The sequence below is a fragment of the endosymbiont of Ridgeia piscesae genome, assembly GCF_001443665.1.
GTDB lineage: Bacteria > Pseudomonadota > Gammaproteobacteria > Chromatiales > Chromatiaceae > Endoriftia > Endoriftia persephonae.
In genome coordinates, this window is record NZ_KQ557134.1 from 1 (window position 1) to 57,291 (window position 57,291).

54 protein-coding genes and 1 tRNA gene (1 of these 55 only partly in view) are annotated in these 57,291 nt (G+C 59.9%); 13 read left to right on the forward strand and 42 right to left on the reverse strand.

Features of this window, described 5'->3' with window-relative positions:
• Positions 1-118: 118 nt before the first annotated feature.
• From Ga0074115_RS10375 to Ga0074115_RS10380, 3 genes are read left to right on the forward strand one after another with little or no spacing between them, the layout of a single operon-like run.
• Entirely contained in the window at positions 119-1,669 is a 1,551-nt protein-coding gene (locus Ga0074115_RS10375) for a PAS domain S-box protein (protein ID WP_232433044.1), read from the forward strand.
• Entirely contained in the window at positions 1,609-2,205 is a 597-nt protein-coding gene (locus Ga0074115_RS16820; protein ID WP_232433045.1) for a sensor histidine kinase, read from the forward strand. The genes Ga0074115_RS10375 and Ga0074115_RS16820 overlap by 61 nt, the downstream gene beginning before the upstream one ends.
• Positions 2,202-3,614 (forward strand): sigma-54-dependent transcriptional regulator, encoded by a 1,413-nt coding sequence (locus Ga0074115_RS10380; protein WP_057956716.1) that lies wholly within the window; start codon positions 2,202-2,204, stop codon positions 3,612-3,614. Before Ga0074115_RS16820 ends, Ga0074115_RS10380 begins: the two co-directional genes overlap by 4 nt.
• A 19-nt stretch (positions 3,615-3,633) precedes the next feature.
• Here Ga0074115_RS10380 and fliJ read toward each other — a convergent pair whose 3' ends face one another.
• The 9 genes from fliJ to Ga0074115_RS10425 all read right to left on the reverse strand — a co-directional run bounded on the left by fliJ (position 3,634) and on the right by Ga0074115_RS10425 (position 13,674).
• A complete protein-coding gene (gene fliJ, locus Ga0074115_RS10385; protein ID WP_057956717.1) occupies positions 3,634-4,071 on the reverse strand; it encodes a flagellar export protein FliJ in 438 nt (145 codons plus the stop codon).
• Between the two features lie 18 nt (positions 4,072-4,089).
• The gene (gene fliI / locus Ga0074115_RS10390; protein ID WP_057956718.1) at positions 4,090-5,511 is read right to left on the reverse strand and encodes a flagellar protein export ATPase FliI; all 1,422 of its coding nucleotides are present in this window, start codon (positions 5,509-5,511) and stop codon (positions 4,090-4,092) included.
• A 3-nt stretch (positions 5,512-5,514) separates the two neighbouring features.
• Positions 5,515-6,210 carry a flagellar assembly protein FliH gene (locus Ga0074115_RS10395; RefSeq protein ID WP_082626879.1) on the reverse strand — a complete coding sequence of 232 codons (696 nt, stop codon included), beginning with the start codon at positions 6,208-6,210 and terminating at the stop codon, positions 5,515-5,517.
• Positions 6,197-7,240, reverse strand: a complete 1,044-nt coding sequence (gene fliG, locus Ga0074115_RS10400; protein ID WP_057956719.1) for a flagellar motor switch protein FliG — start codon at positions 7,238-7,240, stop codon at positions 6,197-6,199. The genes Ga0074115_RS10395 and fliG overlap by 14 nt, the downstream gene beginning before the upstream one ends.
• Positions 7,230-8,939, reverse strand: a complete 1,710-nt coding sequence (fliF, locus tag Ga0074115_RS10405) for a flagellar basal-body MS-ring/collar protein FliF (RefSeq protein WP_082626880.1) — start codon at positions 8,937-8,939, stop codon at positions 7,230-7,232. Before fliF ends, fliG begins: the two co-directional genes overlap by 11 nt.
• 186 nt (positions 8,940-9,125) lie before the next feature.
• Positions 9,126-9,443: a flagellar hook-basal body complex protein FliE gene (gene fliE, locus Ga0074115_RS10410; protein ID WP_057956720.1), complete on the reverse strand. Its 318-nt coding sequence runs from the start codon at positions 9,441-9,443 to the stop codon at positions 9,126-9,128.
• Between the two features lie 61 nt (positions 9,444-9,504).
• Positions 9,505-10,851 (reverse strand): sigma-54-dependent transcriptional regulator, encoded by a 1,347-nt coding sequence (locus Ga0074115_RS10415; RefSeq protein WP_057956721.1) that lies wholly within the window; start codon positions 10,849-10,851, stop codon positions 9,505-9,507.
• On the reverse strand, positions 10,848-12,083 hold the full coding sequence (locus Ga0074115_RS10420; RefSeq protein ID WP_060528490.1) for a sensor histidine kinase: 1,236 nt from the start codon (positions 12,081-12,083) through the stop codon (positions 10,848-10,850). The genes Ga0074115_RS10415 and Ga0074115_RS10420 overlap by 4 nt, the downstream gene beginning before the upstream one ends.
• A 118-nt stretch (positions 12,084-12,201) precedes the next feature.
• On the reverse strand, positions 12,202-13,674 hold the full coding sequence (locus tag Ga0074115_RS10425) for a sigma-54 dependent transcriptional regulator (protein WP_060528491.1): 1,473 nt from the start codon (positions 13,672-13,674) through the stop codon (positions 12,202-12,204).
• A gap of 440 nt (positions 13,675-14,114) precedes the next feature.
• On the opposite strand from Ga0074115_RS10425, the gene Ga0074115_RS10430 reads away from it, so the two are divergent.
• The 3 genes from Ga0074115_RS10430 to Ga0074115_RS10440 all read left to right on the forward strand — a co-directional run bounded on the left by Ga0074115_RS10430 (position 14,115) and on the right by Ga0074115_RS10440 (position 16,760).
• Positions 14,115-15,407 carry an HlyC/CorC family transporter gene (locus Ga0074115_RS10430; RefSeq protein ID WP_057956723.1) on the forward strand — a complete coding sequence of 431 codons (1,293 nt, stop codon included), beginning with the start codon at positions 14,115-14,117 and terminating at the stop codon, positions 15,405-15,407.
• A 339-nt stretch (positions 15,408-15,746) separates the two neighbouring features.
• Complete coding sequence (locus tag Ga0074115_RS10435) at positions 15,747-16,382, forward strand: FHA domain-containing protein (protein WP_060528492.1); 636 nt, start codon at positions 15,747-15,749, stop codon at positions 16,380-16,382.
• 18 nt (positions 16,383-16,400) lie between these two features.
• Positions 16,401-16,760, forward strand: a complete 360-nt coding sequence (locus Ga0074115_RS10440) for a PilZ domain-containing protein (protein WP_057956725.1) — start codon at positions 16,401-16,403, stop codon at positions 16,758-16,760.
• Positions 16,761-16,767: 7 nt separating this feature from the next.
• Here Ga0074115_RS10440 and radA read toward each other — a convergent pair whose 3' ends face one another.
• From radA to rnr, 11 genes are all read right to left on the reverse strand, one after another.
• Complete coding sequence (gene radA / locus Ga0074115_RS10445) at positions 16,768-18,141, reverse strand: DNA repair protein RadA (protein WP_057956726.1); 1,374 nt, start codon at positions 18,139-18,141, stop codon at positions 16,768-16,770.
• Positions 18,128-19,228, reverse strand: a complete 1,101-nt coding sequence (gene alr / locus Ga0074115_RS10450) for an alanine racemase (RefSeq protein WP_057956727.1) — start codon at positions 19,226-19,228, stop codon at positions 18,128-18,130. Before alr ends, radA begins: the two co-directional genes overlap by 14 nt.
• Entirely contained in the window at positions 19,228-20,634 is a 1,407-nt protein-coding gene (gene dnaB, locus Ga0074115_RS10455) for a replicative DNA helicase (protein ID WP_060528493.1), read from the reverse strand. Before dnaB ends, alr begins: the two co-directional genes overlap by 1 nt.
• 269 nt (positions 20,635-20,903) lie before the next feature.
• Positions 20,904-21,353 carry a 50S ribosomal protein L9 gene (gene rplI / locus Ga0074115_RS10460; RefSeq protein WP_006473914.1) on the reverse strand — a complete coding sequence of 150 codons (450 nt, stop codon included), beginning with the start codon at positions 21,351-21,353 and terminating at the stop codon, positions 20,904-20,906.
• Positions 21,354-21,371: 18 nt separating this feature from the next.
• Positions 21,372-22,298: a hypothetical protein gene (locus Ga0074115_RS10465; protein WP_060528494.1), complete on the reverse strand. Its 927-nt coding sequence runs from the start codon at positions 22,296-22,298 to the stop codon at positions 21,372-21,374.
• Positions 22,299-22,328: 30 nt separating this feature from the next.
• Positions 22,329-22,553 (reverse strand): 30S ribosomal protein S18, encoded by a 225-nt coding sequence (gene rpsR / locus Ga0074115_RS10470; protein WP_005964967.1) that lies wholly within the window; start codon positions 22,551-22,553, stop codon positions 22,329-22,331.
• Positions 22,554-22,556: 3 nt separating this feature from the next.
• Positions 22,557-23,036 carry a 30S ribosomal protein S6 gene (gene rpsF / locus Ga0074115_RS10475; protein WP_057955875.1) on the reverse strand — a complete coding sequence of 160 codons (480 nt, stop codon included), beginning with the start codon at positions 23,034-23,036 and terminating at the stop codon, positions 22,557-22,559.
• 202 nt (positions 23,037-23,238) lie between these two features.
• On the reverse strand, positions 23,239-23,538 hold the full coding sequence (locus Ga0074115_RS10480) for a hypothetical protein (protein WP_157292734.1): 300 nt from the start codon (positions 23,536-23,538) through the stop codon (positions 23,239-23,241).
• Positions 23,483-24,022 (reverse strand): hypothetical protein, encoded by a 540-nt coding sequence (locus tag Ga0074115_RS16300; protein WP_157292736.1) that lies wholly within the window; start codon positions 24,020-24,022, stop codon positions 23,483-23,485. The genes Ga0074115_RS10480 and Ga0074115_RS16300 overlap by 56 nt, the downstream gene beginning before the upstream one ends.
• Positions 24,023-24,085: 63 nt before the next feature.
• Positions 24,086-24,823 carry a 23S rRNA (guanosine(2251)-2'-O)-methyltransferase RlmB gene (rlmB, locus tag Ga0074115_RS10485; RefSeq protein ID WP_057955877.1) on the reverse strand — a complete coding sequence of 246 codons (738 nt, stop codon included), beginning with the start codon at positions 24,821-24,823 and terminating at the stop codon, positions 24,086-24,088.
• A gap of 9 nt (positions 24,824-24,832) precedes the next feature.
• Positions 24,833-27,199, reverse strand: coding sequence for a ribonuclease R (rnr, locus tag Ga0074115_RS10490; RefSeq protein ID WP_057955878.1), 2,367 nt, complete (start codon positions 27,197-27,199; stop codon positions 24,833-24,835).
• A 144-nt stretch (positions 27,200-27,343) separates the two neighbouring features.
• Between rnr and Ga0074115_RS10495 the strand changes: the two genes are divergently transcribed.
• Positions 27,344-27,964 (forward strand): DsbA family protein, encoded by a 621-nt coding sequence (locus Ga0074115_RS10495; protein WP_060528495.1) that lies wholly within the window; start codon positions 27,344-27,346, stop codon positions 27,962-27,964.
• A gap of 37 nt (positions 27,965-28,001) precedes the next feature.
• Positions 28,002-28,592: a class I SAM-dependent methyltransferase gene (locus tag Ga0074115_RS10500; protein ID WP_057955880.1), complete on the forward strand. Its 591-nt coding sequence runs from the start codon at positions 28,002-28,004 to the stop codon at positions 28,590-28,592.
• A 106-nt stretch (positions 28,593-28,698) separates the two neighbouring features.
• On the opposite strand, the gene tcdA is transcribed toward Ga0074115_RS10500, so the two are convergent.
• Together tcdA and Ga0074115_RS10510 are read right to left on the reverse strand one after the other, a co-directional pair.
• On the reverse strand, positions 28,699-29,478 hold the full coding sequence (gene tcdA / locus Ga0074115_RS10505; RefSeq protein WP_057955881.1) for a tRNA cyclic N6-threonylcarbamoyladenosine(37) synthase TcdA: 780 nt from the start codon (positions 29,476-29,478) through the stop codon (positions 28,699-28,701).
• Positions 29,479-29,595: 117 nt separating this feature from the next.
• Positions 29,596-29,931 carry a hypothetical protein gene (locus Ga0074115_RS10510; RefSeq protein ID WP_057955882.1) on the reverse strand — a complete coding sequence of 112 codons (336 nt, stop codon included), beginning with the start codon at positions 29,929-29,931 and terminating at the stop codon, positions 29,596-29,598.
• Between the two features lie 170 nt (positions 29,932-30,101).
• Between Ga0074115_RS10510 and Ga0074115_RS10515 the strand changes: the two genes are divergently transcribed.
• Positions 30,102-30,236: a hypothetical protein gene (locus Ga0074115_RS10515; RefSeq protein WP_057955883.1), complete on the forward strand. Its 135-nt coding sequence runs from the start codon at positions 30,102-30,104 to the stop codon at positions 30,234-30,236.
• A 251-nt stretch (positions 30,237-30,487) separates the two neighbouring features.
• On the opposite strand, the gene Ga0074115_RS16305 is transcribed toward Ga0074115_RS10515, so the two are convergent.
• The 4 genes from Ga0074115_RS16305 to glgC form a co-directional block, all read right to left on the reverse strand.
• On the reverse strand, positions 30,488-30,661 hold the full coding sequence (locus Ga0074115_RS16305) for a hypothetical protein (RefSeq protein ID WP_157292738.1): 174 nt from the start codon (positions 30,659-30,661) through the stop codon (positions 30,488-30,490).
• A gap of 114 nt (positions 30,662-30,775) precedes the next feature.
• The gene (gene malQ, locus Ga0074115_RS10520) at positions 30,776-32,296 is read right to left on the reverse strand and encodes a 4-alpha-glucanotransferase (protein ID WP_060528496.1); all 1,521 of its coding nucleotides are present in this window, start codon (positions 32,294-32,296) and stop codon (positions 30,776-30,778) included.
• A 59-nt stretch (positions 32,297-32,355) separates the two neighbouring features.
• A complete protein-coding gene (locus Ga0074115_RS10525) occupies positions 32,356-34,062 on the reverse strand; it encodes a glycoside hydrolase family 57 protein (protein WP_060528497.1) in 1,707 nt (568 codons plus the stop codon).
• Entirely contained in the window at positions 34,052-35,317 is a 1,266-nt protein-coding gene (glgC, locus tag Ga0074115_RS10530; RefSeq protein ID WP_006473923.1) for a glucose-1-phosphate adenylyltransferase, read from the reverse strand. The genes Ga0074115_RS10525 and glgC overlap by 11 nt, the downstream gene beginning before the upstream one ends.
• A 123-nt stretch (positions 35,318-35,440) precedes the next feature.
• On the opposite strand from glgC, the gene glgB reads away from it, so the two are divergent.
• Positions 35,441-37,621, forward strand: coding sequence for a 1,4-alpha-glucan branching protein GlgB (gene glgB, locus Ga0074115_RS10535; protein WP_060528498.1), 2,181 nt, complete (start codon positions 35,441-35,443; stop codon positions 37,619-37,621).
• An 89-nt stretch (positions 37,622-37,710) separates the two neighbouring features.
• Here glgB and pgi read toward each other — a convergent pair whose 3' ends face one another.
• Positions 37,711-39,372 carry a glucose-6-phosphate isomerase gene (pgi, locus tag Ga0074115_RS10540; RefSeq protein WP_198295067.1) on the reverse strand — a complete coding sequence of 554 codons (1,662 nt, stop codon included), beginning with the start codon at positions 39,370-39,372 and terminating at the stop codon, positions 37,711-37,713.
• A gap of 290 nt (positions 39,373-39,662) precedes the next feature.
• On the opposite strand from pgi, the gene glgA reads away from it, so the two are divergent.
• On the forward strand, positions 39,663-41,150 hold the full coding sequence (glgA, locus tag Ga0074115_RS10545) for a glycogen synthase GlgA (RefSeq protein WP_057955887.1): 1,488 nt from the start codon (positions 39,663-39,665) through the stop codon (positions 41,148-41,150).
• Positions 41,151-41,242: 92 nt separating this feature from the next.
• On the opposite strand, the gene panD is transcribed toward glgA, so the two are convergent.
• From panD to pcnB, 5 genes are all read right to left on the reverse strand, one after another.
• The gene (panD, locus tag Ga0074115_RS10550) at positions 41,243-41,623 is read right to left on the reverse strand and encodes an aspartate 1-decarboxylase (RefSeq protein ID WP_057955888.1); all 381 of its coding nucleotides are present in this window, start codon (positions 41,621-41,623) and stop codon (positions 41,243-41,245) included.
• 55 nt (positions 41,624-41,678) lie between these two features.
• On the reverse strand, positions 41,679-42,542 hold the full coding sequence (gene panC, locus Ga0074115_RS10555; RefSeq protein ID WP_198295068.1) for a pantoate--beta-alanine ligase: 864 nt from the start codon (positions 42,540-42,542) through the stop codon (positions 41,679-41,681).
• Positions 42,543-42,550: 8 nt separating this feature from the next.
• On the reverse strand, positions 42,551-43,348 hold the full coding sequence (panB, locus tag Ga0074115_RS10560) for a 3-methyl-2-oxobutanoate hydroxymethyltransferase (protein WP_057955890.1): 798 nt from the start codon (positions 43,346-43,348) through the stop codon (positions 42,551-42,553).
• A 136-nt stretch (positions 43,349-43,484) separates the two neighbouring features.
• Positions 43,485-43,982, reverse strand: a complete 498-nt coding sequence (folK, locus tag Ga0074115_RS10565) for a 2-amino-4-hydroxy-6-hydroxymethyldihydropteridine diphosphokinase (RefSeq protein WP_057955891.1) — start codon at positions 43,980-43,982, stop codon at positions 43,485-43,487.
• Entirely contained in the window at positions 43,975-45,291 is a 1,317-nt protein-coding gene (pcnB, locus tag Ga0074115_RS10570; protein WP_408642713.1) for a polynucleotide adenylyltransferase PcnB, read from the reverse strand. The genes folK and pcnB overlap by 8 nt, the downstream gene beginning before the upstream one ends.
• 68 nt (positions 45,292-45,359) lie before the next feature.
• Between pcnB and Ga0074115_RS10575 the strand changes: the two genes are divergently transcribed.
• Positions 45,360-45,434: transfer RNA gene (locus tag Ga0074115_RS10575), tRNA-Glu, on the forward strand.
• A 126-nt stretch (positions 45,435-45,560) separates the two neighbouring features.
• Here the strand turns inward: Ga0074115_RS10575 and galU are convergent.
• The 10 genes from galU to hrcA form a co-directional block, all read right to left on the reverse strand.
• Positions 45,561-46,445, reverse strand: a complete 885-nt coding sequence (gene galU / locus Ga0074115_RS10580) for a UTP--glucose-1-phosphate uridylyltransferase GalU (protein WP_039960428.1) — start codon at positions 46,443-46,445, stop codon at positions 45,561-45,563.
• Between the two features lie 101 nt (positions 46,446-46,546).
• The gene (gene pyrF, locus Ga0074115_RS10585; protein WP_057955893.1) at positions 46,547-47,269 is read right to left on the reverse strand and encodes an orotidine-5'-phosphate decarboxylase; all 723 of its coding nucleotides are present in this window, start codon (positions 47,267-47,269) and stop codon (positions 46,547-46,549) included.
• Between the two features lie 37 nt (positions 47,270-47,306).
• Positions 47,307-48,470 carry a lipopolysaccharide assembly protein LapB gene (lapB, locus tag Ga0074115_RS10590; RefSeq protein WP_057955894.1) on the reverse strand — a complete coding sequence of 388 codons (1,164 nt, stop codon included), beginning with the start codon at positions 48,468-48,470 and terminating at the stop codon, positions 47,307-47,309.
• 177 nt (positions 48,471-48,647) lie between these two features.
• Positions 48,648-48,935, reverse strand: a complete 288-nt coding sequence (locus tag Ga0074115_RS10595) for a LapA family protein (RefSeq protein WP_005965160.1) — start codon at positions 48,933-48,935, stop codon at positions 48,648-48,650.
• A 90-nt stretch (positions 48,936-49,025) separates the two neighbouring features.
• Positions 49,026-49,859, reverse strand: coding sequence for a flagellar hook-length control protein FliK (locus tag Ga0074115_RS10600; protein ID WP_060528500.1), 834 nt, complete (start codon positions 49,857-49,859; stop codon positions 49,026-49,028).
• A gap of 257 nt (positions 49,860-50,116) precedes the next feature.
• Positions 50,117-50,920 (reverse strand): 4-hydroxy-tetrahydrodipicolinate reductase, encoded by an 804-nt coding sequence (gene dapB, locus Ga0074115_RS10605; protein WP_057955896.1) that lies wholly within the window; start codon positions 50,918-50,920, stop codon positions 50,117-50,119.
• A 145-nt stretch (positions 50,921-51,065) separates the two neighbouring features.
• Positions 51,066-52,214, reverse strand: coding sequence for a molecular chaperone DnaJ (gene dnaJ / locus Ga0074115_RS10610; RefSeq protein WP_057955897.1), 1,149 nt, complete (start codon positions 52,212-52,214; stop codon positions 51,066-51,068).
• 251 nt (positions 52,215-52,465) lie between these two features.
• Entirely contained in the window at positions 52,466-54,421 is a 1,956-nt protein-coding gene (dnaK, locus tag Ga0074115_RS10615) for a molecular chaperone DnaK (protein ID WP_060528501.1), read from the reverse strand.
• Positions 54,422-54,497: 76 nt separating this feature from the next.
• The gene (gene grpE, locus Ga0074115_RS10620) at positions 54,498-55,052 is read right to left on the reverse strand and encodes a nucleotide exchange factor GrpE (protein WP_057955907.1); all 555 of its coding nucleotides are present in this window, start codon (positions 55,050-55,052) and stop codon (positions 54,498-54,500) included.
• Between the two features lie 96 nt (positions 55,053-55,148).
• Positions 55,149-56,210, reverse strand: coding sequence for a heat-inducible transcriptional repressor HrcA (gene hrcA, locus Ga0074115_RS10625; protein WP_057955898.1), 1,062 nt, complete (start codon positions 56,208-56,210; stop codon positions 55,149-55,151).
• A 252-nt stretch (positions 56,211-56,462) separates the two neighbouring features.
• On the opposite strand from hrcA, the gene Ga0074115_RS10630 reads away from it, so the two are divergent.
• Positions 56,463-57,291: the 5' portion of an NAD(+) kinase gene (locus Ga0074115_RS10630; protein WP_057955899.1), read on the forward strand. Its footprint extends 56 nt past the window's final position; only the first 829 of its 885 coding nucleotides appear in the window; it begins with the start codon at positions 56,463-56,465; its stop codon lies beyond the right edge, outside the window.

The window sequence follows — 57,291 nt, forward strand, 5'->3', positions numbered from 1 at the left end:
CGCCTCCACTACATCTTTCCTTTTCTGATCACGCTGTTCTTTTATCGTAGCCATGGAAAGCAGTATACACTGCCAATACTTTCGGAACGATTAATACATCTCACCGCTCGATCTCAATGTGGAGGGGGGGCAGATCGAGTATCCGCTCAAACCGATGATGCGTTTTGCCACCCCGATCTTCGACCGTAACGGTGTCAAGCGCGGCATCATCCTGCTCAACTACCTGGGCGAGCGGCTGATCCAGAATTTCACCCACGCGGCGGCCAACATCGCCGACCACACCGAGCTGGTCAACCAGGAAGGCTACTGGCTCAGCAGCCCCAACCCGGAGGACGCCTGGGGTTTCATGCTGGGCCGCAACACCACCTTTGGCAAGCGCTACCCTGCCGCCTGGCGAATCATCTCCAGCCAGCAGCAGGGGCAGTTCGCCAACCCAGAGGGGCTCTTCACCTTTCATACCGTGCACCCGACCAACAGCGCCGCCAGCAGTGATCTGCCACTGCTTGATCAGCCGCCGAAGCTCCAATCTACCAGTAGCCGGATCTGGAAGATCATCTCCCGCATCCCCCCCAGCGATATCTACTCCAGCCTGCCGGGCTTTTTAAGACAGCACCTGGCGCTCTATCTGGCGATGTTCCTGCTGATCAGTTTCGGTTCGGCGCTGCTCGCCTACTCCCATCTGAGGCACCGGCGCGCTGAGGCGCAGAGCGAATATGAGAAGCGCTTTCGCCACACCCTGGAGAATATCGAACTGGCCGCCGTCACCCTCGATCGGCAGGGGCACATCCGTTTCTGCAACAAGCACTTTCTGGGACTGACTGGCTGGAACCAGAATGAACTGGTCGGCAGCAGCTGGATCGAACGGTTTGTGCCGAAAGACGCCACCGATCAGATCAACGATGTACTCTCAGCGATGGCCGACCCGCAGGAGTTTCCCACCCTGACCGAGACCCAGGTCAAGACCCGCAACGGCACGCTGCGGCTGATCGCCTGGAACAACACCCTCTCCTACGATACCGAGGGGGAGGTGATTGGGGTCACCGGCATCGGCGAAGATATCACCAAAAAGCGTCACGCCGAAGAGGAGCTACACAAACTCTTCCAGGCGGTCGAACAGAGTCCCAGCATCGTCATGATCACCAACCTCAGCGGCGAGATCGAATACGTCAACCCCAAGTTTACCGAGGTCACCGGCTATAGCGCGGCTGAGGTACTGGGTAAAAATCCCAGCGTACTCAAGTCGGGTGAGACCTCCTCCGACGAATATCACTCCCTGTGGGATGCGATCAGTGACGGCGGTGAGTGGCGTGGTGAGTTCCACAACCGGCGCAAAAACGGCGAACTTTACTGGGAGTCGGCTGCGATCAGCGCAATCCACAACGCCGCGGGCGAAATCACCCACTATCTGGCGGTGAAGGAGGACATCACCGAGCGCAAGCGTCTCGAGGCCGAGGTGGCGGAACGCAATCGGGAGCTGGCCCACGCCCAGACTCTGGCGGCGATGGGCCGGATGGCCAGCATGATCGCCCATGATCTGCGCAATCCGCTCTCATCGGTGAAGATGACCCTGCAGATCCTCGGCAAGCAATCGGGCGACAGGAGAGCGAGTTGCGGCAGATCGCCCTCGACCAGATCCGCTACATGGAGGAGATCCTCTCCGACATGCTGACCTACTCCCGTCCCGACGCCATCAAACCCCAGTGGCTGAGCGTGGAGAAGATCATCGACACCGCCATCGGTCTGGCGCAGAAGAAGATCGACACCTTCAAGGTCGACCTGCACACCTTTTATCAGCCGGGCATGCCCACCGTTTATGCCGATCCCAACAAGCTGCGCCAGGTCTTCTCCAACCTAATCGTCAACGCCGCCCAAGCCACCTCCTGTGCAGAAAAACCCCAGATCATCATCGAGGTGATGATCGAACTCGGTCCACGTGGTACCGGCCTGCGCATCGATATCTGTGACAACGGCTGCGGCATCGACCCGAAGATTGCAGCTAAGCTGTTCGATCCCTTCTATACCTCCCGCGCCCAGGGGACCGGTCTTGGCCTGGCGATCGTCAAACGCATTATCGAACAACATAAAGGCAGCATCATGCTGCACAATAATGAACCGCAGGGCGCCTGTGCATCAATTGTCCTGCCCACTTCGTTTCAATCACCGGAGCACTCCGGAGATTCTCAGCTTGAGGAAGAGGAGAGATGAGCAAAATTCTCATTGTGGATGACGACGTCGCCAGTTGCCGTACCCTGCAACTGCACCTGCAGACCCAGGGACACCAGGTCGGGATCGCGCACAGCGTCGACGAGGGGCTGACACAGGCGCTGCACAAGGCACCTGAACTGGTGATCCTCGATATCCGCATGCCCGGCAAGTCAGGGCTCGCAGGGCTGCCCGAATTCCGACAGGCTCTGCCGACCACCCGCATCATCATGATCACCGCCTTCCACGATATGGAAAGCACCATCGAGGCGATGCAGAAGGGCGCCGACGACTACATCCACAAACCGATCGATATCGATGAGCTGGAGGCGTCGATTGACAAGCTCAACAGCGATAACAACGACGATCTGGTCAATACCGAAAAAAGTATCCAGTCGGGCGGCCACCCGCTCACCATGGTCGGCCGCAGCCGAGCCATGAAAGAGGTCTTCAAGACCATCGGGCTGGTGGCGAAGAGCCCAGCCACAGTGCTGATCACCGGCGCCTCTGGTACCGGCAAGGAGCTGGTGGCTCGCGCCATCCACCGCGCCAGCGCCTCGCCGGACGGCCCGCTTGTCGCCGTCAACTGTGCCGCACTGGTGGAGACCCTGCTCGAATCGGAGATGTTCGGTCATGAAAAGGGCGCCTTCACCGGCGCAGTCTCCCGCCAGGAGGGTAAGTTTGCACTGGCCCGCGGCGGCACCATCTTTCTCGACGAGGTCGGCGAGCTCTCCCCCTCGATGCAGGCCAAGCTGTTGCGGGTACTACAGTACAAGGAGTTCACCCCACTCGGCGCCAAGCAGCCCCAGACCACCGATGCACGGGTGATCACCGCCACCAATCTCGATCTCTCTGAGCAGGTGCAGCGCGGCAACTTCCGGGAGGATCTCTTCTACCGGCTGCAGGTGATCAACATCCATCTGCCGCCACTGCGCGAGCGCAAGGAGGATCTGATGGACCTGATCCAGACCCTGCTGGCGCGCATCAACAAAGAGTTGCGGCGCAACGTCTCGCACATCACCAAAGAGGTGCTCGACTGCCTGCAGGCCTACCATTGGCCCGGCAATGTGCGTGAATTGGAGAATCTGTTGATGAAGTGCGTGGCGCTCTCCCCCGGCGACAAACTCACCCGCGACCTGCTGCCCGACTACATCTGCCAACAGGCGGAGCTGAACCCGCCCCTACCACAGGCCAGCGGCAAACCGCTGGAGCGGTGGAGTCTGGAGGAGATGGAGAAGGCCCATATCCAGCGGGTGCTCGACGCCAACAACTGGCACAAGGGGCGGGCCTGCGAGATCCTCGGCATCTCCCGCCCGCGCCTGCGGCGCATGATCAACCAGTTTGAGCTGAGTTCGCCGAACGGTACCCCTTTGGAGGAGGATGAGGAGTTACGGGAGGGCAGCCGGGCTTGAAGTAATCAGCCCAGACGCCTCACTTCTCACTGCCAAGGCGCTGACTCAGCTCGTCGCTCTCTTTCTGCTCACTACGCGCCTCGTTCTTGCTCTCAGCAATCTGATAGCGGTCGATCGCCTTATTCAACGCCTGAGTGCGGCTGTGTTTCTCTCTCCAGTGGCTCTTTTTCGCTGTGTGCTCAGACTGACTGGCGGCAACCACCGACTCCTGCCGGCGGATCGCCTCATCCAGCTTGGCGATAAACGCGCGATACTCCTGCATCTGCGCAGCCGCAATACCGTTGCGTGCGGCCTGCTCAAAGCGCTGCAGGTAGTCCTGGTGGTAGTGGCGTAGCTGCTCCAGCTTGTTCTGCTGCTCCTGCAAGACCTTACGCGAGATACCAAGATTACGGGCCGCCACCTGCTCACGGGAGTGGGCCACTCGCTGTACCGGTTTGAGTCGCTTTGATGGAGACATGACATCCTACCTCACTACTTAAGGGGTCTCTGACCCTGGTTGCTGCTGCTCCAGCCCCGCGATCAGATCATTGTTCCCATCCTGCTCTGGAGGAAACAGCGCCGCCAAACCCTCCAGGCTCTCTTCCAGGTTGACTGGGGTGTACATATCCTGACGCAGAAAATCGTTGAGTGCGGGCATCGCCGCGATTGCCATGTCGATCTGCTCATTGCTACCCGCCTCGTAGGCACCGACACTGACCAGATCACGATTCTGCTGATAGAGGGAGTAGAGATGCTTGAATGATCTCGCCGCACCCTGATGACCATAACTGGTGATGTCGTTCATCGCCCGGCTGATTGAGGCCTCGATATCGATGGCCGGATAGTGCCCCGCATCCGCCAGGCGGCGTGACAGTACGATGTGTCCATCAAGGATCGCCCGCGCCGCGTCGGCAATCGGGTCGTTCTGGTCATCCCCCTCCGCCAGCACGGTGTAGAAGGCGGTGATCGAACCACTGCCGGTATCGCCGTTGCCGGCGCGCTCCACCAGTTGCGGCAGCTTGGCGAAGACCGAAGGCGGGTAGCCCTTGGTTGCCGGGGGTTCGTGGATCGCCAGGGCGATCTCCCGCTGCGCCTGGGCAAAGCGGGTCAGTGAATCCATCAACAGCAGCACATGTTTGCCCTGCTCGCGGAAGTACTCAGCGATGCTGGTGGCGAGCATCGCGCCATGCAGACGCCGCAGCGGCGGATTATCCGCCGGCACCGCCACTACCACTGCACGCTTCATCCCCTCCTCACCGAGGATGTTCTCGACAAACTCCTTCACCTCGCGGCCACGCTCGCCGATCAGACCGACCACGGTGACATCGGCGTTGGTGTAGCGGGTCATCATGCCGAGCAGCACGCTCTTGCCAACGCCGGAACCGGCAAACAATCCGAGGCGCTGACCGCGGCCAACGCTGAGCAGGGCGTTGATCGCCCGCACCCCCACGTCGAGGGGCTCGCGGATCGGCGTCCTGGCCAGCGGGTTGAAGGTCTCGCCGGTGAGCGGACGACGTTCATCGCTGCGCAGCGGCCCCTTGCCATCTAGTGGCTTGCCGGCGCCGTCGATGACCCGCCCCAGCAGATGATCGCCCACCACCGCCTCACAGACCCGCCCGGTGGGGATTACCCGGGCGTCCTGCTCCAGTCCACGGATATCGCCGGTGGGCATCAGATAGAGACTCTCCTCGCCGAACCCCACCACCTCCGCCTCGATGTGTACACCACTGGCGCTGACCACCTCGCACTGGCCACCGATCGCGGCGCGGCAACCCACTGCCTCCAGGGTCAACCCCACCATGCGGGTGAGCCGCCCCTCCACCACCAGACCACGACTGTCGCCCAGACGCTTTTCATACTCTTTCAGGCGTTGCAACCAGATATGGGAGCGATTTTCAGCTGGGCTCTGCTGGCTCATCGGCTATCTCTCCGACTCATCCAACGAGCGGCTGCCAGCCAACAGCGGCGCAATCAGATTGGCGAGACGCGACTCCAGAGTAGCATCCACCTGGGAGGTGTCGGTGATCACCCGGCAGCCACCGCGATTGATCACCGGATCCTCGATGATATCCCAGCCCAGATCGGCCTCACCCAGAGCGTAGATCTCACGGATCAGTTCGGCATCCTCCGGGTGCAGCAGCAGCCTGACGTTGCGCGAGGAGACTGGCAGGATCGCCAGCGCTTCACGCACCACACCGACGATCTGATTCGGATCGGCACGCACCTCGCGCCGCACCAGCTGGCGCACCATCGCGATCACCAGGGTCACCAGCTCCTCCTCCACCGCTCTATCAAGTTCCCGCAACGGCTCGTCGAGCAGGCTGAGCTGCCGTTCCAGGCGCGCAATATGCTGCTTGATCTGCTCGCGCTCCTGCTGCAGCGCCTCCTTGTGGCCGAACTCAAAGCCATCTTCCTTGCCCTTCTCGAAACCCTCTTCATACGCTTGCTGACGAACCGCCTCCAGCTCCTCAGCAGTGGGCGGAGCCGGCAGTTCTGCATCCTCCATCTCGACCTCATCCGCCGGGCGCTCTGGCTTGCATTCTCCCTCCATTTCGGGAGGCAGCCAGGGCCGGATCTCATCCGTCTGCTGTTCCGGCCGCAGTTTAGACGAACTCATCACCGCCACCTCCCAGCATGATCTCACCGGCGTCGGAGAGTCGGCGTGCCACCTGCAGGATCTCCTTCTGCGCCGCCTCTACGTCACTCAGTTTGGTCGGCGCTGCCGCCTCCAGATCGTCCGCCAACATCTCTGCGGCGCGCTTCGACATATTCTTGAATATCTTCTCCTTGAGCCCCTCATCCGCTGCGCGCAGCGCCAGCAGCAGCTGTTCGGAGGCGACCTCTCGCAACAGTGTCTGGATGCCACGATCATCCACATCGATCAGGTTGTCGAAGACGAACATATTGTCCTGCAGCTCCTGCCCCAGATCCGCATCAGCCTCCATGATCTCGTCCATTACCTGGCTCTCGACTGCACCATCGAGCAGGTTGAGAATGCTGGAGGCGGTATCTATCCCGCCCAGGCTGGAGGATTTGACGTTGGTGGCGCCAGAGAACTGCTTCTCCAGGATCTCATCCAGCTCCTGCAAAGCCTTGGGCTGGATACCGTCGAGGGTGGCGATGCGCATTACAATGTCGGTGCGGATCCGCTCGCTGAATTCCGACAACACTTCGGCGGCCTGGTCGGACTCGAGAAACGAGAGCACGATGGCGATGATCTGTGGATGTTCCAGACGGATCAGCTCGGCGATGGAGCGCGAATCCATCCACTTAAGCTGCTCCAAACCCTTGCTGTTGCGCCCCAGCAGAATGCGGTCGATCACGCCCCCCGTCTTGTCGGCCCCCAGCGCGTTGGTCAGCATGTTGCGGATATACTCGTCGGAGCCAAGCCCAAGTGCGGTCTGCTTCTCCAGGTTGGCGACGAAGTGGCGCATCACCATCTCCATCTGATCGGTGGTGACGTTGGTTAGTCCGGCCATCGCCATGCCGACATCCTGCACCTCTTTCGGGCCCATGTGCTTGAGCAGTTCAGCAGCATCATTTTCGCCCAAGGCAAGCAGCAGGATCGCCGCCCGGTTCAGGCCGCTTATATTTTCAACTTCGGCCACCTCCGCCTCGGTGACCATGGCCTTCTTGTTATCGGGCATCGTCGGCTATCCACTGTTTGACCACCTGGGCGACCCGTTTTGGATCCTCTGCGATCATCTGGCGGGCGGCTTCAAGGGTCTTCTCATAGCTACCGGGGCCGGGCAGCTTGACCGCCTCCCCCCCCTCCAGCTCGCCAGCGAGCCCACCTTCACCCGCAAGCTCGCCTTCAAGCCCTTCGCCCGCAATACCTTCGGCGCCGATCACGCCGCCAGCAGCAACCCCTTCGCCCTCCTCATCCCCACCCTCACCAGGTTGGGCGGTAAGGCGCGTCATGGTCGGCTTGAGCACGCCGAAGATCAGCAGCAGCACCAGCAACAGCCCACTGGCCTGACGCACTGCATCCCAAAACCAGGGCTGCTCCCAGATCGGCAGTTCGGGCAGCGGCTCAGGCGGTACTGGGACAAAGAAAGTCTCACTAATCACCCGCACGCTGTCACCGCGGCGCGGGTTAAAACCGATCGCCTCCTTGACCAGATTAGTGATGCTGGAGATCTCCTCCGGGGTGCGCGGGATCGTCTCGATCTGCTCCTCACCCGCCTCGTTGATGCTCAGCCGCACCCGATCGTTGAGCACCAGCGCCACCGACAAGCGCCGTAGCGAACCTGTCGGCAGGCGCGTGTGGCTGATAGTCTTATCGAGCTCAAAATTGCGCGTCGCCTGCTTGCTGGTGTTGATCGGCGTGCCCTCTCCCTCGCCGCCTGCGCCGGATGCCTGCTCCGGAGAAGATCCGGCCGCCGGCGGCTGGTTGGTGAGTGCCCCCGGCACCCCCTGCTCGGCACGCAACCGGCTCACTTGTTCGTTGACCCGCTCAGAGCGCAGCGCCGCCATATCGGGATTGAAGCTCTCCTGGGTCTGCTCCACTTGGCTAAAATCGAGTTCGGCGGTAACCTCGGCGCGTAGGTTGTCCTTGCCCACCAGCGGCGCAACGATATCCTCGATGCGCTGTTTGAAGTGCGCCTCCAGCTCCTGAGTGTATTCAAACTGGCTGGTGGTGAGGCTCATCTGGCTGGAGTTTTCATCGCCGCTGAGCAGACGCCCCTTCTGGTCCACCACCGTGACCCGTGAGGTTTCCAACTCCGGCACTGCCGAGGCGACCAGATGCACGATCGCCTCCACCTGGCCCTTCTCCAGGGTGCGACCGGGATAGAGTTTGACGGTGACCGAGGCGCTGGGGTATTTGCGCTGGCGGATGAACACCGACTGTTTCGGCGTCGCCAGGTGGACCCGCGCTGTCTCCACGTTGGCCAGGGTCATGATGGTACGCGTCAGCTCCCCTTCCAGGGCCCTCTGGTAGCGCGCCGCCTCCACCAGTCGGCTGGTGTTGAAACCGGTCTCCTGCTGCAGCAGCTCAAAGCCGACCGAGTCACTGTGCGGCAAACCCTGGCCGGCAAGTTTCATCCGCGCCTGCTGCAGATCACCGCTCGGCACCATGATCAGGCCACTGGCAGGATCCACCTCGTAGTCGATGCCCGACTGCTGCAGCACCTGGGCGATCTCCGCTGCATCTTTCTGCGCCAGGTTGCCAAACAGCACGCTGTAGCTCGGCTTTTGGCTCCACAGCACCACCGCAACACCGAGTGCAACACTGGCGGCAATACCGACCATCACCGCCAACTGGCGTAGCAGCGGGTTGTCTTGCAGCCGCCGGCTTACTTCCAGGGCCTTGCCACCCGGCTCTTCAGGATTGGTCAGTTCCATGCGCTCACTCCCCCCTCAAACGGCTAGGCAGCTGTCGGGTTATGGGGTTTGTAACGAAGGGAAGCATCACTGAGGTGAATTTTTCGTTCATTCGAGGCGAATAACCCGCTCTATTTAACGAGAACGAACGGAAAACTCGACCAGCGAGGCTTTTCCACAGTAAAACAGCCATAACCCAACAGCCTCCTAGATCGGCATGTTCATCACGTCCTTGTAGGCCTCGACCAGTTTGTTCCGTACCTGGACCATGGCGTCGAACGAGAGGCTCGACTTCTGTACTGCGATCATCACCTGGGCCAGATCGAGATCCTTCTCGCCGGTCTCAAACGCCTGTGTCAGCGCCTTGGCCTCTTGCTGGGTCTCATTGACCTGGTCGATGGAACGCTTCAGCAGATCGCTGAAATCCGCCTGCGCGGCAGGTTTGCTCTGCTCTGCCTGGTTCTGTGCCTGGGCGTTCATCACCCGCATCTGCGCCAGAACCTGGTTGATGTCCATACTGCTCATTGCACCTTTCCCCTGATGAAATCATGCCTGCTATTGCCATGCAGTTTCCGCACCACTCTGATCATCCCGGTATCTCAACACCAGCCTCTCGCATCCGTGCGATCTTGTACCTCAATGTACGCTGGCTGATCCCCAGCCGTTCTGCCGCGAACGTGCGGCTTCCCTTACCCTCCCGCAGGGCCTCCATGATCATCTGCTCCTCTACCGAGCGCAGATCCTCCGGCAGGCGTCTGCCCCCCTCTTTGCTCACCTTCGCTTCTGCTGAGTCGGGCTCCGGCGACAAACCTGCCCCAAAACTGAGATCCTCAGCCCGGATGTTCTCCCCCTGCCGCATGATCAGGGCCCGCTGTATCAGGTTGTCCAGCTCTCGCACATTACCGGGCCAGCGATGGCTAAGCAGAAGCTGTTCTGCGGCAGGTTCGATGATGGGCATCGCCTCCCCAGGCTGCAGATGCTGGCGGATCAAATGCTTTGCCAACGGCAGGATGTCGTGCTGGCGCTCCCGTAGTGGCGGCAGCAGCAGTGGGAAGACATTGAGACGGTAGAAAAGATCCTCGCGGAAGCGGCCAGCGGCGACCTCTTCGCGCAGATTGCGGTTGGTGGTGGCCAACACCCGCACATCAAGTTCGATAATGCGGCGGCCACCCAGGCGCTCCAATTCCCGCTCCTGCAGTACTCGCAGCAGTTTCGCCTGCAACGCCAGGCTCATCTCGGAGATCTCATCCAGCAGCAGGGTGCCACCCTGGGCCTGCTCAAACTTGCCGGCGGTGGACTGATAGGCGCCGGTGAAGGCGCCCTTTTCATAGCCAAACAGCACCGCTTCGAGCATGCTTTCAGGAATCGCGGCACAGTTGATGGCGACGAAGGGGCCGTCCCGGCGCTGCGAACTGTTATGGATGTAGCGGGCGAAGACCTCCTTGCCGGTACCGCTCTCACCCTGCACCATCACCGTGACATCGCTGACCGCCACGCGACGTGCCAGCGCAAGCACCTCGATGCTGCGTAGATCCTCCGCCACCGGCCCACTGCCGGCGCTGGCTGAAGTATCGATGATGGTACTGGCCACCTTGTTGAGCAGCAGCTCCGCCTCGAAGGGTTTCACCAGATAGTCCACCGCACCGTCACGCATCGCATCGACCGCCTTCTCGATCGTGCCGTAGGCGGTCATCAGCAGCACCGGCAGCTCCGGGTAGCTGTTCTTGATCCGCTTCAGCAGCCGGTAACCATCCATCGGCCGCATCTGCACATCGCTCACCACCATGCCGACCGGCTCCTGCTCAAGGATCTCCAGTGCAGCACCACCTTCGTCTGCCGCTACGACCGGATACCCCGCCAGTTCGAGAGTATCGCTCAGCGCCTCCCGCAGAGCCGGGTCATCTTCAACGATGAGAACGGTTGACTGACTCATAGTACTGCACTCCGGTGACGGGAAATTGGCTCGACTTTGTCTGCTGCAAGCGGTCTCTCCGTTAGCCGCTCCCGCTGGCGCGACTGGTAACGAGGCAACTCAATCTGGAAACGGGTGCCCGGTGCAGGTGAATCAAGCAGCTGGATTTCACCGCCATGGGCGAGAATTACGTTCTGTGCCACCGCCAATCCCAGGCCGGTGCCGGCGGGACGAGTGGTGAAAAAGGGATCGAATATCTGGTGACGGACCTCCGGTGCGATACCAGAGCCGTCGTCTGAGAAGAGGATGGTCAACAGCGGGCCGCCACTGAGCCTGATGCAGATAGTGCGTGCGCCGTGTTGCACCGCATTGTCGGCGAGATTCCCCAGCACCCCGAGCAACGCATCACTTCGACCAAGAATCTGGGCAGCTTCAGCATCACTATGATCCAGATGCAGGCTGACCGAAGTCTGTTGCAGCTCGCTGGCGAGGGTGGTGGTGAACCCCTTCAGTAGCTCAACAAGCGACAGTGGCTCCTCTGCACCAGCTCCACCCCGGGCAAATAGCAGCATGTCACGGATTTGACTCTCCATGTGCTGCAACCGTGAACGCAGCTTGCCGGTGAAGCGCTCCCGCTGAGGTGACGAAAGATCATCACGTCCCAGCTGGGAGACGTAGAGCAGCGCCGAGCTGAGCGGGGTACGCAACTGATGCGCCAGCTGTGCCGACATCTCACCCATCGCCCCTAATCGCTCCTGACGATTGAGGTGCTCCTGCAGACGGCGCGTCTCACTCACATCGAGCAGCACCAGGATACGGCCCGGCGAGTGTTCGAGGGCACAACTGGAGACGCTCAGCAGACGTCCGTCACGCAACGTCCAGTCAGCCGCCGGCAGCCGCTGCGCCTCAAACGCCGCCAGCTCCAGCGCCTTCCAGCTGGCGCCTTTTGTGAGCCCGTCGATCAGACGCAATGCGGCCGGATTGGCCTCCACCACCCGCTCTTCGTCATCCAGCACCACCACCCCAGCTGGCAGAGTCTCCAACAGGCGACCCAGACGATCCGCCAGACGCTCCTTCTCTGCTAGCTGTAACATGCGGTCGCTGCTGGTCGCCGCCAGCTCCCGGTTCAGTTGCAGCACCTGCTCCTGCAGCTGCCGATAGGAGCCGGTCAGCTCTTCCGAGAGTTGGTTGAAGAGATTGAAGGCCGCCTCAAGGGATTCGCGGCGCTCAGGCTGTAGACTTTTGCTCGACACGATTTTTTGTCTCTTGGTATTGCGGATTCATCCTTTGCAATACCACTAACAAAAACCGTGCCGTTATTATGATTTCATTTAAATTCAATGAGTTAATAATAATAGTGTGGAGTAAGCGTCAAATTCCTGTCGACTCGGTCTGGCGCTGCAGGCCATATTTCCGTAGCTTCTCCACCAGTGTGGTGCGGCGCATGTGAAGCCGCTTGGCGGCATGGGCGACTACACCTTCCGACTCATCCAGCGCCTGCTGAATCAGGCTCTGCTCTAGGGTGCTCAGGTGCGCCTTCAGGTCGATGCCCTCGTTAGGCAGACGTGGGGCATGCACCACGGTATCCGGCTCACTCCCTCTGATCGCCACTTCCGGCAGCTGCACAGTATCCACCAGGTTGCCGACCGGACGGAATTTGTCGGGCAGATCAGCCACGTCAACCACGCCATAGGGGTAGAGGATCGCCAGCCGCTCGATCAGGTTGGCCAGCTCCCGCACGTTGCCGGGCCAACGGTAGTGACTCAGCGCCGCGACTGCAGCGGGGGTCAGCCGCACCGAGCCCCGCTTCTCGTTCTCAATGCGGCGTATCAAGTCGGTAACCAGCACCGGGATATCCTCGACGCGCGCGCGCAGTGGCGGCATTTCGATCGGAAAGACATTTAACCGATAGTAGAGATCTTCTCTGAAGCTATTGTCTTCAATCGCCTTTTCCAGGTTCCGATGGGTCGCGGCAAGGATCCGAACGTTGCTCTTGATCGGTTTGTTACTACCGACCCGCTCAAAACTACGCTCCTGCAGAACCCGCAACAGTTTGACCTGCATCGGCATACTCATGTCACCGATCTCATCGAGAAACAGGGTGCCCCCCTCTGCCATCTCAAATCGACCTTGGCGGCTGCTGATGGCGCCGGTAAAGGCCCCTTTCTCATGGCCAAACAGCTCACTCTCGAGCAGGTCAGCAGGGATTGCGCCGCAGTTGACAGGCACAAAGGGTTTGCCGCGCCGCTTGGAGTGGAAGTGGAGCTTGCGCGCCACCACCTCCTTGCCAGTGCCCGATTCGCCCAGGATCAGCACGGTGGCCTCGGAGTCCGCCACCTGATCGATCATCTTGTTGATCTGGTGCGTCGCCCGGCTGCTACCGGAGAGACAACGGAACAGTTCCACCGAACGGGCGGTGACATGGCCGCCATTTCTTCGACTCTCCTGAAACACCTGGGCCTTGTGGATCAGCGCCATCAACTCGTCATAGTGGGTGGGAACCTGTAGTTGACCGATAACGTTTTCACAACCCTCGGTACTGGTCGGATTCTCCTCACCAAAAATCTGAAATACCGGCAGATCCGGCATCTGCTTCTCCAGCGCCTCGATCATCTTCCGCCCTTCACCCTGGCAGTAATGAGGGCTGACCAGTACCGCTGAACAGGCCTCTTTCTCCGCCTCCACATGGCTTTTGATATCTTGATAGGATTTCACCCGGTGAAGACGGGCATCCAGAAACGAGAGAATATGCTCCAGGTACTCTCGACGAGTCTCATCATCATCTATGAGGTAGGCACACAATTTGGGAAACGCCTGCCCTGCTCGTTTTGCCGACTGCCCCATTGTGTCTGAACTCCTTCTTTCTTTGCCCCGTGGAGAGGGGAGGTGCTGCCTAGTAAAGCAGTAATATTAAGTCATGTCAAAATAACGTCATACATATATTTTTTGGCATGAACGTCCGCTAACTATCTGACACAGATGATAATTATTATTACCTAGCAGTCACATGGAGCGCATGTAGAGCCGGCTTCAGTCGATTTGTCCGGCTAAAGCCGAAGCTGCAATACAGGACAAAGAATCAGCTAATAATGTGACAAAACAGACCAGATTTAGTGGGGAGTTTGCAGCGATAGCCTGGCTATCAAATCGTCATATTGACTGAACTCTTTCCCGAGGCCTTTTCCCTTCTCCAGATCGATGGGAGAAAAGCGACTTCAGCGCTTGACATCACCTGCTACTACTCGAAGATAGGAGGTCGAGGAATTATGTAAGGAAACCTCCGTTTGGACGATCTATCCACAGGATTGCTATTTGGCACCCTCGCTCTGTTGATTGCGCTCTCCGCCTTCTTCTCCGGCTCCGAAACTGCGCTGATGTCGCTCAACCGCTATCGCCTGCGACACCTCAAAGAAAAGGGCCACAAGGGTGCTGAAAAGGCTTCCCTGTTGCTCTCCCGCCCCGACCGACTGATCGGGCTGATCCTGCTGGGCAACAACTTCGTCAATATCTTGGCATCCTCGATCTCGACCCTGCTGGCGATCCGTCTCGGCGGCAACACCGCCATCGCCATCTCCACCGGCCTGCTCACCCTGGTGATCCTGATCTTCGCCGAAGTGACTCCAAAAACCCTCGCTGCGCTGCATCCGGAGCGGGTCGCTTTCCCCGCCGCGCACATCTACAAACCCCTGCTGAGACTACTCTACCCGCTGGTCTGGATCGTCAACTGGATGGGTAACAACCTGCTCAGGCTATTGGGGGTGGATTACGCGCATCGCAGTCGCGACGCCCTCAGTCAGGAGGAGTTACGTATTGTTCTGAACGAGGCAGGGGCGCTGATTCCTGAACTCCATCAACGCATGCTGATCAGTATCCTCGACCTGGAGAAGGCCCAGATCGAGGACATCATGGTACCACGCAACGAAGTCACGCTAATCGACCTGAAAGACCCACTGGATGAGATCATCGAGCAGATCCAGGAAGTCCACTACTCGTTGGTGCCACTGGTTGACGGCGGCATCGATGAAGTGGTCGGCATGCTGCCGCTGCGCGGCGCAGCGCGCCTGCTGGCTAATGGCGGGCTACACAAAGAGTCCCTGCGGGAGATCGCGCAAACCCCCTACTACATCCCGGAAGGCACCCCGCTCAACCAACAGCTACTCAATTTTCAGCGCTTCAAACGACGCACCGGCCTGGTGGTGGACGAATATGGCGACCTGCTCGGTCTGGTAACCCTGGTTGATCTGCTGGAGGAGATTGTCGGCGAATTCACCACCGATCCCCTCGACAGCCTGCCTAATGTGCACCCTCAAGAGGATGGCAGTTTTCTGGTGGAGGGCAGTGCCAGTGTGCGCGACCTGAAACGCAAAATGGATTGGCCGCTGCCAACCGACGGCCCAAAGACCCTCAACGGCCTGATCCTGGAGTATATGGAGACCATCCCGGAACCTGGTACCAGCCTGCGCCTGGCGGGCCTCCCAATCGAGATCATGCAAACCTCCGGCTACACGGTAAAGATGGTGCGCATCCGAACTGACCTGAAAAACAGTGAAACTGAGTCCAAAAAGGGCTCTAACTAGTTGATCACCCACTTATTATGTATATATCATCTGCATCTAAAGCTAGCGCCAAATCATTTTCCGTGGAGGAGCCAGCATTGATAGAGCGCCACCACTCGTATGCCTTGAATAGATCTGATCGTTTGATTCGGCTCTTTAGGGGGCCTCTGAACGAATCATGAATGACAGCCTTGCGATCAAAATTTCCCGCTGCTGCGTTGGAAATCTTGGCAATAGACCAGCTATTACTTGCAATTTTCTCCTTGCAGCGGAGAATTTACCCTCACAACTCTGCTCGCCAAAATTCATTCAGAGGCTCCCTAGCAAGCAGCAAGAACAACCGATCTCACGGACCCGGCCATGCCAAAGCTGACACTCTCATTCAAAGGCCGCCTGATCGATGTGTATCACCTCAAGCCGGGGGAGACCCTCATCGGTCGCAATCCCAGCTGCGACATCTGCATCGATAGCCTGGCAATTGCGCCGCTGCACGCCAAGATCGTGTTGGACGATCAACAATGCCGCATCGAGGTACTCGACGAGGAGTACCCCCTGTCGCTCAACTACAACTCCATCGAGCGCAGTGAACTGACCCATGGCGATTTGATGGAGATCGGCAAACACACCCTTGCCTATGCAGAAGACGCCATCGAACCCTCCGGCGACATCAATATACCGGTGGGGAGTAACGAACAGGCAGAGAGTGGCCCGGAGGGGACCAACATCGATGAATCGCGCCGCAAGGGGATCCTCCAGATACTTAGCGGCGCTCATCTAGGACGCATCATCCCGCTCAACCGCAATCTCACCCGCATCGGCCGCGCCGGCACCGACTGCGCAATGATCTCGCTGCGGAACGATGGTTACTACATCTCCTATCTGGAGGGCCCCAACCCGCCACAGGTCAACGATCACCCCATCGGCAGCGAGAGTTTTCTGCTAAAAGAGGGGGATATGATCGAGGTCGGCGAGACCAAGATGCAGTTTCACTTCTGAAGCCAAGAGCCACCCGTCATGCCAGAGCACGAACGTCGACAGTTTCATCGAATCCTGTTCGATATCCCCGCGACCTTGAACGCCGAAGATCGTACAACCGAGGTCCGACTGATCGATATCTCCCTGAAGGGGGCACTGGTGCAGATCGAGACAGACTGGCAACCAACCACGAAGCCGCTTGAACTACAGATCAGACTCGATGACGAGGAGACTCAAATCAAGATGCAGTGCCACGCCGTCCACCAGGAGGCGCAACGACTCGGCCTGCAGTGTATCGAGATCGACCTCGACAGCATCACCCACCTGCGGCGTCTGGTTGAACTCAACAGCACAGGCCCAGCCCTGCTGGAGCGGGAGCTGGAAGAGCTGTTGCGATAATGCTTCTTTATATCGCGTCAAGCACCTCGGCAAGCCGCTCCACCGCCACCACCCGAACCCCCTCCGGTGCTTGCTTGGGCGCGTTCGCCTTGGGTAAGATGGCGAGCTTAAAACCATGTTTGGCCGCCTCCCTCAGACGATCCTGACCATTCGGCACTGGGCGGATCTCACCAGTCAGCCCCACCTCACCAAACGCCACCAACCCCTCCGGCAGCGGCCGATCGCGGAAGCTAGAGAGCACTGCCAGCAGCACCGCCAGATCGGCGGCAGTCTCGGTGATGCGCACACCGCCCACCACGTTGACATAGACATCTTGATCGAACATGCCGATGCCGCAGTGACGATGCAGCACCGCCAGCAACATCGACAGCCGGTTCTGCTCCAGCCCCAGGGTGACACGACGTGGATTGGCCAGCGGACTCTCATCCACCAGCGCCTGGGCTTCCACCAGCAGCGGCCTGGTGCCCTCCCGGGTCACCAGGATCACGCTGCCTGGCACTGACTGGCTGTGGCGGGATAGGAAGATCGCTGAAGGGTTGCTAACCTCCTTCAAGCCCTTCTCGGTCATGGCGAAGACGCCCAGTTCATTGACCGCGCCAAAACGGTTCTTGATCGCCCGAATCAGACGGAACTGGCTGCCCACCTCGCCCTCGAAGTAGAGCACCGTATCAACCATGTGCTCCAACACCCGCGGCCCCGCCAGACTCCCCTCCTTGGTCACATGACCGACCAAAAACACCGCGGTACCGCTACGCTTAGCAAACTGCACCAGCTGCGCGGTGGACTCACGCACCTGAGAAACCGAGCCCGGCGCCGACTGCAGCAGCTCGGTATACATGGTCTGGATCGAATCGACCACCATCACCGCCGGACGCTCTCGCTCGGCAGTGGCAATGATGCGCTCGATGGCAGTCTCTGGTAGCAGCTGCAGCTGCTCCACCTGCAGCCCGAGGCGCTGGGCGCGCAACGCGATCTGTCGCGGCGACTCCTCACCGGAGACGTAGAGGGTCGGAATCTCGCGAGCAAGCTGGGCCAGGGTCTGAATCAACAGGGTCGACTTGCCGATACCGGGGTCACCGCCGAGCAACACCACCGAGCCATCCACTAGACCGCCGCCCAGCACCCGGTCGAGCTCGCCGCTGCCACAACTGCGGCGCGCCTCCGATGCGGTCTCCACCGAGGCCAACGGAAACACCTTAGTCTGGCTCGCACCGGCGTAGCCGGTATAGCGGCCCAACCCACCACGGCTGCCCGTAACCGTCTCCTCCAGGGTATTCCACGCCTTGCAATCGGGACACTGGCCAGCCCACTTGGGAGAGGTGGCGCCGCAGGCCGAGCAACTGTAGACCGATTTGGAAGATTTTCGACTACCCTGCGCCATCCCTGCCCTCCGAATTGACTTCGACAAACCCGACCCGCCCGGTGATACCACACAGCAGTTCATAGGGGATCGTGCCAGCGCGTCTGGCGATCTCCTCCACCGGCAGTCCCGGCCCCCACAGCAGCGCCGGTTCGCCCGGTTGCAGATCGGGCAGCTCGCGGGCATCGACGCAGATCATATCCATCGAGACCCGCCCCACCAGCGGCAGGCGCCGGCCACGCAGCAGCACCGGTGTGCCGCCCGGGACATGGCGCGGATAACCATCGCCGTAACCGACGCCGATCACCGCCACCGGCATCGGTTCGGGACAGCGGTAGCTGCCGCCGTAGCCGACCGCTTCACCCGTCTCATAGCGATTCACGGCGATCACAGGGGCGCTGAAGTGCATCACCGGCTTCAGGCCCAGCGACTCACCACTGCCCTCGCTGAAGGGTGAGACCCCGTAGAGCATGATGCCGGGGCGGACCCAGTCACGCTGACACTCAGAAAAGGCCAACAGCCCGGCAGAGTTGGCGATGGAGAGCTGCGCAAAGGGGGTGGTATCGATAGTGTCGAAGCGTACACACTGGTCCTGGTTGGCAGGATCCTGTGGGTCATCAGCGTTGGCCAGATGGGTCATCAGATGCAACACTCCCAGCGCTGGCGTCTGTTGCAGCCGCTGCGCCACTGCTGCCACCGCCTCCGGCCGGAAACCAAGCCGGTGCATGCCGCTATCCACCTTGAGCCAGACCTCGATCGGGTGAGCCAGTAGGGTCTGCTCCAACAGCTCCAGCTGCTGGGTCTGGTGCACCGTCACTGCAACCTGGTGGGCCGCTGCTGCGCGCAGGGCCTCGGCATCAAACACCCCCTCCAATACCAGCAGCGGCTTGTCGATACCGGCGGCGCGCAGCCGCACCGCCTCGTCGATACGCGCCACCGCAAAGCCGTCCGCATCTGTCAGCGCCTGCGCCACCCGTTCCATGCCGTGACCGTAGCCGTTGGCCTTAATCACCGCCCAGATGCGACTTGTCGGAGCAGCCTGGCGCACCCGGCGCAGATTGTGGTGCAGGGCCGCCCGGTCAATGAGTGCCTGGGGGGCAAAACTCATCAATAGCTCTCGTCGCCGTAGGGGTCTGCAATATAGTTTTCGAACTTGGTGTACTTGCCAAGGAAGGTGAGACGCACGGTGCCGATGGGGCCATTACGCTGCTTGCCGATGATGATCTCAGCGATGCCTTTGGTGGGGCTATCCTCGTTGTATACCTCGTCGCGGTAGATGAAGACGATCAGGTCCGCATCCTGCTCGATGGCGCCAGACTCACGCAGATCAGACATCACCGGGCGTTTGTTGGGGCGCTGCTCCAGGCTACGGTTGAGCTGGGAGAGGGCGATCACCGGCACATTGAGCTCCTTCGCCAGCGCCTTCAACGAGCGCGAGATCAGCGAGATCTCGGTGGTGCGGTTCTCGTTGCCGCCATTCACCTGCATCAGCTGCAGATAGTCGAGCACGATCAACCCCAGGTCGGGGTGCTCTCGCTTCAGGCGCCGCGCCCGGGCGCGCACCTCGGTGGGGGTCAGGGCCGGAGTATCGTCGATGAAGAGCTTGGTCTCCGCCAACATGCTCACCGCCGAGGTGAGGCGCGGCCACTCATCATCCTCCAACTTGCCGGTACGCACCCGCATCTGGTCGATACGCCCCAGCGACGACATCATGCGCATCGCCAGCGAGTCACCCGGCATCTCCATACTGAACACCGCCACCGGCTTGCCGGCCTTGATCGCCACACTCTCGGCGATGTTCATGGCGAAGGTGGTCTTGCCCATGGAGGGACGCCCGGCGACGATGATCAGATCCGCCGGCTGCAGCCCCGAGGTCATCTCGTCGAAGTCGCTGAAGCCGGTGGACTCGCCGGTGATCGGCTCATCCTGCTGGAATAGGGTTTCGATGCGATCCACTGCCTTAGTCAGCAGGCCCTTGATCGGCGTAAAGCCACCACCGCCACGGGTACGCTGGTCGGCAATCTCGAACACCTTACGCTCGGCATGGTCGAGCAGTTCATTCGCATCGCGACCCTCAGGATGGAAGGCGATGTCGGAGATCTCGCTACCCACCGAGATCAGCTGACGCATCACCGCATACTCGCGCACGATGCCGGCGTAGGATTTGATGTTGGCGGCGCTTGGTGTCTCCTCCGCCAGGGTCACCAGATAGGGCAGGCCACCCGCCTCCTCCAGGTCACCACGTCGCTCCAGGGCCTCCGCCAGGGTCACCACATCGAAAGGCTGGCTCTGATCCGCCAGTGCGCTGAGCGCATCGAATATCAGGCGGTGCTCCTTGCGGTAAAAATCCTCCGACACCACTTGGTCGGCTATGCGATCCCAGGTGGAGTTATCGAGCATCAGCCCGCCCAGCACCGACTGTTCGCCCTGAATCGAGTGGGGCGGAACCTTCAGATTTTCGGCGCGATCCGAAAAATAGTCTTGTATATCAGCAGGATAGGATTGTTCTGACATGATGGCATCTAGCAAGCGGACGACATCAAGGTGACGCCGCCCAAAGTGCTAAGGATACGTGCTCCGCCAGCTTCAGGAAAGCGGCAGCGGCAGGGGCAGTGTCTGACGGTTGCGCTGGGAAGTAAAAACCGGAACGATAGCTAAACCGGGGCGCACCGTAGCTGAGGGAGGAGTGGCAGATTCAACTTATGCTGGCGCACAAGCGCCAGCACCCCGGCAGACACACTGGCCGACCGGGGCGCGGGTCACAACCGTCACACTGCGGAGGTTTACGCTTCCGGGACGATCTGCAGCTTGAGGCTGGCGTTGACGTCGGTGTGCAGGTGCAGTTCCACCTCGTAATCACCCGCAACGCGGAACGGGCCGTTAGGCAGACGCACCTCTTGCTTCTCCAGCTCGCCACCCGCCTCGTTCACCGCCTTGGCGATATCGATGGTGCCGACGGAGCCAAATAGACGTCCCTCGTCACCCGCCTTGCAGCTGATGGAAATCTCGAGGCCCTCGAGCTTCTCCTTGCGTGCCTCGGCAGCAGCCAGCTTATCGGCCGCCCCTTTCTCCAACTCGGCACGACGCGCCTCGAACTCGGCCAGGTTAGCGGCAGTAGCCGGTATGGCACGGCCGGAGGGAATCAGGTAGTTGCGGCCATAACCGCTCTTTACCTTTACTTTTTCACCCAGGTCACCCAGGTTATCGACTTTCTGCAACAGAATAATATCCATTGTATTCACCTTAAAGGTCTAATCACCTTCGCGTCCGCCTATATCACTCGATTTAAAGCGGGCGCGAAAATTTATCCAGATGTCCGTCAGACCGATGGCGGAGAGCACCACCACCATCTGCGGCATCAATATAATCAGTAACAGATAGAGACCGACCAGCCAGCCCGATCCGGCATTCCTCTTAGCCACAAGGCTGTGACTCATCGCCAGCCCCTGCAGAAACAGCAACACCAGCAACAGCACACCGAGGTCGCGGAGCAGACCAGCGTCCAGTAGTGTTGGCATCAACACCACCGCTAGCGCAAGCCCCCCTACAACACCAAACACCCGATGCAGCCGAAAGGCATGAAACTCCTTCCGAAAGCCACCCGGATTGTAGAGCGCTGCCTGCCAGCCACGAGCCAGAAAGAGTCCGGCTACCAGCTGCAGAAACAACCCAGCTGCAAACAGCCCCGCCATCCAGCCGGCAATAGTCTGCACCAGTTGCAGCCCCTGCTCAGCCGTGAGCAGACCGCTCTGCTCAAACTGCTCTGCCAGCGGCCTCAGCTCCTCGAGCCAGACGCTGGCCGGATCCCCCATCAGCAGGTACTGACCAAGAATCGCCAACAGCCCCAGCCCGAAAGCTGCCTGGACCGTCAGATCCAGAGAGCGGCTGGTTCGCAGCAGCATCGCCAGCAGCCAAAGCGGCAACAGCTGGATCAGCAGAATCCCCAGCGCGGGGAGCGGGTTGCCCAGGATCAGGAGCATCATCACACCCAGTGCCAGGGTGGAGAGTCCAGAAACCTTGAGCCCTGCCCTTGAGCCCTGCCGCAGGGTAATCAAGCCCACTGCCGCCGCACTCAGGATACCGAACAGCGGAAGACTCAGTGAGAGCATCGCACTCACGGTGATCACCATCACCGCTGGTGAAATACCCCGCATCACCAGGGATGCCAGCCCCTTCATGGCGCTATCCGGTCGGCCTATCTATTACTCTTAGTGGCTATCGCTGTAGGGCAGCAGTGCCAGGTAGCGGGCCCGCTTGATCGCGGTGGCCAGCTGCCGCTGGTACTTGGCCTTGGTGCCGGTGATTCGGCTCGGCACGATCTTGCCACTCTCGCTTACATAGGCCTTCAACAGGTTGAGGTCCTTGTAGTCGATATCAGTGATACCTTCAGCCGTGAAACGGCAATACTTTTTACGACGAAAAAAACGCGCCATGATCTAGTCCTCTGTTCCTGCTTGCTCAGCCGCTGCCGCAGGCTCACTCGGAGCCGTCTCAGCCTCAGCTACCGCCGTCTCAGCCTCAGGTGCCGCCTGCTCCTCTACCTTGGCAGGGCGGCGGTCGGAGTCGCTGCGACGCTCACGGCGATCATCGTCCTCATCCTGACCCTTGGCCAGCTGCGAGGTCTCAGTGATAGCCTCGTCGCGGCGAATGATCAGATTGCGGATCACCGCATCGTTGAAACGGAATGCGTTCTCTAGCTCGCCCAGGACCTCGCCATCGCACTCGATGTTCATCAGCACGTAGTGAGCCTTGTGGATCTTGTTAATCGGATAAGCCAGCTGGCGCCGCCCCCAATCCTCCAAACGATGGATGGTGCCGCTTTTCGACTCGATGGTTGAGCGGTAGCGCTCGATCATCGCAGGGACTTGCTCGCTCTGGTCCGGATGGACCATGAACACGACTTCATAATGCCTCATTGTCTCTCCTTTCGGATTAGGCAGCCTCCCGCACAGGGCGGTGAAGCAAGGAGTGGCGTCCGCAGGACGAACACCGGAAAAACCGCGCATCTTACACTTGCCGGCCCTCTATCGCAAATAGGCATCCGCATCGGTTACCAAAACGATTCGAGTCTATCCTGGCCAGCTCTCACGCCTCTGAGATACGCCGCTCTCGCTCATCCTATTGTAGAAAGCTGACACCACCACAGGATCTGGCTATGTCGAGCCCAAGTCGCTGTCGCAGCTCCGCTGGCAGCCACTGTAGGCGATAAGTCTGCAGCGCCAGGCTGGCCGCATCCACACCCTTCAGATCCACCGCAGACGCCACCGCCTCTTGATACCGTTGCCGAAAAAGGCTATCGCTATACCAAAACGCCAACGCCGGTCGAACAAAATAGGCGAGTCCTGAGGGATCGATAATGCGGTTATCCGGTCGCAGCACCTCTTTGAGCAACCGCAGACTCGCAACCTGCCGTTCCATTGAGACCTGCCGAAGGGCCCAGAACGTTGCAAAGTAGGGGCCTGCGCCCAGGGCCACCACCAGCAGCGACAACACCATCGTCTGCTGCCAGGCAGCCAGCCCAGTAGAACGGCAAGATCGTAGCGGAATTCATAGCCGTGGCTGAGGAAGCCCCCATTGGCGAAGAGTAACAACACAGCGAACAGCGTAGCCACCCCTTCAGACCCAATCGCCACACCAGCAGCAACAACACCAGAAGCAGCGACAACACCGCCGCCAGTCGCAGAGTGACAAACAGCCTTCCTGGATCCTCGATCAGGGGCGCCAGCCATCCCAACACAAGGCTGAACGGCATATAGAAGAAGGGCTGGGCAGGAACCCCATTGAACGACAACCAGCCGGCGTGCAGGGCAAGGCTCTCATCGAAGTTCAGGCGCCGCGTCAGCGCGAACAGGAGAAAATTCACCAGCAGCAGCGCCGCCAGGACCAGCAATACCCCCAGCACCCAGCGCTCGGGATTTGTATCGGGTCGCCTCCTGCTTATCGCCCCACCCTCGTGTGCAGATGGCTAGCTGCGCTGGCGCAGCGCCTCATAGAGGGTAATGCCGGTGGCGACGGAGACATTCAGGCTCTCTACCGCACCGAGCATCGGCAACTTAATCAGGCTGTCGCACTGCTCGCGGGTGAGGCGGCGCAGGCCCTTGCCCTCGCTGCCCATGACGATTGCCAGCGGGCCTTTCAGGTCGGCCTGGTAGAGTTCTGACTCAGCCTCGCCGGCGGTGCCGATCAGCCAGACCCCCTGCTGCTGCAGCCATTTGAGAGTGCGGGAGAGATTGGTGACCTGGATGAAGGGGACCGTCTCGGCAGCACCGCTGGCGACCTTGCAGGCCACCGGGGTGAGCCCCACCGACTTATCCCGCGGCGCGATCACCGCCTGCACTCCAGCCGCATCAGCGGTACGCAGGCAGGCCCCTAGGTTGTGCGGATCCTGCACTCCGTCGAGCACCAGCAAGAATGGAGGCAGGTCGAGCCCGGCCAATAGTTGCTTGAGAAAAGCCTCGTCCATTACCGCCGGGGCGCGAGTGTAGGCCGCCACCCCCTGGTGGTTGCCGCCCTGGGCAAGCCGATCGAGCTCTTCGCCCTCTACCTGGCGGGGCTTGAGCCCGGCCTGGCGGGCGAGATTCAACACCTCTTTGATACGGGCGTCGCGACGCCGCGACTCGAGCAGGATCTCGGTCACCGCATCGCCATGCTTGAGTGCGGTGCGCACCGCATGCAGGCCGATGATCAGTTGGGTTTCGGGCATTGCCGCCGCTTACCCCTCTTTGCGTGGGCGCCTGCGGCGACGACGCTTCTTCTTCGCCGGCTTGGCCTCCTCCGTCGCCTGTGGCTGCGACTCTGATTCAGCCGCCGGAGCCGCCTTATCAGCGTCCTTATTTTTGCCGCGCTTGCGACTCTTTCGCTTCCTCTTCGGCGCGCCAGGCTTATCAGACCCACCCCGGGACTCCAGCACAAAATCGATCTTGCGGTCGTCCAGATTGACCGCGGCCACCTGGATGCGCATCGGATCACCGAGCCGAATCACTGTGCCGGTACGCTCGCCAGTGAGGCGATGGCCGATGGGGTCGAAGTGGTAGAAGTCGTTGTCCAGAGCAGTGATATGCACCAGACCATCGATATGGACCTCCTTCAGCTCGACAAACACGCCGAAGGAGTTGACCGAGGTGACTATACCGTCAAAGCACTCGCCCACCTTGTCCTGCATATATTCGCATTTGAGCCAGTCGTAGGCGTCACGGGTTGCCTCGTCGGCGCGCCGCTCGGTGGTCGAGCAGTGCTCGGCAATACCCTTCAACTCTGGCAGGGCGTAGTCAAACTCATCGACTTTGCCGCCCAGGGAAAGATGCTTCAGCGCCCGATGCACCAGCAGATCGGGATAGCGGCGAATCGGCGAGGTAAAATGAGTATAGGCGGGATAAGAGAGGCCAAAGTGACCGGCGTTGTCGCAGGAGTAAATCGCCTGGGCCATGGAACGCAGCAGCACTGTCTGGATCAGGTGCGCATCCTCCCGACCACGTACGTTCTCCAGCAGGGTCGCGTAGTCCTTAGCGGTGGGTTTGCTGCCGCCGGGCAGGCTCAGCGCCAGCTCGCCGAGAAACTCGCGCAGGTCGCTCAGCTTCTCCTCCGGCGGCACCTCGTGGACCCGATAGATCGCCGGCAGTTTCTTGCGCAGCAGCAGCCGCGCCGCTGCCACATTGGCAGCCAGCATGCACTCTTCGATGATGCGGTGGGCATCGTTGCGGATCACCGGCACGATGCGCTCCACCCGCTTCTGCGCGTTGAATTCAATCCTGGTCTCGGTGGTGTCGAACTCGATCGCGCCACGCTCGGCACGGCTCGCATGCAGCACCTGAAACAGCTGGTAGAGTTCTTGGATATGCGGCAACACATCGGCGTACTGCTCGCAGAGTGCGCCATCGCCGTCGAGCATCGCCGCCACCTTGTCGTAGGTGAGGCGGGCATGAGAGTGCATCACCGCGGGGAAAAAGCGCGAGCGGATAATCTTGCCGCTGCGATCGATATAGAGCTCGCAGGCCATGCAGAGCCGGTCGACCCGGGGGTTAAGCGAGCAGAGGCCGTTGGAGAGGATCTCCGGCAACATCGGCACCACTCGGTCGGGGAAGTAGACCGAATTACCGCGCTTGCGCCCCTCTACGTCGAGCGGAGTATCGATCGCTACATAGTGGGAAACATCGGCGATGCAGACTAGCAGCCTCCACCCCTTGGGCTTGGCCTCGCAGTAGACCGCATCGTCGAAATCCCGCGCGTCGGCACCGTCGATGGTGACCAGCGGCAATTTACGCAGATCGACCCGGTCCGCCTTGTCGGCCTCCAGCACCTGGTCGCTGAAACCGGCGATCTGCTGCTCCACCGATTCCGGCCAGGCCACCGGGATCTCATGGCTACGAATCGCGATGTCGGTCTCCATGCCCGGCCCCATGTGGTCGCCCACCACCTCGGTGATACGACCGATCGGTGGGGTGCGGCGGGTCGGCTGATCGAGGATCTCCACCACCACCATCTGCCCCTGTTTGGCCTCGCCGATCTCGCTGCGCGGGATCACGATATCCTTGCTCAGGCGCTTGTTGTCGGGGGCGACGATACCGACGCCGGCCTCACAGTGGAGCCGGCCCACCACCGAATGGGTGCTACGTTCCAGCACCTCCACCACCGCACCCTCGGTGCGGCCGCGGCGATCGACACCGATCACCCGCACCACCGCACGATCGCCGTGGAACAGGGTGCGCATCTCCTTGAAAGAGAGGTAGAGATCCTCGCCACCCTCATCGGGCTTGAGGAAACCGAAACCATCTGGGTGGCCGATTACCCGTCCGGCGATCAGATCGCGTTTGTTAACCACGCAATATTGATCGCGGCGGTTACACAGCAGCTGGCCATCGCGCAACATCGCCTTCAGCCGCCGCCGTAGGGCCTCGACCTGACCCTCGTCGGTCAGCTCCAGTACCCCAGCGATCTCCAGATGCTCCATCGGCGCCCCCTGCTCGTTCAGCGTCTCGATGATGAACTCTCGGCTGGGGATCGGGTTTTCGTACTTGCGCGCCTCGCGTGCCTGATTGGGATCTTGCGTGCGGGAGGTGGTTTTGGATCTGCGTTTCGCCACGGCTACTGGGCTCTTGAAGTTATAATAAAAATTAATTTTAACAGGTATCAAGGAGTTAACCTAAGTGTAATATCAATGGATTGAGTGTGCCGACCACGCCAGCACCAGAACCACCCCCTGCATAACCCCAACAGACAGCCTGCCATGACCACCCTCTTCTACATCCACGACCCGATGTGCTCCTGGTGCTGGGCGTTCGCTCCGGTACTCGACAAACTACAACGACAGCTGCCAGCCGAGATCCGGTTTACCCGGCTGCTGGGCGGTCTGGCCCCCGACAACCCTGCTCCGATGGCAGCAGAAATGCGCGAGCAGCTGCAGGCGACCTGGCGGCGTATCGAGCAGAAGCTGCCGGAGATCCGCTTCAACTTTGATTTCTGGAGCCGTTGTGAGCCACGCCGCTCCACCTACCCGGCCTGCCGTGCAGTGATCGCCGCCCGAAGTCTGAATGATTCAAAAGAACAGCCGATGATCCGCACAATCCAACAGGCCTACTATCGGCAGACAAGAAACCCTTCGGACGCAGCCACCCTGATCGAACTGGCCGGAAAGATCGGCCTTGACCCCGCCCGCTTCAGAGTCGCCCTCAACGACTCCGCCACCGACACCATCCTCAAGCAGGAGATAGCCCAGGCCCAGGCGATGCACGCCACCAGCTTCCCCGCCCTGGTGCTGGAGCTGGACGGAGGCTTCTGGCCGGTACCGGTGGACTACCACTCGGCGGAGCCGATACTTGAAACAATCGCAATGATCTGCGGTGAGTGATTGACTCATCGACAAAACAGGGCAAAACTCCCCCGCCATGCTCAACCAAGACACACTCAACCGTTACCGCCAGGACATCGTGTTCGATGCGGAGCTATGCGGACACCGCTTCACCTTCCACACCACCTGGGGCATCTTCTCGCCGCGGGAGATCGACGAGGGCACGCGGCTGCTGCTCGATCACCTCGAGGTCACCCCCAGCGACAACTGTCTCGACATCGGTTGCGGCTACGGCCCGATCGGTATCACCCTGGGGGCGCTGGCGCCAGCGGGCCAGACCCTGATGGTGGACAAGGATTTCATGGCGGTAGAGTTCGCCAATGCCAACGCCGCCCGCAACCAGATCGGCAACGCTCGGGCCCAGCTGAGCAACGGCTTCGCCCATATCGATCCGGCACTGCGCTTCGACCTGATCGCCTCCAACATCCCCGCCAAGGTGGGCAAGGAGATGCTGAGTCTGATCCTGCATGACGCCTGGGCACGACTGAACCCCGGCGGACGGCTCTATCTGGTCACCATCAACGGCCTGCGCCAATACATGAAACGCAACCTGAATGAGGTCTTCGGCAACTACAAGAAGCTGAAACAGGGCAAGAGCTACACCGTGGCGCTGGCACACAAAGAGTAATCATGAGCGATCAACCTGAGAGAGCTGAGTTGACCGCCAACAGGCGCTGCCTACACAATCACCTGGCCGATACTATCGTCACCCGCTGGGCATGAGGTAGAACGGCTCAGTCAGCAGCAGCCAGCCGGTTCAACACATGCGACGCAGCCACTAAACCGAAGCTGGCAGTAACCGTCACCGCCGAACCAAAACCTCCGCAATTGAGGCTGGAATCCCCCGCACCCGGCTTGCTGGCACAGACCCCACCACTGCCATCTGGGTAGCACTGCGGCTCGTCGGAGTAGACCGCCGCCACACCGAAACGCCGCTTGGTATTTGACGAAAAACCATACTCCCTGCGCAACAGCTTACGGGTCTTGGCAAGCAGCGGATCCTGCTCGGTGCGGCTCAGATCGACTAGGCGGATGCGGGTCGGGTCGACCTGGCCTCCAGCACCGCCCACCGTAACCAGCGGCACTTTTTTTCGTCGGCAGACGGCGATTAGCGCCGCTTTGGTGCGGAAGTTGTCGATGCAGTCGACCACATAGTCGAAGCCAGCATCGCTCACCAGCTGCAGATTCTCCGCCTCGACAAACACCTCCACCGCCTCAACCCGGCAGGCAGGGTTAATCCCCAACATCCGCTCACGCATCACCGCCACCTTGGCGCGGCCGTAGTTGCCGTCTAGAGCCGGCAACTGCCGGTTGGTGTTGGACTCCGCCACATGGTCAAGATCGAACAGGGTAATCGCACCCACTGCACTGCGCACCAGGGCCTCTGCCACCCAGGAACCAACCCCACCGATGCCGATCACGCAGATGCGGGAATCGACGAAACGCGCTAGTCCGGCTTCGCCATAGAGTCGCGCAATACCGCCAAAACGACGCTGGAAATCGCTGTCAGTCACCAGATTATCAGAAGCCCTTAAATGCAGTCAGCTCGATCTGCCAGGAGCAAATCAGCAGCGATCGGAAGGAAGAAAAAAGTGTCGGCAATGATTGCCGACACTGCCGGAGAATATCGCCTACTTCTTTGACTTGTCGCTCTTTTTCTTGCCATCTTTGCTCGTTTTGGCTTTGCCAGATGTGGACGGATGCTTGGCCTTGCTAGCCTTTTCCCCGCTGGAACTGCTACCAGTGACCTTTTTTGATTTTCCAGGCTTGGCGCGACAATAGGCATCTACTTTTTTACCGCTTTTGGTTTTGTAACTCTTGACCCAGCTGCAGGCGGCATTCGCCGAGCATTTGGACTGACTCAGCCCCTTACAGCTTGAGGCCATTGCTGCTGAATGGAATAACGCCAGTGCCACTACCAGAGTAACAACAGCAAAACCTTTCAGATGCGAGCTCATCTTTTTCATCCTTATTTTCCTTTTGGTTAGTCCATAAACATCATTCACCATCACTCACACGACAACCACTCTATTGCATCAGGGGGATGGTGAATGCTCTTCTCGAGCCGGTAACATATATTTACAGAGAACGAATGAAAAGATGTGCTGCGCATCGCGCCTGCCTGGAGGTATAACACATGTTTTCCACACTGATCGCGCTCTCCTTGCTGATCATGTTGGGCTTAGGAGTGGCCGCCCTATTCCTGGCTGGCAGCTCTACAAAGTCATCCTCCATGGAGGATCCGGCCCGGCCGGAGGAGGGGGAGGAATGAGCATTTAAGAAGATTGAGAAATATCAATGACGACACTCCCGCCCCCATGGTCGAATGGCCCCAAGCTGGTCGAGGGGAATTGAAGCAGTATCACCTCGGCCAGCTTATCTCCTCCATCCTCCTTTGGTATAAACCGCTTCGACTGACCTTGTCGAAGCGGATTTTTTTGCCTTTCTCCCAATCCTGGTCTGGCTAAATACGTCCTCGCACCGCCCTCAGACGAAATATCCGAACTGGTCGGATTGCTCCGGTTAGTTCAACTCCATCGATTCGCTCCGCTCACGCAGCTGATGCTCATACAGAGCCAGATAGGTCTTGCGCAGGAGCTGCTGATAGGAGGATCGCGGTGGCGTCAGCCGCTCGACCATCCTCTGAAAGTAACTCAGCTGCTCCTGGGGTGGAATATGATACGAATAGCTGAACATAATCTTGCCCTCCTCTGACTTCAAATCTAGAGCTATTGACAAGATCACCACAGGTGACTAGACGCAGAATTTTGTAGGAACTATCTGAATAATCGATCAGAAACAGCGACAGTCTTACAGGTCGACCTGTCGCCCAAACATCACCACCCGCCGACGGACCCGCTCAGCAAGATCGCTCTCCACCTGATCCCAGCTGAAGCGCCAGTTCCAATTGCCCTCGGTGGTGCCCGGGGTATTCATGCGGCATTCCGAGCCTAGCCCCAGCAGGTCCTGCATCGGCACCACGGCCAGGCTGGCGCAGGAGATAAATGCACAGCGGATCAATGGCCAGGGCATCGCTTCTCTCGAGCGCCCCATGTATTCATCGATATATTCACGCAAGCCATCATCCAGACAGCGATACCATCCCAGGGTGGTGTCATTATCGTGGGTACCAGTGTAGACCACCGAATCGACCGTATGGTTGAACGGCAGATAGGGGTTGTCCGCATCCCCAGAGAAGGCAAACTGCAGAATCTTCATGCCCGGCAGATGGTAGTGACGCCGCAGGGCATCCACCTCGGGGGTGATGATGCCAAGATCCTCCGCCACCAACTCAAGATCCGGAAACGCCCTGTAGAGGGCGGCGAACAGTCTCTCCCCAGGCGCCTGGACCCAGCGCCCGTTGACCGCCGTCTGCTCCACTGCCGGGATCTCCCAGTAGGCCTCAAAACCACGAAAATGGTCGATGCGCACCAGATCGAAGAGCATCATCTGGGTTCGCATCCGCTCGATCCAGAAGGCAAACCCGTCAGCCTCCAGCATATCCCAGCGGTAGAGCGGATTGCCCCAGCGTTGGCCTGTCTCAGAGAAATAGTCCGGCGGCACCCCGGCAACCACTCGCAGTTGGCCGTCCGGCAGCAGATCGAAGAGGGAACGGTGGGTCCAGACCTCGGCGCTGTCATGAGCGACAAAGATCGGCACATCGCCAAATAATTTTACACCACGCTCATTGGCGTACCGCTTGAGCCGCCTCCACTGGCTGAAAAAGAGATACTGCTCGAAGCGGATAAAGCTGATCTGATCGGCCAACCGGGCACGGGCTTGGGCCAATGCCAACGGATCCCGGTCGCGCAGGGGCGGCAACCATTCCCACCAGGCGCCGCCCTGTTCGGCGCGCAGCGCCTGAAACAGGGCATAGTCATCCAGCCAACCGCTCTGTTCAGCGAGGAACTGCTCAAGTTCCGAACGCGCCTCGTCGCTGGCTCGCTCCTTGAACCCCTCCCAGCTCAGGCTGAGGGCAAATGAGCGCCCTTTATCAGAGAGGACCCCCTCCTCCAATGGCAGCTCATCGAGCCAGCCCGCCTGTAGAACCGGCTCCAGGCTGATCAGTCGCGGATTGCCCGCATGCATCGAGATGCCCTGGTAAGGGGAGCCGTCCCCGTGGGTCGGGTTGACCGGCAACATCTGCCAGACGCTAACTCCGGCGGCGGCGAGAAAATCAACAAAATTGTAGGCATTGCTGCCCAACGCACCAACACAGGCCGGTCCTGGCAGCGAGGTGATATGCAGCAGAACTCCGGCGCGACGGCGACCCAGGATAGGGTCAGCAACTCTGCGCCCAAGGAGTTCTATTTCATCTATCGGCAAATCCATGCCAAATCCAGGTTGGGTTCAGTCACTGTCGAAGGCAGGGCAGGCACAACATAACGCTATCAATCACTCTTTTTCATCACCCCGCCCAGCGCCGGATCACCGCTGCCAGAGGCAAACACCTGGGAGAGATAATCAGGCTCCGCTTCACCCAGCAGCTCATAGAGGTGGGCGAGCTGACGCCTAAAGAGCTTCTCAAAATCGCTTACGGTATCGCCCGGATTGTAGTCACCAAACCACCAGAACCAGTCCGATCCCTCGCAGATCGCCAACTGTCGCTCCAGCTCCGCCAGCTCATCCTGCGCGAAACTGCCTGCTGTGATCACCCGATCGTAGGCACGCTTAGCATCCGCCAGCATCTCCCAGGCGCGGTTTTTATCCTTATCACCAATCCAGGTGGAGAAAGTGCCGTAGACCCAACTCCCCGCCACCAGGCTGGAGAGCCGCGGAGAGGCATCTCGATGTTCGCTCAAATAGTCCGAAAAGGTGGTCATTTTCAAACGCGGATGCGCCGCCAAACGCTCGTAGAGGGTGGCGAGGAAGTAACTGCCATTGCTGGGATAATATTCCCAAGCATTCTCCCCATCCATGATGATCGAGACCAGCGCTGAGGGATTCCCCCGGCAGGAGTCGGCAATATTTTCCAGGTGGCCAATCAGATCCCCCACCGCATCATCGGCATGCCAGTCACCATAGGTAAAGCCGATCAGGTCGGAGAGGCCGTCGTCACGAAAAAACAGATTCACCGAACCATCGTGAACCCGGTAGGCGGAGTGGACCCAGTTTTCCGGCAACTGATCGCCCTTACCGGCAGCGCAGAGGCTATTGTGCAACACCTGCTGACCGGTGGCCGCCCAGCGAAACCCCTCTTCTTCCAAAAGCTTCAAGGTCGGTTCGCTCACTGCCCCCTCGGATGGCCAGCAACCGTTTGGACGAAAACCGAAGTGGGATTCAAATACCTCGATCCCCTTGCGGATATGCCAGCGGGCACGGGCCTCACCACCGGGATAGTCCGCCAACTGCGGCATCTCCACCTTCGGCAGGGCCTCCTTGGCAGAGTCCATCTCCACCAGCAGCGGCATGATCGGATGGGCATAAGGGGTGACCGAGAGCTCAACCCGCCCCGACTTGGCAAGTTTGCGGTAGCGTTCGGCGATTCCGCCCAGCACCTCGCTGATCAGCTCCACCAGTGCGCGCCGGTCGGCCACACTGTAACCGTGCCCCTTGGCCTGTAGCGAACGTACCCGAATATCGTGGATCCGCAGACACTCACCGATCCAGGCCAGATGGTACCAGATCAGCAGATCGGCCAGAAACTGGTCGTTTAGGTAGCTGACGTACTGATCATCCTCAAGCATCCGGCGTGCCAGTTCAGCGAGCCGCTCGAACGGCTTGTGGCGTTTGATGAGGTGCCTCTCATTGGCTCGCAGGCAGGCGGAGATCAGCTCTGTGCGCGACTCCAGATCGAGCGGCAGACCGGGACCCGCCAGCGCCGCCAGTAACGGATCGCGGATCAGCGTGCCCTTTTCGAGCCAGTCACGGGTCTGCCCGGCATAATCATCGATCTGCTCCAGCAGCACCGGCGCAAAGTTGACCACCGCCCGGGCATCCGGATTGTGCTCCAGATGCGCCGCCATGTCGGAGTAGTCTTTGATGCCATGCAGATAGACCCAGGGCAGATGGTAGTCGCTTTGCTCCGGCCCTTTGTAGTAGGGCTGGTGCATGTGCCAACAGAGAACAACATTGAGGCGTTTTCCCTCAGCGGACATAGCGCAAAACCTGCCCAAGCATATCCGGCGTTACCAGCACCACCCCACCTTCGGAGACGTAAAAACGCTCGGCATCCGCGACCGGATCTTCACCGATGATGGTACCTTCGGGAATCTCGCAGCCCCGGTCGATAACCGCATTGCGGATACGGCAGTTACGACCGATATTGACGTCGGGCAGGATCACCGACTTCTCCACCTCGGTGAAGGAGTTGATGCGAACATTGGAGAACAGCAGAGAGTTCTTCACCTGAGAACCGGAGATGACACACCCGCCAGAGACTAGGGAGTCCACTGCCATGCCGCGGCGCTCCTCGTCATCGAAGACAAACTTGGCCGGCGGCAGCTGTTCCTGATAGGTCCAGATCGGCCAAGTATGATCATAGAGGTTCAGCGGCGGCGTCACCCCAGTCAGCTCTAGATTTGACGCCCAGAAGGAGTCGATGGTGCCCACATCGCGCCAGTAGCCCTGCTCACCGCTCTCTACATCACGGAACGGATAGGCGCGAATGCGGTACTCTTTGATCACCTTGGGGATGATGTCCTTGCCAAAATCCCGCGAGGAACCCGCGGTGTCAGCATCCTTGATCAGCTGTTCGTAGAGGAATTTGGTGTTGAAGACGTAGATGCCCATGGAAGCCAGCGCCGTACTGTCACGCCCGGGCATTGGCTTAGGGTGTTCCGGCTTCTCCTGAAACTCGAGGATGCGGCTCTCCGCATCCACCGCCATCACGCCGAACGCCTTGGCCGTCTCCAGATCGACCTCGATACAGCCGACGGTCAAATCCGCACCCGACTCCACATGCTCGGCAATCATCGCACCATAGTCCATCTTATAGATGTGATCGCCGGCCAGGATTAGTACGTAATCGGGGTTGTGTGAGCGCAGGATGTCGAGATTCTGATAAACCGCGTCAGCAGTCCCCTCATACCAGTTGTTCTCGATCCGCTGCTGCGCCGGCAGCAGCTCCACATACTCGCCGAACTCGCCACGCAGAAACCCCCAGCCACGCTGGACGTGCAAAATCAGTGAATGCGCCTTGTATTGGGTCAGCACACAAATTTGGCGAATACCAGAGTTGATACAGTTGGAGAGCGGGAAGTCGATGATGCGAAATTTGCCACCGAAGGGGACGGCAGGTTTGGAACGCCATTTCGTCAGATGCTTAAGCCTGGAACCGCGCCCTCCGGCAAGGATCAGGGCGAGGGTGTTGCGCGTCAGGCGACTAACAAAACGTGGATTCTGGTCGGACATTAGACTTCCCTCCATGACCGGGTACTCTGCACAGCGAAATATCAACAAGGCGTCGTATTGGCATGGCGGTATGGTACCATCATGCACCCTTTCAAGCGTACCGGAAAAGGCGGAATTTCTTCCATGACACAAGTGATCAAGGCCACTGTTGCTGAACCCCTGCAACGTATTATCGAGGCGCGTCACCACGACCCTTTTGAGGTGCTTGGGCGACATCTCACAGGCAAAAAAGTCGAGGTCACCGTGTTTCTGCCTCGCGCCAGGAAGGTGACCCTGAGTGACATTGATGAGCCCCTGGAAAGAATCGAAGGCACCGACCTGTTTCGCGGCAAATTCAAGGCCGCCAAACTCCCCGAACGCTACCAGCTCGAATGGTTCGATGAACAGGGCGCACGCCATCAGCAATACGACCCCTACTGTTTCACCCCACAGCTGCCGGACTTCGACCTGCATCTGTTCGGCGAGGGACGCCATCGCCACGCCTACCGCTTCCTGGGCGCCCATCCGTGGCAGGCGGATGGCATCGACGGCGCGCTCTTCTCCGTCTGGGCCCCCATCGCGCAACGGGTCTCGGTGGTCGGCGACTTCAACCAGTGGGACGGCCGCACCCATTCGATGCGGGTACGCGGCAGCACTGGCATCTGGGAGCTGTTCATCCCCGGCATCGGCAGTGGCCACTTCTACAAGTTCGAGATCCGCACCCACTCCGGAGAGATCAGCCTGCGCAGCGACCCCTACGGCAACGCCTTCCAGCTGCGACCGGAGAGCGCAGGCATCATCTGCGCTGAAACCTATCAGTGGCAAGACCAGGGCTGGCTGGAATCACGCCGCAGCTTCGACTGGCAACACCAGCCGATGTCCGTCTATGAGGTCCATCTCGGCTCCTGGCAGCGAGATGAAAACGGCGATTTCCTCAACTATCGGGAGCTAGCCCATCGCCTCTGCGACTACGTTCAACAGACTGGCTTCACCCACATCGAGCTGCTGCCGATCACCGAGCACCCGCTGGACGCCTCCTGGGGCTACCAGACCACCGGCTACTTTGCCCCCACCAGCCGCTTCGGCAGCCCCGATGACTTCCGCTACTTCGTCGACCATCTACACCAGCACGGCATCGGCGTGATCCTCGACTGGGTGCCAGCCCACTTCCCGCGGGATCGTCACGCACTGGCGCGCTTCGACGGTTCGGCGCTCTACGAGCATGAAGACCCACGCCAGGGTGAGCATCAGGACTGGGGCACCCTGATCTTTAATTTTGGCCGCAACGAGGTACGCAACTTCCTCATCTCCAGCGCCGTCTACTGGCTGGAGGAGTTCCACATCGACGGGCTGCGAGTCGATGCGGTGGCCTCCATGCTCTACCTCGACTACTCACGCGAAGCAGGCGACTGGATACCCAACAAACATGGCGGCCGGGAGAACCTGGAGGCAGTCGATTTCCTGCACGAACTCAACAGTGTCACCCATGAACTCCACCCCGGCAGCCTGATGATCGCCGAAGAGTCCACCGCCTGGCCGCAAGTGTCACGCCCTACCTGGCTCGGTGGGCTCGGCTTCAGCATGAAGTGGAACATGGGCTGGATGCACGACAGCCTCTCCTATATGTCGAAGGATCCGGTCTACCGCCACTACCACCACGACCTGCTCACCTTCGGCCTGCTCTACAGCTTCACCGAGAACTTCATGCTGCCCTTCTCCCACGACGAGGTGGTGCACGGCAAGGGCTCGATGATCAACAAGATGCCGGGGGATGAGTGGCGTCGCTTTGCCAGCCTGCGCCAGCTCTACACCTACATGTTCACCTACCCCGGTAAGAAGCTGCTCTTCATGGGCAACGAATTCGGCCAGATCAACGAATGGAATGAGGCCAGCAGTCTCGACTGGGTGCTCACCGACACCCACTTTCACGGCGGGCTGCGTCAGCTGGTGGGCGATCTCAACCAACTCTACCGGGAACAGCCTGCGCTGCATCAACTCGACTTCGAGTCGAGCGGATTTGAGTGGATCGACTGCCACGACAGCTCCCAGTCGGTACTCAGCTATCTGCGCAAGGGCACGGATGGCAGCCAGCTCGTGGTGATCCTCAACTTCACCCCGGTGCCACGGGAGAACTACCGCATCGGCCTGCCGCAAGCCGGCAGCTACCATGAGATCCTCAATTCAGACTCCAAATTCTACGCCGGCAGCAACCTCGGCAACGACGGGCAGATTCAGGCGGAACAACTACCCTGGATGAACCAGCCCCACTCCGCGGTGCTGCGACTGCCACCGCTGGGGGCCATTGTGCTGAAGCCGGAAGGTTAAGAAGCCTCTGAACGAATCGTAGACACCACGCCTGCGCAGCGCTTGGTCAGGGCGCTCGCGGCGAGGTGCCGCCACCCCCTTCGCAAGATCTAATCAGACTTGCGGCTGCGTGGGCGGTAGCGCCGGAAATAGTCGACCAGGCCACGGGTGGAACTATCGTGCTCGGCATTGACACCCTCATCCAGCAGCTCGTTAAGGATCACCCCGGCCAGCTGTTTGCCCAGTTCCACGCCCCACTGATCGAAGGAGTTGACCCGCCAGATCACCCCCTGCACAAAGATCTTGTGCTCATAGAGGGCGACCAGCGAACCCAGCCGCTGCGGCGTGATCTTGTCGATCAGCAGGGTGTTGCTGGGCCGGTTGCCGGGAAAGATCTTGTGCGGCAGCAGATCGACGATCTGTTCTGCCTCCATACCGCTTGCCTCAAGCTCCTCGCGTACCTCGCTGCGGGTCTTGCCACGCATCAGCGCCTCGGTCTGCGCCAGGCAGTTGGCGATCAGCTTCTGGTGGTGATCACCCGACTCATTATGGCTGTTGACCGGAGCGATGAAGTCACAGGGGATCATCTGCGTGCCCTGGTGGATCAGCTGATAGAAGGCGTGTTGACCATCGGTGCCGGCAGTACCCCAGACCACCGCCCCGGTGGGGTAACCCACCGGCCGACCAAAGCGGGTGACCCGCTTGCCGTTACTCTCCATATCAGCCTGCTGCAGATAGTCAGGCAGATAGCGCAGATACTGGTCATAAGGAAGAATCGCCTGGGTTCTGGCCTTGGCGAAGTCGTTGTACCAGACCCCAAGCAGCGCCATCACCACCGGCATATTCTCCGACAGATCGGCATTCAAGAAGTGTTCGTCCATCTCGTGGGCGCCATCGAGCAGCTCATAGAAGCGCTGCATGCCGATGGCGATGGCAATCGGCAGCCCGATCGCCGACCAGAGTGAGTAACGCCCCCCCACCCAGTCCCAGAACTCGAACATATTTGCGGTATCGATGCCAAACTCGGCAACCTTCTCGGCATTGGTCGAGACCGCCACAAAGTGACTGGCCACCGCCCGCTCATCAGCCAGCGATTCGAGCAGCCAGCTGCGGGCGGTAAAGGCGTTGGTTAGGGTCTCCTGGGTGGTGAAGGTCTTGGAAGCAACGATGAACAGGGTGGTCTCCGGGTCGAGCCACTTCAGCGTCTCGATCAGGTGCGTCGCATCCACATTGGAGACAAAATGGACACGCAGGTCGGGGCGCTGATAGTGCTTCAGCGCCTCACACACCATCAGCGGTCCGAGATTGGAGCCACCGATACCGATGTTCACCACATCGGTGATTTCGCGCCCGGTGAAGCCTTTCCAGCTCCCCGAGCGGACCGATTCGGAGAAGGCCTCCATCTTCTCCAACACCGCATTGACCTGCGGCATCACATCCTCGCCATCGGCCCAGATCGGCCTGTTGCTGCGATTGCGCAGCGCCACATGCAACACCGCCCGGTCTTCGGTGTTATTCAGGCGGTCACCTGAAAACATGCGTCGGCGCCAGCCGTCCACATCGACCCGTCGCGCCAGATCGAGTAACAATTGCATGCTCTTGGGCGTAATGCGGTTTTTCGAGTAGTCGAGCAGGATCCCGCAGCTGCGCAACAAAAACTGCTCGGAGCGCTCCGGGTGTTCGGCAAACAGATCCCGCATCTGAATCGGTGCAATCTCTTCCCAATGCTCCTGCAGAGCAGCCCACTCCTCGGTGTGATTTGTTTCAGTCATGATCCGGATTATTGCTTGTTGTGAGTCTACTACGGGTTCTGGTGTGGCATCCGCCAGCGGAGCGCTGATCATTTCAGTGGCAGCACAGCCTGTGATGCGGGAGATAAACCAGAAATTCTCCAACGATTTTAGTTGTTCACAAATGGTAAAGAAGAAGCCTCCAGCTATTCAAGCAACCAGAGGAAAATAATCGAGGTTTTTTGCTGTCATCCCTGCATTGCTTTGATTTAGAATTCTTGCAGCAGGAAAACTGAAGCAGAATCCACGCCCGTGGCGATATATCGAGAGCGATGGCTGAAGTAACCAAACAGAACACCGCCCCTCCCCTCAACATCCTATTTGTTGTCAGTGAGGCGGTGCCACTGATCAAAACCGGCGGTCTGGCCGATGTCGCCGGCAGCCTGCCGGCCGCCCTGCGCAGCCTGGGACACGACTGCCGTCTGGTGCTGCCCGCCTTCCCGGAGGCGCTGCGCCACACGCAGCAGATCGAGACAATCAGCCAACTGCGGCTGTTTGGCTACAACGAACCGGTCAATCTGCTCTATGGGCACTGCGGCGAGCATCAGCTCCCAGTCTATCTGGTGGATGCACCGCACTTCTTCAACCGCGAAGGCAACCCCTACCTCTCACCGACAGGCGATACCTGGGCCGACAATGCCGACCGCTTTGCGCTGTTCTGCCGCGCTGCGGTTGAGATCGCCGTCGACCGGGCCGGCGGCAACTGGCGACCAGATCTGGTGCATGCCCACGACTGGCAGGCAGGTCTAGTACCGGCGCTGCTCTCGGTCGAAACCAATCGCCCTGCCAGCGTCTTCACCATCCACAATCTAGCCTACCAGGGTCTGTTCGACCAAGAGACATTCCAGCGGCTTGGACTCCCGAAGAGCTTCTGGTCCCCCGAAGGATTAGAGTTTTACTGGCAGCTCTCATTCATCAAGGGTGGCATTGCCTACGCCGACCGGATCACCACCGTCAGCCCCACCTATTCCCAGGAGATCCAGACCCCGGAGTACGGTTACGGGCTGGAGGGGCTGCTGCAGCACCGCCGCCACCACTTCAGCGGCATTCTCAACGGCATCGACTACCACGCTTGGGATCCGGAAAATGACCCAGCCATTGCAGAGCCCTTCAATGCCGACCATTTCACCCACAAGCGTCTCAACAAACTGGCACTGCAGCGGGAGTTAGGCCTGCCCGAAGACGAACATATCCAGCTGTTTGGCTATATCGGCCGACTGGTGGAACAGAAAGGTGTCGACCTGATCCTGCAGGTACTGCCTGGCATCATCGACTCAGGCGCGCAGGTAGTGTTTCTCGGCAGCGGCAACCCGGATCTGGAACAGGCGCTGAAGAAGATCAGCAATAAATACCATAGCCGGGTAGGAGTCAGGATCGGTTACGATGAAGGGCTAGCGCATCGCATCGAGGCGGGCTGCGACTGTTTTCTAATGCCCTCCCGCTTCGAGCCCTGCGGCCTGAATCAGATCTACAGCCTACGCTATGGCACTGTGCCGATCGTACGCCGCACCGGCGGACTGGCCGACACGGTGGTCGACGTCAGCCCCGCCACCCTGGCCAACGGCACAGCCAACGGCTTCGTCTTCGACCAGGCGAACGGTTCCAGCCTGTGGCAGGCAGTGGAGCGGGCCATCGAGTTTTACCAGCGCGGCGAGGTGGAGTGGTGCATCCTCGCCACCAGCGGTATGAAACAGGATCTCAGCTGGGAGAACAGCGCCGCCCACTATGTCGATCTCTATCGTCAGACATTGGTGCGCTAAAATTGTCTGAAGCCCCCCTGCCCCCGGGCAACAAAAACCCCGAGGCTAAACAAGGCCCCGGGGTCTGATGTCGAACCGTCTCTGAAGCTGGATCAGGCCGCTTGAATTGGGATCGCATCGCCGGTCCGCGTGACCCGGTTCTGCTCGTTCAGATAGACCAGGGTCGGCTTGAACTGCTCCAGCTCCTGCTCGTCCAGCCCGGCATAGGCGCAGATGATGACCCGATCGCCCGGATCCGCCTTGTGCGCCGCCGCACCATTCACCGAGATGATGCGGGAGCCGGCCTCGGCACGGATCGCGTAGGTGGTAAAGCGCTGCCCATTGGTCACATTGTAGATCTGGATCTGTTCGTACTCGCGGATGCCTGCCAGATCGAGCAGATCGCTGTCCACCGCACAGGACCCCTCGTAGTCGACCTCTGAATGGGTGACACAGGCGCGGTGCAGTTTGCATTTGAGAACAGTCAACAACATCTATCGAGGCTCCGTTTCACTGAACCGGTAATTATTATCGATCTTGATCCGCCCATCAATCCCCGGATGGCGACAAAGAGACCCGCAGATTATCGATCAGCCGCGCCCTGCCCAGATAGGCGGCAGCCAGCACCACCAACTCAGAGGTTCCGCGAGCCGCAGGCTGCAGATCATCGGCCGAAAGGATCTCAACATAGTCGGGGCGAAAACCTGACGATTCAAGGCTTTTTTTCGCCTTCGACAGCAGTTCCGCCGGGTTTGGCTCGGCCGACTTCAAACCCTCGGCCACCATCTGCAGGGCCGCATAGAGTGCCGGTGCACGTTTGCGCTCATCCTCAGTCAGATAACCATTGCGCGAACTACGCGCCAGCCCGTCTGGCTCCCGACTGGTGGGCACACCAACGATCTGCAGCGGCATCGCCAGATCCGCCACCATACGGCGGATCACCATCAGTTGCTGGAAGTCTTTCTCACCAAACAGCGCCAGATCGGGCTGCACCATATTGAACAACTTGCAGACCACCGTTGCGACACCGGCGAAGTGGCCGGGACGACTGGCACCACACAGCATGTCGGAGATCAGTGGCACCTCGACGCGGGTCTGCGCCGCCTGACCCGCCGGATAGATGGTCTCCACGCTGGGCAAAAACAACAGATCGACCCCAGCCGCCGCGAGCTTCTCCCAGTCAGCCGCCAGGGTACGAGGGTAGCTCTCCAGATCCTCACCCGCAGCAAACTGCAGCGGGTTGACGAAAATGCTGACAACACAACGTTCAGCGCGCTTTTGGGCCGCCTCCACTAACGTCATATGACCCGCATGCAGATTACCCATGGTGGGCACAAAAGCGACCCGCTCACCGCCCGCTCGCCACTCACGCACCCGTTGGCGCAGCGCCTCGATACTCGCTGTCTGCTGCATTGCCAATCTCAGAAGGCCTGCTCAAGCGTGGGGAAACCGCCATCGCGTACCGCCGCCACATAGGCCTGAAAGGCACCTTCGATACTGCCAGCGCCACCAAGGAAGTCGCGCACAAAACTGGCCGGATTGGGATTCATGCCCAGCATGTCATAGACCACCAGTACCTGACCATCACAGCTGCTGCCGGCGCCAATGCCGATCACCGGTATCTCGAGCGTGGCGCTGACCTCGGCCCCCAAGCTGGCTGGCACACACTCCAGCACCAGCAGATCGGCCCCTGCCTCCTGCAGCTCGTAGGCCTCCTTCAAGATCCGCGCCGCGGCCACATCATCGCGCCCCTGCACCCGGTAGCCACCGAGCTTGTGCACCGACTGGGGCAGCAATCCCAGGTGAGCACAAACCGGAATACCCTGTTCCGTCATGCGCCGCACGCTCTCCAGCACCGGCCCACCGCCCTCCAGCTTGACCATCTGTGCGCCGCCCTCTTGCATCAGCCGCGCCGCACTGCGCAGCGCCTGCTCCGGCGAAGCGTAACTCATGAAGGGCAGGTCGACGATCAGCAGCGGATTATGGCAAGCCCGGGCGACGTTACGGGCATGGTAGACCATCTCGTCAAGACTGACCGGCAGAGTGGTCGACTGGCCCTGCACCACCATGCCCAGAGAATCCCCCACCAGCAACAACTCGATCCCGGCCTGCTCCATCAGCCGGGCGAAGCTGGCGTCGTAGCAGGTCAGGCAGCTGATCTTGCGCCCATCGCGCTTCATCTCGCGCAGGCGCGTCACTGTAATCTTGTTCGACGACACGGGCGTGCCTCCCCTGAAAACAACAATTGTTTGGCAGCAATTCTATTGAGGGAGTCAATAATAGCAAGTGATTCAGCCCGATTCATCGCCCACAGCGGCCGCGCGCAGGCTTCAGCTTACACCTGCCGAAACCCGCTCAGAGCCGCTGCAGACCATCCCTGGAAATATGTTGAAGCAACGCCTGCAATGACCCCGCTCCAGGGATTACCAGCCCAGCCGGGGCAACCTCGGCCAGCGGCAGCAGTACAAAAGCACGCTGTGTCATCTCAGGATGGGGGATCTGTAATCGATCCGTCTGCACCACCCGGTCAGCATAGAGCAACAGATCAAGATCGAGGGTGCGTGGTCCCCAGCGCTCGCCATCCCACCTGCGCTGGTGCGCCGCTTCGATGGCCTGAGTCTGATCCAACAGCGCTTGCGGTGACAACGTTGTCCGCAACAGGATGACAGCGTTGATGTAGTCGGGTTGGTCCGGCGGCCCCAACGGGCGGCTGCGATAGAGGGATGAGTGGCTTGTCAGCGAACTGCCTGGCAGTCTATCGAGCTCATCAAATGCGCACCTGATCTGGGCCTCAGGGTCGGCCAGGTTGCTGCCGAGAGCGATGTAGACTGAGCGCGGGGCCGGCTCAGCCATCGACCGGCTTGTCCTCGCCGTCCGGTTTGCGCCGCCGCCGACGCCGGCGGCGTCGTTTCTGCTCGGTTGGTTCGGGTTGTGGACTCGCGTTTTCCTTCTGGAAATCGGTCCACCAGGCGGCCAGTTCCGAGTCTGTCTCCCCCGCCTCGGCGCGCAGCAGCAAAAAGTCGTAGGCGGCGCGAAATTTGGGGTGGGTAATCAGACGCTGGGGGCGTTTACCGGCGCGGTTCTCGAAACGCGGCTGTAATTGCCAAATGTCACGCATCGGGTAGCCGAAGCGTTTGGGGATCGAAACCAACTGATTTTGTGCCGACAATACCTCACGCCCCGCATCCTGCAGCGCAGGCACCGCCGCCAGCCCCTCCTCCATATACTGCCCGGCGAGTCGCCGCACCGGTTCCCACAGCAGCACTGCAAACAGAAACGCCGGAGTGACCGGCTTCTCCTCACGGATACGCTGGTCAGTATTACTCAGCCCTCGATTGACGAAGGTGATGGGGAAGTCGTGCTCCTCGTGGGAGAGTGCCTCTTCAGTGGCGGGAAAGAGTCGACTAAAGAGACCGTAATGGCGCAGCTTTTCGAAGGTTTCGAGGGCCGAGCCACCGAGAAACAGCTTCAGCACCTCTTCGTAGAGGCGCGCTGACGGCACCTCCTGCAACAGGCCGCTGAGACGTTCGATGGGGGCCTCAGTCTGCTCCTCGATGAGGAATCCAAGCTTGCCGGCAAAACGCACCGCCCGCAACATGCGCACCGGATCCTCACGATAACGCTGTTCAGGATCGCCGAGCAGCCGCAGCCGGCCCTCGCGCAGGTCCTGCATACCGTTTGCGTAGTCGAGCACGGAGAAGTCCTCGATATCGTAGTAGAGGGCGTTGATGGTGAAGTCGCGACGCTGCGCATCCTCGTCGATGGTACCGTAGACGTTATCGCGCAGGATCATGCCATTTTCCACCTGGCGCTGATCCTGCTGTTCACCATCCCCCATACTACGGAAGGTGGCGACCTCGATGATCTCCCGGCCGAAATGGACATGCGCGAGGCGGAAGCGGCGGCCGATCAGGCGGCAGTTGCGAAACACCTGCCGCACCTGCTCCGGGCGGGCATCGGTGGCCACATCGAAATCTTTTGGCTCGCGCCCCAACAGCAGGTCGCGCACCCCTCCGCCCACCAAGCAGGCCCGATAGCCGGCATTTTTCAGCCGATAGAGCACCTTGAGTGCGTTTTCACTGATGTTGGAGCGAGAGAGATTGTGCTCAGGCCGGGCAATAACAACTGGTGTAACGATTTTCTCTGTCCTTGGTGATTGAATAAAAAAATGTGCTCAGGCCATTGTGCCTGGCAGCAAGGTCAGTATAATACCGGCTTTCTCGCGACGTTGCTCCCTTCGTCTAGCGGTTAGGACGCTGGCCTCTCACGCCGGTAACAGGGGTTCGATTCCCCTAGGGAGTACCATCTTCCCCCCCTCCTCTCTGATGCTCATCGCGCGGACCATACACGCCAAAAAAGTAGGCGGCACATACGCAATAAAAAAGGGCCTGTGACAAACACAGACCCTTGCAGGCGCTCATCCGCTCCGGATCAAAGATCCGCGGCGATCTTCTTCAGATACTCCGCAAAATCAGCGCCGATCTCAGAGTGTGCCAGGCCATATTCAACGGTCGCCTCCATGTACCCCTCTTTGCTGCCGCAGTCATAGCGCTTGCCCTTGACGCGATAGGCGCGCACCTTCTCATACTTCAGCAGTTCCGCAATCGCATCGGTCAGCTGGATCTCACCGCCGGCGCCACGCTTGGTCTTCTCCAGCAATTCGAAGATACGGGGGGTCAGGATATAGCGCCCGACCACCGCCAGATTGGAGGGTGCATCTTCCGGATTCGGCTTCTCCACGATCGAGGTAATGATCGCAGTCTCGCCGTCATCTTCCGCGATCTCGACGATACCGTACTTGTTGGTCTCCTCCGGCGGAACCTCTTCCACTAGGATCACACTGCACTGGTACTTTTCGTAGACCTCCGCCATCTGCGCCAATGCCCCCTTACCACCATCACCTTTGATCAGGTCGTCCGCCAGGGTTACTGCAAAGGGTTCGTCGCCCACCACCGGCTTGGCGCAGAGCACAGCATGGCCCAGACCGAGGGCCTCAGCCTGTCGCAGATAGATACATGAGACATTCGAAGGCAACACATTCTGTACGATCTTCAACAGTTTGTGTTTGCCAGCAGCTTCCAGCTCGCTCTCCAGCTCGTAGTTTTTATCAAAGTGATCGGGGATCGCGCGTTTCTGACGCCCAATGATGAAGACCAGGTTGTCCACGCCGGCCTCTTCTGCCTCTTCCGCCGCATACTGAATCAGCGGTTTGTCCACGATAGGCAACATCTCTTTGGGGTTGGCTTTGGTGGCGGGTATGAAACGGGTTCCCATCCCGGCTGCAGGAAAGACGGCTTTACGTATCTTTTTACTCATCCTCAGTCCTTGGTGTTTGGTGCTTTTCTTAGATAGTTCGGATGACGATCCGAAACCCGTCTGAGAGTATGATCGCCCCACAGGGGTGTCAATCGATCCAACTATTTGTCAGCCGATAATGTCGATTCGGTTACATCCGCATTGATCTGACGCAGCGCCGCCAGCGGATCCGCCGCGGCGGTAATCGGTCGTCCGACCACCAGATAGCTGGAACCGGCAGCGATCGCCTCCCCCGGCGTCATCACCCGTCGCTGATCATCGGCAGCCGCATCCTTTGGTCTTACTCCTGGCGTCACCAGCAGGAAGTCGCCGCCCACTGCAGCGCGGATTGCCCCGGCCTCTCGCGGCGAGCAGACCACGCCATCTAACCCAGCGCTTTTTGTCAGGTGGGCTAGGCGAAACACATTTTCCGCCGGGGTGCCGTGGAAACCGACCTCGGCGATATCCTCCCTCGAAAGACTGGTCAGGATAGTCACCGCCACCAACTTCGGCCGCTGGGCATGGCGTTCCAGGCGCTCCCTGGCCGTCTCCATCATGCGACGTCCGCCCGACGCATGCAGATTGATCATCCAGACACCCAGATCTGCTGCCGCATCACAGGCCGCAGCTACGGTATTCGGAATATCGTGGAACTTGAGGTCGAGAAAGACCGCAAACCCGCGTACCGAAAGGCTCTCGACAAAGCCGGGGCCCAGACGGGTGAACATCTCCTTGCCGACCTTAAGATGGCACAGAGAGGGCTCTAGCTGATCCACCAGCTGCAACGCCTTCTGCTCCTCAGGAAAATCCAGGGCGACAATCACCCGCGAACCTGTCTCACTCATCACTGCTCCTCCCGCAAACCACATGCTTCAGGGCCGCTCAAGCGACCCCGCCGTTTTGGGCTGGCTTGATGCTACCCCAGCTCATGCAACTCGGACACTGCCAGTGGAGCTTCTTAGCGTTGAATCCACACTGCTCACACTGGTAGGCTGCCTGCCTCTCCAACATCTGCTCTACTGCCTGCTTCAGGGTTGCCAGGGTTTCACCCGCCGCCCCCGTCTGCTGCAGATTCAGGGTGACTAGCTTATCCAGCCCCTTGAGGTCGGGATGGGCCGCCAGATGTTTAAGGACAAACGCCTCAGCCGCCTGCGCCCCCTCTCTGTTCTGGATCAGATCAGTCAGCATCAGCATCAGCTCGCTGCCGGCATGGCGGCTGTAGAGCCCCTGCAGATAGTCGAGCAACGACTCATCCTGCTGCAAGCGCTGGTAGCACTCCTGCAACATCGGCAGCACCTCTGGCAAATAGGCCGGCTCCTGCCCCTCGACTCGCTTGCAGCCCTTGATCACTGCCTTACAGTCGCCGGCGTGCATCGCAATATCAGCCCGGATCAGCGTCACCCGTACGTTGCTTCTGTCTCGGGCGGCGGCCTTTTTCAGCTGCGCCAGCGCAACCCCCGGGTCGCTTTCGGCCAATGCCTGCAACGCCAGCTCACAATGAAAGTGGGAGATGCGGCTGGAGAGCCCCCGTTCACCCGCCACCTTGAGCCGCTCGGCAGTCTCCAGGCAACGTTGCCAATCCTTCTCCTGCTGAAAGATCTCCAACAGATTGGATAACGCTTGGCGCTTGTAGAAACGACTCTCGGCCAGCTCGCTGAAGAGGTTCTCCGCGCGATCAAAGAGCCCGGCCCGCATATAGTCCTGACCCAACTCCAGCAACGCCTGGGCGCGCTGCTGCCCATGCAGGCTGGGACGAGCAATCAGATTCTGATGAATGCGGATCGCCCGCTCAACCTCACCGCGACGGCGAAACAGATTACCCAGGGCGAGGTGGGTCTCCACCGTCTCGCTATCCACCTCGACCATCTTCACCAGCAGGTCGATCGCCTTATCCGGCTGTTCGTTGAGCAGAAAGTTGAGGCCTTTGAGATACTGCGGCGACCATTCGCGAGCCGCTGTGCGCTCCTGCTTCGATACACTTCGGCGCGCCGCCCACCAGCCTGACGCAGCAGCGACCGGAAGGAGTAACAACAACAACTCCAGCATGAGGGATTTTCCTTTAAGGAGCCTCTGAATGAATCATGAACGGCAGCATTGCGATCCAAATTGCCCGCTGCTGCGCTGGAAATCTAGGCAATAGACCAGCTATTACCTGCGATTTCCGCCTCGCATCAGAAAACTTGGCCTCACAACTCTGCTCGCCCAGATTCATTCAGAGGCTCCTTAGCGATCCTGCAAAGGTAGCGAGCGGAGGTTTTTCACCTCCGCAATAGCCTCACGTTCACGCCGCCTGAGCTGAGCGTTCTCACGCTTGACGCCCAAGATCACGCCCATCCCGGAGAGGATACCCAGCAGCATACCGATACCCAAGGCGCCGACCATCACCAGCGAGAGCGGAAACTCACGGGCGCCAAAATAGAAGTTAAGCAACACCGGGTCGGCGTTCAGTGCAGCAAACGCTGCCGCCAAGATCATCAGCAGAAGGAACAGCAACAGTTTAATAATGCGCACCTGGGGCCCCCAATGTTTCCCGGACTGAGTGGGCTATTCTCTCGTAATTGTCTGCCGGTTGGAAATAGGCGTTGCGCTGATCTGGATCATTCAGACATGTTCATCCACCAATCCCCGCGATACAGGTTGAACCTGCTGCAGCGGCATGGCGTTTGCCGCCTGCCGATCATCGCCCCCCTGATCCGCATCGGCACCCCCTCCCTTCTCCTGCTGATGATCGAAGGTGCGTGGATCGCGCTGCCCCACATCCACATCCGCCAGATTGATATTGGCCTCACCCAGCATCTCCCGCAACCGTGGTAGCGCCGCCTCGATCGCATCCCGGGTGGCGGCATGTTGCGCAACAAAGCTGACGCTGGCCTGATCGTTTTGCAGCGACACGCGAATCTCCAGTGGCCCCAGGTGGGGGGGACTGAGGCGCACCTCCGCCTGCTGGATATTACGCCCGATCATCCACTGCAGACGATCTCCCAGCGACTGATTCCACTCTGGCTGTCCGACTGGCATATCGAGTCGCAGACCCATCGCTGGTAGTGAACGCGTCGCAGACGCATTTGACTGGACGCCCGCCAGCCCCCCACTCAGCAGCGAATCAACCAGCCGCGATTCACCAACAGCAGCGGCCGGCTCACCCTGACCAGCCAGGGCAGACGTCATCTGCAATCGCCCTGCACCATCCAGCAGGCGATCAAACTGCACTTGCTGCTGCGCCGCCATATCGGTTGCTCCCGGCATCAACAGCTGCTCCATCCTGGGCAGTCCCCCTGCCGCTGGCGGCAAGGCCTTGCCGCCAGCGGCAGGCAGATGCGGCAAACCGGCGCCATCCGGGAGGGCGGCAGCAAGCTGCATCCCGGCGAACTCAAGAAACTTCATGAAATCGGATGCCTGTTCAGCATCTACCACCAGTTCGCTGGCCCCTTCCATCCCAGGCCCCTCCTGAGGAGCAGTTTCGCTGTGAATCCCGGCAGTGGCTGAGGCCGGGCTAGAGGATGCAGTAGGCAGCATAGCGAGTGGGTTCATGATCTTGCCTCGAGTTAGGGTGCTGGGTTCACCTCCTGCAATGCAGGAAGTGGACCAAACCTGTCGAGGCTAAGCGGGAGAGGTGGTCACACCGCAGGGGGCCTGCGGTGTTCTATCGGAGAAGCAATCGCGCCAGAACGACCCTGCACAGCGCAGAAGGGCTATTTCAGCTCGAGCACATCCTGCATATCAAACAGACCGGCTTGCCGCACTGCAATCCAGCCCGCCGCTCTGACCGCCCCTTTGGCGAAGGTCATGCGACTGGAGGCCTTGTGTACGATCTCGACCCGTTCACCCTCTGTGGCGAACCAGACCGAGTGCTCACCCACTACATCGCCGGCGCGGATGGTCTCGAAACCGATGGTCTTGGCATCCCGTGCACCAGTGTGCCCTTCCCGACCGTAGACCGCACACTCCTTGAGATCGCGCCCAAGCGCCTCAGCCACCACCTCGCCCATACGCAGAGCAGTGCCGGAGGGGGCATCCACCTTGTGACGGTGGTGAGCCTCGATGATCTCGATATCGGCATCCTCTCCCATCACCCGGGCGGCGACCTTCAGCAGATTGAGACAGAGATTCACGCCAACGCTCATGTTGGGGGCGAAGACGATACCGACCTCCTCTGCCGCCTTCTGCAGCCGCTGTTTTTCCGTATCGCTCAGCCCGGTGGTACCGATCACCATCGCCTTGCGATTGGCCTGACAAAGCTCCAGATGGGCCATGGTGGCGGCGGGTGATGTGAAGTCGATCAACACATCAAAATCGCCAAGTACCTCATCCAGTGACACTACGATGCGGATATCCTGCCGGCCGATCCCCGCCAGCTCACCCACATCCATGTCGATAAAAGCGCTCTCCGGGTGTTCCGTGGCGGCACCCAGCACAAGCCCTTCCGCCTCGCTGACCGCCTGCACCAGCGCCCGGCCCATCCGACCTGCGGCACCCACAACAGCTATACGTTTCATCAATTCGCCTCTATCACTCTGCCAGCCTCGAGCACGAGACCCTACAGTTAAAATCACGATTCACCATAAGCGGCAGCAAACTCACGAAGATGGTGTTGATCACTCAAGTCTGCGCGTTTTTGTCTGCCTTGATAGACCGGCAGCCTCAGAACTTCATGCCTTCAAAGAACTTCTTCACCCCATCGAGCCAGCTGCTCGACTGCGGGCTATGGCGGCTGCCGCCCTTTTTCATCGAGGTCTCGAGTTTACGCAGCAACTCCTTCTGCTCATCGGTGAGATGAACCGGCGTCTCCACCAGCACCCGACAGAGAAGATCACCCACCGGACCGCCGCGCACCGGCTTCACGCCCTTGCCACGCATGCGGAACATCTTACCGGTCTGGGTGCCCACTGGGATCTTCAGCAGCACCTTACCGTCCAGAGTCGGCACCTCCAGCTCACCACCCAGCGCGGCGGTGACAAAGCTGATCGGCACCTCGCAGAACAGGGTGTTGTCTTCACGACTGAAGATATTGTGCGGCTTCACCGTCACCTGCACATAGAGATCGCCGGACGGACCACCGTTTTCCCCCGCCTCACCCTCACCGGAGAGACGAATGCGATCGCCGGTATCGACACCGGCCGGCACCTTCACCGAGAGGGTCTTGTGCTGCTGCACCCGCCCTTGGCCATGGCAGCTGCCACAGGGGTCGCTGATGATGCTGCCCTTGCCGTGGCAACGCGGACAGGTCTGTTGCACTGAGAAGAAGCCCTGCTGCATGCGCACCTGCCCGTGGCCACCGCACGTATCGCAGGTCTTCGGGCTGCTGCCCTTCTTGGCACCGGAACCGCCGCAACTGTCGCACTGCACGAAGGTCGGCACACGAATCTTCACCGTGGTACCGGCAACTGCCTCCTCCAGGGTAAGCTTCAGGTTGTAGCGCAGGTCGGCGCCGCGCTGCACCCGCGGACCACCGCCCGCGCCGCCCCGGGCGCCGCCGAAGATGTCGCCAAAGACATCGCCGAAGATGTCACTAAAATTGGCGCTACCACCACCAAAACCGGGCCCACCGCCCATAGAGGGATCAACGCCCGCATGGCCAAACTGGTCGTAGGCGGCGCGCTTCTGCGCATCGGAGAGGATCTCGTAGGCCACCTTGGCCTCCTTGAACTTCTGCTCCGCGTCCGTCGCCTTGTCACCGGTATTGCGGTCGGGATGGTACTTCATGGCGAGCCGTCGGTAGGCCTTCTTGATCTCGGCCTCGCTGGCGTTCTTATTGACGCCCAGTACTTCATAGTAGTCGCGTTTTGACATGTGCTGTCAGCCTGGCTGTGACTAAATTTCTTTCGGCGCAGAGGGCGCAAGGGCGCGCAGAGATCGCAGAGAATTAATTCATTTCATTGTGTCATTGTGTCGGGTGCCTTCCCACGATATGAAAACACTCACATCACAATAAAATTCTTTGCGTACTCTGTGCTCCTCCGCGATCTCCGCGTCCTTAAAACATCAAAACCGTGCACCGGCCCCAAGGCCGATGCACGGTCCAAACTCAAGGCGTTGCCGCCTTATTTCTTGTCGTCCTTAACCTCTTCGAACTCGGCATCGACCACATCATCGCCACCGGCCTGGCTACCGGCATCGGCACCTGCGTCAGCCGCGCCCGCACCAGCGGCACCTGCCGCTGCGCCGGCCTCACCACTCTGCTGGGCGTAGAGCCGTTCCATCATCTTGCCGGAGGCGTCGGTCAGGGCCTTGGTCTTGGCCTCGATGGCGTCCTTATCGTCGCCCTTGATCACCTCTTCCAGATCCTTGATGGCGGCCTCGATGGTCTCCTTCTCGTTGCCTTCCATCTTCTCGTCGCCGAGGTCATCCATCGCCTTCTTCACCGCGTGGATCATATTGTCAGCCTGGTTGCGGCTCCCCGCCAGCTCCTGGAACTTTTTGTCCTCCTCGGCGTGGGCCTCGGCATCCTTCACCATGCGCTCGACCTCATCATCGCTGAGACCGGAGGAGGCCTTGATCACGATCGACTGCTCCTTGCCGGTGGCCTTGTCCTTGGCTGACACATTCAGGATGCCGTTCGCATCGATGTCGAAGCTGACCTCGATCTGCGGCATGCCGCGCGGTGCCGGCGGGATATCGGTCAGATCGAAACGTCCCAAGGACTTGTTGGCCGCCGCCTGCTCACGCTCGCCCTGCAGCACATGCACGGTGACTGCAGTCTGGTTATCGTCAGCGGTAGAGAAGGTCTGGCTGGCGCTGGTCGGGATGGTGGTGTTCTTCTCGATCAGCTTGGTCATCACGCCGCCCAGGGTCTCGATACCCAGTGACAGCGGGGTGACGTCGAGCAGCAGCACGTCCTTGACGTCGCCGCCTAGCACACCGCCCTGGATGGCAGCGCCGATGGCAACCGCCTCGTCGGGGTTGACGTCGCGGCGGGGCTCTTTACCGAAGAAGGCCTGCACCTGCTCCTGCACCTTGGGCATACGACTCTGACCACCGACCAGGATCACCTCGTCGATATCGGAGGTGGAGATACCGGCATCCTTCAGCGCCACCTTGCAGGGCTCGATGGTGCGGGTCACCAGATCGTCCACCAACGCCTCCAGCTTGGCACGGCTCAGTTTGATATTGAGGTGTTTGGGGCCGGTCTGGTCAGCGGTGATATAGGGCAGATTGATGTCAGTCTGCTGACTGCCGGAGAGCTCGACCTTGGCCTTCTCTGCAGCCTCTTTCAGACGCTGCAGGGCCAGTGGGTCGTTGCGCAGGTCGAAACCCTGCTCCTTTTTGAACTCCTCAACCAGGAAGTCGATGATGCGCATGTCGAAGTCTTCACCACCGAGGAAGGTATCACCGTTGGTGGAGAGCACCTCGAACTGGTGCTCGCCGTCGATCTCGGCGATCTCGATGATCGAGATATCGAAGGTACCGCCACCCAGGTCGTAGACCGCCAGGGTCTGGTCGCCACGCTTCTTGTCCATGCCGTAGGCCAGAGCCGCGGCGGTGGGCTCGTTGATGATGCGCTTGACATCGAGGCCGGCGATGCGACCAGCGTCCTTAGTCGCCTGACGCTGGGAGTCGTTGAAGTAGGCCGGCACGGTGATGACCGCCTCGGTCACCTCTTCACCGAGGTAGTCTTCGGCGGTCTTCTTCATCTTCTGCAGGATCTTGGCGGAGATCTCCGGCGGTGCCATCTTCTTACCGTTAACCTCGACCCAAGCGTCGCCGTTGTCGGCCTTGACGATTTTATAGGGCACCATGTCCACGTCGCGCTGCACCACTTTGTCCTGAAACATGCGGCCGATCAGGCGCTTGATCGCAAACAGAGTGTGGTGGGGATTGGTGACGGCCTGGCGCTTGGCGCTCTGGCCGACCAGGACCTCACCGTCGTTGGCATAGGCGATGATGGAGGGGGTGGTGCGGTCGCCCTCGCTATTTTCGATGACCTTGGTGGTGTCGCCTTCCATCACAGCCACGCAGGAGTTGGTGGTACCGAGGTCGATGCCGATGATCTTACCCATGATTCAAACTCTCCAAAAATAGCTAATAATTCGTAATCTTTTGACTGCCCCTAAACTGGGGTCAATCTGTAAAACTTCAAGCCTGCTCATCGACCGGCGCACTTGGCACCCGCGACACTATCACCATCGCCGGGCGAAGCAGCCGGCCATTCAGGCTGTAGCCCTTCTGCACCACCGCCACCACGGTGTTCGGCTCCACATCGTCGCGCTCCTGCATCGACATCGCCTGGTGCAACTCCGGATTGAAGGCCTCGCCCTCGGGGTCGATCTGCTCGACCTGGTTTTTGCCCATCACATCGTTCAGCAGTTTCAGGGTCAGTTCAGTACCCTCACGCAGTCTGGCCACATCGACGTTCTCATCCTGGGCGGCTTGGTGGCCCAGTTCAAGGCTGTCCCAGACTTGCAGTAGATCCTGGGTGAAACGATCCAGCGCGAACTTGTGGGCGTTCTCCAGATCCCGTTCGTGGCGTTTACGCAGGTTCTCGATCTCGGCACGGGCGCGCACCAGCGCATCCCAGTGCTCGTCTGCCTTGCTGCGAGCATCCTCCAGCAGGCGCACCAGATCCTTTTCGGCAACCACCTCGACCGACTCTGCATCAACCACTTCGGCCGCGTTCTCCGGGGCCACCATCTCTTCAGCCTGCTCTGACTGCTGCTTCTCTTCCACTGTTTCCAAACCTCAAATTTTCAGTTTTAATATAGTGCGATTACGGCCAGATGGGGTCGCTTATTTGTTTTTCAAGGCGGCGCCAAGAATCTTTGCGGTGACATCGACAATGGGAATGACACGCTCATAGTTCATCCGCGTTGGGCCAATCACACCCAACATGCCAACCACCCGGTCGTCCACCCGGTAGGGGGCGGTCACCACTGAGCAACCATTGAGCAGCTGGTAGCCCGACTCTTCGCCGATAAAGATCTGCACCCCGTCGGCGTGCAGAAACTGGTCGAGCAGATGCAGAATCTCGCGCTTCTCGGTGAAGGCGTCGAACAGACCGCGCAGTTGCTGCAGGCTGGCCAGATCCTCGAACTCCATCAGATTAGTCTGACCTGCGATCAGGCAGTCCTCCTTCGCCTCGCTGGTATCGACCACCTCACCCGCCATCTCCAGCGCCTGCGCCATGGAGTGATCCAGATGCTCGCGGGCACTGTTCAACTGCTGCAGCACGCTGCTGCGCACCGCGGCCATCTCCTGCCCGGAGAAGGAGTGGTTCAAAAAATTGGCGGCCTGGTCCAGCTCGGCCCGGGTGAAATCCCGGTGGGTATTGAGGATACGATTGTTGACCTCACCATCCGCCGTCACCAGGATCGCCAGCACCCGTCGCTCCGACAGGGGCAGAAATTCGATCTGACGAAACTCCGTGTGTTTGCGGCGCGGCACTGTCACCACGCCTGCCATATGGGTGACCCCGGAGAGCATCTGCGAGGCGGAGGCCAGCAGCCCGCTCATATCTGTCGCCTGCGTCAGCTGCAGCTGCTCGCGCAGGTTCTCCACCTCGCGCGCCTTGAGGCGCTTTACGGTAAGCAGAGAGTCGAGGAACATGCGAAAGCCAGTGGCGGTCGGCACCCGTCCCGCCGAGGTGTGGGGCGAGGTGATCAGCCCCAAATCCTCCAGGTCGGCCATCACATTTCGGATGGTGGCGGGGCTCAGGTCCATCCCCACCTCTTTCGCCAGGGTACGCGAGCCCACCGGCTGACCCTCACGGATGTAGTGTTCGATCAGCACCTTGAGAAAGTGCTGCGCCCGCTCACTCACGCCGTTCTCTGCAATCGCCCGCTTAGCCGCCAAAGCACTCCTCCGTCCAACCGACCTGTTAGCACTCAGGCACAACGAGTGCCAAAGCCGGAAGAAGCTAACAAGCTACTTTTTGCGAGTCAAGGAATGAGCAACCATAAACGCCCGAGCGACCACTCCCGCCGGAAGTTTCAGAACCAAAATCCGGGCGCTTTATTTGCAGCAGACAGCGTGTTAAGTTTCCCGACAGTTCCGGTGGCTAAGAAAGCCGTTCCTGCCACCATCGCTTAGCAGATTGCGACCCCCATGAGTGCACCTTTCCAGCGCATCGGCCTGATCGGCAAACACGGCGATCCCACCGTTAAAAGGACGATTCGTCGGCTTTACGAGTTTCTTGTGGCTCGCAAGATCGACGTGCTGCTGGAGAACGGCACCTGCCGTCTGCTCGACGACGCACCAGTCTCCAGCGTGCCGGAGATCGACCTACCCTGCAACAGCGATCTGGTAATCGTGGTCGGCGGCGACGGCACCCTGCTGCACGCCGCCCGCGAACTGGCCGACCAGGACATCCCACTGCTCGGCATCAACCGCGGCCGGCTTGGCTTTCTCGCCGATGTCACCCCCAACGAGATGCTCCCGCGGCTGGAAGAGATCCTTGCCGGCAAGTACGAAGAGGAGCAACGTTTTCTGCTCTCTGCAAGCATCGGCGACGAGCCCGGCAACGACCATTTTCGCGCCTTCAACGATGTGGTGCTGCACAAGTGGAACACACCACGGATGATTGAGTTCGAGACCTATATCGACGGCAAGCTGGTCAACGATCAGCGCTCCGACGGCCTGATCGTCTCCACCCCCACCGGCTCCACCGCCTACGCCCTCTCCGGCGGCGGCCCGCTGCTCTACCCGACCCTCGACGCCCTGCTGCTGGTGCCGATCTGCCCCCACACTCTGAGCAACCGGCCGATCGTGGTGGATGGCAACAGCCGCATCGAGATCCACCTTGCCCCCGGCCATGCGGAGCATGTGCAGGTCACCTGCGACGGCCAGACCCACCTGCCGGTCATTGAGGGCGAGGCAGTACAGATCCGCAAGAACAAACACCACGTGCGCCTGATCCACCCACGTGGCCACGACC

What these genes read in the sequence shown, in the direction of transcription:
- alr (WP_057956727.1), bottom strand. Translation starts at nt 19,228, where the DNA reads ATGAGTTTTGCCCCCCAGGCACTCATTGACCGGGCGGCCCTGCACCAC.
- fliE (WP_057956720.1), bottom strand. Translation starts at nt 9,443, where the DNA reads ATGAGCAGTATGGACATCAACCAGGTTCTGGCGCAGATGCGGGTGATG.
- dnaB (WP_060528493.1), bottom strand. Translation starts at nt 20,634, where the DNA reads ATGTCAGAACAATCCTATCCTGCTGATATACAAGACTATTTTTCGGAT.
- grpE (WP_057955907.1), bottom strand. Translation starts at nt 55,052, where the DNA reads ATGGTGGCCCCGGAGAACGCGGCCGAAGTGGTTGATGCAGAGTCGGTC.
- panC (WP_198295068.1), bottom strand. Translation starts at nt 42,542, where the DNA reads ATGCAGCAGACAGCGAGTATCGAGGCGCTGCGCCAACGGGTGCGTGAG.
- rlmB (WP_057955877.1), bottom strand. Translation starts at nt 24,823, where the DNA reads ATGCCCGAAACCCAACTGATCATCGGCCTGCATGCGGTGCGCACCGCA.
- fliJ (WP_057956717.1), bottom strand. Translation starts at nt 4,071, where the DNA reads ATGTCTCCATCAAAGCGACTCAAACCGGTACAGCGAGTGGCCCACTCC.
- dnaJ (WP_057955897.1), bottom strand. Translation starts at nt 52,214, where the DNA reads ATGTCAAAACGCGACTACTATGAAGTACTGGGCGTCAATAAGAACGCC.
- rpsR (WP_005964967.1), bottom strand. Translation starts at nt 22,553, where the DNA reads ATGGCGCGTTTTTTTCGTCGTAAAAAGTATTGCCGTTTCACGGCTGAA.
- galU (WP_039960428.1), bottom strand. Translation starts at nt 46,445, where the DNA reads ATGAGTAAAAAGATACGTAAAGCCGTCTTTCCTGCAGCCGGGATGGGA.
- Ga0074115_RS10425 (WP_060528491.1), bottom strand. Translation starts at nt 13,674, where the DNA reads ATGGGGCAGTCGGCAAAACGAGCAGGGCAGGCGTTTCCCAAATTGTGT.
- Ga0074115_RS10495 (WP_060528495.1), top strand. Translation starts at nt 27,344, where the DNA reads ATGACCACCCTCTTCTACATCCACGACCCGATGTGCTCCTGGTGCTGG.
- fliG (WP_057956719.1), bottom strand. Translation starts at nt 7,240, where the DNA reads ATGCCCGATAACAAGAAGGCCATGGTCACCGAGGCGGAGGTGGCCGAA.
- pgi (WP_198295067.1), bottom strand. Translation starts at nt 39,372, where the DNA reads ATGACTGAAACAAATCACACCGAGGAGTGGGCTGCTCTGCAGGAGCAT.
- Ga0074115_RS10500 (WP_057955880.1), top strand. Translation starts at nt 28,002, where the DNA reads ATGCTCAACCAAGACACACTCAACCGTTACCGCCAGGACATCGTGTTC.
- glgC (WP_006473923.1), bottom strand. Translation starts at nt 35,317, where the DNA reads ATGTCCGACCAGAATCCACGTTTTGTTAGTCGCCTGACGCGCAACACC.
- Ga0074115_RS16305 (WP_157292738.1), bottom strand. Translation starts at nt 30,661, where the DNA reads ATGTTCAGCTATTCGTATCATATTCCACCCCAGGAGCAGCTGAGTTAC.
- pyrF (WP_057955893.1), bottom strand. Translation starts at nt 47,269, where the DNA reads ATGAGTGAGACAGGTTCGCGGGTGATTGTCGCCCTGGATTTTCCTGAG.
- folK (WP_057955891.1), bottom strand. Translation starts at nt 43,982, where the DNA reads ATGGCTGAGCCGGCCCCGCGCTCAGTCTACATCGCTCTCGGCAGCAAC.
- Ga0074115_RS10440 (WP_057956725.1), top strand. Translation starts at nt 16,401, where the DNA reads ATGCCAGAGCACGAACGTCGACAGTTTCATCGAATCCTGTTCGATATC.
- glgB (WP_060528498.1), top strand. Translation starts at nt 35,441, where the DNA reads ATGACACAAGTGATCAAGGCCACTGTTGCTGAACCCCTGCAACGTATT.
- dnaK (WP_060528501.1), bottom strand. Translation starts at nt 54,421, where the DNA reads ATGGGTAAGATCATCGGCATCGACCTCGGTACCACCAACTCCTGCGTG.
- Ga0074115_RS10395 (WP_082626879.1), bottom strand. Translation starts at nt 6,210, where the DNA reads ATGAGTTCGTCTAAACTGCGGCCGGAACAGCAGACGGATGAGATCCGG.
- rpsF (WP_057955875.1), bottom strand. Translation starts at nt 23,036, where the DNA reads ATGAGGCATTATGAAGTCGTGTTCATGGTCCATCCGGACCAGAGCGAG.
- panD (WP_057955888.1), bottom strand. Translation starts at nt 41,623, where the DNA reads ATGTTGTTGACTGTTCTCAAATGCAAACTGCACCGCGCCTGTGTCACC.
- glgA (WP_057955887.1), top strand. Translation starts at nt 39,663, where the DNA reads ATGGCTGAAGTAACCAAACAGAACACCGCCCCTCCCCTCAACATCCTA.
- Ga0074115_RS10600 (WP_060528500.1), bottom strand. Translation starts at nt 49,859, where the DNA reads ATGGAAGGGGCCAGCGAACTGGTGGTAGATGCTGAACAGGCATCCGAT.
- rplI (WP_006473914.1), bottom strand. Translation starts at nt 21,353, where the DNA reads ATGGATATTATTCTGTTGCAGAAAGTCGATAACCTGGGTGACCTGGGT.
- Ga0074115_RS10380 (WP_057956716.1), top strand. Translation starts at nt 2,202, where the DNA reads ATGAGCAAAATTCTCATTGTGGATGACGACGTCGCCAGTTGCCGTACC.
- fliF (WP_082626880.1), bottom strand. Translation starts at nt 8,939, where the DNA reads ATGGAACTGACCAATCCTGAAGAGCCGGGTGGCAAGGCCCTGGAAGTA.
- radA (WP_057956726.1), bottom strand. Translation starts at nt 18,141, where the DNA reads ATGGCGCAGGGTAGTCGAAAATCTTCCAAATCGGTCTACAGTTGCTCG.
- malQ (WP_060528496.1), bottom strand. Translation starts at nt 32,296, where the DNA reads ATGGATTTGCCGATAGATGAAATAGAACTCCTTGGGCGCAGAGTTGCT.
- Ga0074115_RS10515 (WP_057955883.1), top strand. Translation starts at nt 30,102, where the DNA reads ATGTTTTCCACACTGATCGCGCTCTCCTTGCTGATCATGTTGGGCTTA.
- Ga0074115_RS10415 (WP_057956721.1), bottom strand. Translation starts at nt 10,851, where the DNA reads ATGAGTCAGTCAACCGTTCTCATCGTTGAAGATGACCCGGCTCTGCGG.
- Ga0074115_RS10510 (WP_057955882.1), bottom strand. Translation starts at nt 29,931, where the DNA reads ATGAAAAAGATGAGCTCGCATCTGAAAGGTTTTGCTGTTGTTACTCTG.
- Ga0074115_RS10435 (WP_060528492.1), top strand. Translation starts at nt 15,747, where the DNA reads ATGCCAAAGCTGACACTCTCATTCAAAGGCCGCCTGATCGATGTGTAT.
- Ga0074115_RS10465 (WP_060528494.1), bottom strand. Translation starts at nt 22,298, where the DNA reads ATGAAGGGGCTGGCATCCCTGGTGATGCGGGGTATTTCACCAGCGGTG.
- fliI (WP_057956718.1), bottom strand. Translation starts at nt 5,511, where the DNA reads ATGAGCCAGCAGAGCCCAGCTGAAAATCGCTCCCATATCTGGTTGCAA.
- Ga0074115_RS10525 (WP_060528497.1), bottom strand. Translation starts at nt 34,062, where the DNA reads ATGTCCGCTGAGGGAAAACGCCTCAATGTTGTTCTCTGTTGGCACATG.
- lapB (WP_057955894.1), bottom strand. Translation starts at nt 48,470, where the DNA reads ATGCTGGAGTTGTTGTTGTTACTCCTTCCGGTCGCTGCTGCGTCAGGC.
- Ga0074115_RS10480 (WP_157292734.1), bottom strand. Translation starts at nt 23,538, where the DNA reads ATGGAACGGCAGGTTGCGAGTCTGCGGTTGCTCAAAGAGGTGCTGCGA.
- dapB (WP_057955896.1), bottom strand. Translation starts at nt 50,920, where the DNA reads ATGAAACGTATAGCTGTTGTGGGTGCCGCAGGTCGGATGGGCCGGGCG.